Genomic DNA, 54,985 nt, shown 5'->3' with positions numbered 1-54,985 from the left:
TGCTCGAGACACTCACTCCCAACGAGCGTGCGGTGTTCGTGCTTCGCGAGGTGTTCGGCCTCGAGTACGACGAGATCGCCGAAGCCATCGACAAGAGCTCGACCGCCGTCCGTCAGATCGCCCACCGGGCACGGGCGCACGTCGCTGCACGCCGACCTCGTGTGGCCGTATCCGTCGCCGAGACCCGAGACGTGCTCGACGCGTTCAGACGGGCGGTCACAACCGGCCGCCTGCAGAACCTGCTCGACATCCTCGCGCCGGATGTCGTCTTCCTGGGAGATGGCGGTGGAGTCGTGCAGGCCGCACTATCGCCCGTGGTGGGTGCCAGCGAAGTTGCCTCCGTGCTGGGCAGGATCGCTGCCGCGGCATCGCTGCAGCCGACGCACGTCAATGGCTACCCGGCCCTTGTTGTCAGCCTGGATGGCGAGATCAACACCGTTATCGCGGTGCGCGTCGACCACGGCGTCATCTCCGGGCTCTACGCCGTGCGCAATCCTGAAAAGCTGTCGCGTATGAAACGGGAGACTGCACTACACCGCTAGCCCCGGCGCCACCGTCGACCAGACCTGTCGACTCCACGTTCATCGCGGTGCGGTCAGACGGTAGGTGTCGGTTCCGTGCCGTCGATCACGATCGGGTGCGGCGCGGTGCGGTCCTCGGGGAGGCCCCACAACGGTTCTCCCTCTCCCGCGTCCAGGAGGAACTCCACCGCCGTCGTCCACAGCGGCGCGACCTTGATCGGTGGGATGTCTTCCTCACCCGGGAAATGCACCGCGAAGTGCACCTCCGGCTCGCCCTTGACCGGGTCCGCCGCTGCGATCAGCCCGTAGTAGCGCTCATCGTCGAGGACCCGCCAGCGGCCGGTTTCGCCGTGCTCGGGCTCGAGCCTGACACGGTAGCCGCCGTAGGCGAAGTCGGGCCCGGGAGGCAGCGCGGCGCGCTCGTCGTCGTTCTTCATATAAGCGTTCTACGGCGAGTAAGCGCGCAAAACAACTAGTTAAATTGACTAGCAAAACGGAGTAGTGGGCGTGCTCAGGTCTGGCTCGTCTCCGCTTCGAATGGGGCTCGAATCCCGATAAATCACTGGGTGCGGAGCCGGATCAGCCGATAGCCGATCCCGACTGCGACGACGATGATGCCGGCGACGATCGCGGTGATCGGCAGGGTGGCGACCAGGAGGAGGCATCCGGCTGCACCGAGGACTTGGAGCACCTTCGGGTATCGGCGCTGTGGCTTGGTCTGAGTGAAGGCCGAGACGTTGGCGATGAAGTAGTAGAGCAGCACGCCGAACGAGGAGAACCCGATCGCACCGCGCAGATCGACGGTGAGAATGAGGGCGCTGACGATGATGGCGAGGGTGATCTCGGCGTGGTGCGGAACCTTGTGCCTCGGGTGCACGGCGGCCAGCCAGCCCGGGAGGTCTCGGTTGCGGGCCATCGCGAGGGTCGTCCGGCCCACACCAGCGACGAGAGCCAGGAGCGCTCCCAGTGCGGCCAGGGCTGCACCGACCCGAACGATCGGTGATGCCCAGCCGGCGTTCGCCGCGGTCACGACGTCGACGAGCGGTGCCGCGGAAGTGGCGAGCGTTTCCGGCCCGACGACGAGCAGCACAGTGACGGCGATGACCGCGTACACCACGAGGGTGATGAAGAGAGCGGTGGTGATCGCGCGCGGGATGGTGCGTTGGGGGTTCTTGACCTCTTCGCCCATCGTCGCGATCCTCGCGTAACCGGCGAACGCGAAGAACAGGAGGCCCGACGACTGCAGAATGCCGTACGGCCCATCGGCAAAGAGTCCCTGGCTGAGGTCGTGGCCGGCGGGGTCTCCCGATGTGAGGCCGACAGCCACCACGAGGGCGAGCACGGCCAGCACGATCACGACGATGAAGCGTGTCAGCGTAGCGGTTCGGGTGACCCCGAAATAGTTCACTGCGGCGAGAGCCAGCACTGCCACGACCGCAATCGGTTTCCCCCAGCCCGCGGGGGCTGCATAGGCGGCGAACGTCAGCGCCATTGCCGCGCAACTCGCGGTCTTGCCGATCACGAAGCTCCAGCCCGCCATGAATCCGGCCCACTCGCCGAGGCGTTCACGCCCGTAGATGTAGGTGCCGCCCGATGTCGGGTATTGGGCGGCGAGTTGCGCCGACGCGGTCGCATTGCAATAGGCGACGATCGCCGCGATCGCCAACCCGATCAGCAGGCCCGCGCCCGCGGCGGCGGCAGCGGGCGCGAAGGAGGCGAAGATCCCGGCGCCGATCATCGAACCGAGCCCGATCACCACGGCGTCCGTGGTGCCGAGTTTGCGGGCCAGACCAGGGCTGGTCGTCATCGTCGTCCTTTCGACGCACCATGAATCGGCTCCTCGGTGGCGCGATGCGAGACGAGCAGAAACACCGCCCCGGGAAACAGTTGCCGCACGTCCTGAATCGTATTCCGATATCGGTGACGGATACGCATCCCTAGAGTCGGGCAAACACCTCGATGAGTGCCTCCGCCAACCTGTGTGGGGCTTCCTGCGCGACGTAGTGGCCGACGCCGTCGAGCTGAATGCCAGTCGCTCCTTCCACGCTAACGGCGCCGAACGCTGCCTGGGTGAAGCCGCCCCCGCGGGACCCGATGGCTGTGACCGGCATTCGAAGTGGGCGTTGCTCGGCGAGCGCGCGTAGCTCGGCACCCTCGGTGAGCATGCCGCGATAGAGGGCCGCGGCGCCGGAGAATCCGCCATTCCTGCCGTAGGTGCGGGCGAATTCAGAGCTGTCGGCGGGCCCGACGGCGGTGGCTGGAACGCCGTACAAGGGATACAAGTACTCCCCGATGAAGGCCGCGGCTTCTTTCTCGAACAGCAGTCGGTCGATACCCGGAGCCGCAAGCGCGCCGATGTACCAGGCGCCGCCCTCGGTGACGTCGGCAAGTCGTTCGGCGCCGAATCCCGCCAGACCGGACTCGACCGCCGTCAGGCTGATGACGTGTTCCGGGTGGGTGGCAGCAAGGCGGTACACGACACCGCCGCTGAGGTCCTGCCCGACCACGTGCATCGGCCCGACAGCCAGGAGTTCGATCAGGGCACCCAGATCGGTGGCGGCGGCAGCAGAGTGGTTCTCGTCAGCGACGGCGGAGTCGCCGAAGCCTCGAAGGTCGACCGCGTAGACGCGATGCTGGGCGGCGAGACGTGGAATGAGTCCACGGAACGCCCACCACGTCTCGGGGAAGCCATGGACGAGGAGGATCGGCGGTCCGCTCGCGCCTGCGGCGACGTAGTGCAGTTCGGTCCCGTTCACCTGAGCCCGGTGATGGGTGACGGCCGGAATGGTGGCACCTGTCGGGGTGATGACTGTCATTCTTCGCTCTCCTCAAATCGACAACGCGGTTGTCTAACCGACTATAGACAACCGTGTTGTCGATATCAAGCCCCGTCTTATACTTGTGCCATGTCTCGCACCGGCGCCGGTCTCGCCCTCCTGCTGCTCGGCGGATACCGGTCGCTGGTGGATGCCGCGACGGCAGAACTCGCATCGCGCGGACACCCCGACTTCCGGCCGGTCCACGAGTTCGCGCTCCGAGCGATCGCGGCGGGTGCCGACAGCGCGTCTGAGCTCGGGCGGCGTACCTCGGTGTCGAAGCAGGCCGCCGCAAAGACCATCGCGGTGCTGCTCGAACGCGCCTATGTCGTCAGTGCGCCAGATCCCGGCGACGGTCGGCGCAAGCGGCTCGAGTTGACGAGCCGTGGCGTCGACGTGATGGCCCAGGGAGAAGCGATCCTGGACGACGCCCGAAAGAAGTGGGAAGCCCAGATCGGGCCGACAGAACTCGCGAACCTCGAAGCGAACCTCAGGGCGCTGGTCGGCGACGCCGCTGTGAGCGACAACGGGTGATCACACCGCGAGCTTCTTCTTCCACCGGGCGGAGTAGCAGAGCGGCGCGAATCCGACGGCTTCGTTCACGTCGAGCATGTACCGGTTGTCCTCGGCGTTCACCGTCTCCACGGAGCTGCTGTCGGGGAATCGCGCCGCCAGTTCGCGCAGGTTCGTCAGCTTGAGCAGCATGCCGAGTCGGCGGCCCCTGTGCTCCTCGATCACCAGGGTGTCCACCTGCTCGACCGGACGCTGCGGATCCGCCGGCACATCGAGCTCGGTGTACCCGGCGAGCTGTCCCGTTGCCTCGTGGAGAGCGGCTGTCATCAGCAGGACCCGGGGGCTCTCGGCCCAGAGGTCGTCGACGGCGCGAACGCGCTCGGCCGTCCAAACATCCACGGTCTGCTCGATTCCGGCGTTCGGAGCGTCCGTGCTCATCCGGGTTCGCAGGAGCGCCATGCCGTCGACCCACTGCTCGGGTGTGCGGCCCTTCCAGGTCACTGTTCGATAGCCCGCGGCGGCGGTCGTCGCCTCATCGAGGCGCGACGAGAACATCCCGGAATCCACAGGCAACGGGAGGGTGCTCAAGCGGCCCACCTGTTCGAGGGAGAAACCGTAGCGCCGAAGAAAGCGGGTCGAACCGAGATCGTTCGGCACTGACCCGAAGCCGGTGGGCGGGAGGATGCTGTCGCCGCCGACGCCCGCGGGGAAGCTGGTCTGGTTCTGGACGGTCGTGCGACCCGCCGCCCGCGCCATCCCTTCGAGTCGTTCGTAGAGGGCCGAGCCGATTCCGCGCCCTCGATGTTCAGGCAGCACTCCCACCGCTGCCCAGCACTCGCCGGCGTCGAGCGGCAAGGCGAGGCTGCCCCGGGCGACGACTCGCTCACCGACCTTGGCGACGAGTCCCGCCATGGGAACGTTGTTGTCCTTCCAGCTCGGCAACAGCTCCTCGGGCGTGACGAACTCTGTGGCAACGCCTCGTTGCTCGGCCTCGACCGTGCTTCTCACCTCTGCCATGCCGATGAAGTCGCCGGCATCCGGCGATGCGACACTGTCGGGCACGGTCACGTCGGTGATGGTGAACGCGCGCGCGGTGGTGGTGTGATCTGAAGATGACATGGATATCCCTTGTTTGCAGGATCGATCGACTCACCCACGGTCGTGGGGAGGAGGGGAATCGCTGCTAACGGATCACGAGGGAGAGTGTGTCACACGGGGGCGCGTCTGCGCTAGCCGCTACTTGCGGCCGACGGCGGTTCTGAGGATCTGGGCGATGCGCTCCTTGTCGGCGTCGCCCATCCCGGTGATCGCGAAGCCGACCGGCCACACGGCGCCGTCGTCGAGCTGCGCTGCCTGCTGGAACTCGATCGTCGCGTAGCGGATCTTGAACTTGGAGCCCGGCTTGAAGGCGACGACGACCTTGCCGTCGGCATCGGCGTAGGCGGGCATCCCGTACCAGGTCTTCGCCGACAGCGACGTGTTCTCGGCGACGAGCTGGTGGAACGCCTCGGCGAGTTCCTTGTCGGTTCCCGTCATTGCGGCGATCGCGGCGTCGCAGGCCGCGGCGGCATCCGCGCCCTCCTGTGCTGCCTTCTGCTCGGCGACGGCGGCCTTGATGGCAGCCTTCTCTTCTTTGCTGAATGTGGTGGCCATGGGTCCTCTTCCGTATCGGTATTGCGACCAATCTAGAACTCGGCCCGGCGCCGTGCTTCTCCATTCCTGCTTTTTCCAGCACGGACAGGAGTGCCTGCATTCGGCGTCGGTCGCGACATCCGTTTTTCAGTGCCGGCTTAGTCGCGCAACGAGGGCGCGTTCGCCGCAAGGTTGCCGGACGCCCAGCGCCCGAGCTGATCGAGGATGGGCAGAAGCCGGTCGCCGGCGTCGGCCAGGGTGTACGACACGGCGACGGGCGGGCCGGGGGAGACGGCGCGAACGACGAGTCCGACATCCGTGAGCTCGGCGAGACGGTCGGAGAGCACGGCGTCACTGATGCCGGGCACCGCGTTTCGCAGGCCGCCGAAGGTGGTGGCGCCGTTGCCGAGGGCCGACACGATCATGCCATTCCAGCGCTTGCCCAGCACGGAGAACGCCAGAGTCACGGCCGCGTCGCAGGTGCGGTGCTCCTCGTCGATCGATGCCATGACTCCATCGTAACAAGTGCTAGAGTCTTCGAAGTTACTCTGTTTTTGTGAGTAACTCTTTAAACACGATCGGAGATATCATGCAGCTGTTCCGCCTTGATGCCAGCATCCTGCCGTCGACGTCGGCGAGCCGGTCATTGGCCGACCTCGTCGAGGCCGAGTGGCTCTCGACCCACCCGCACTCGGATGTGGTGCGGCGCGACCTCGCCGTCGAGCCGGTGCCGGCCACCGCGTGGGCAGATGTCGTTACCTCGGGCTTCGTCGAGGAGGCCGAACGATCGGATCGTCAGCGCTCTGCCCGGGCCCTCGCCACCGAGATCGCCGACGAGCTGATCGCAGCCGATGCGCTGGTCTTCGCCGTTCCGCTCTACAACTACGGGGTCTCCCAGCACTTCAAGACCTGGTTCGATCTCGCCTACACCGATCCCCGCATCGACCCTCGCGGCACCGCACTCAACGGCAAGCCCGCGACCCTGGTCACCGTTCTCGGCGGAAACTACCTGCCCGGCTCGCCGAAGGAAGGATGGGATCACTCCACCGGGTGGCTGCGTCGCGTGCTCGAAGATGTCTGGGGCCTCGATTTGCGCGTCGTGCAGCGCCCGTTCACCCTTGTCGGTGTGAATCCTGCGCTCGATGCTTTCGTCGACGTGGCCGCCGAGTTCAAGCAGGATGCCGAGACGGATGCGGTTCGATCCGGGCAGGAGATCGCCGGGCTGGCGTCGACGACGCGTCGCTGACCGTTCGAAGCTCGGCTTGTATTCGGGGAGTCCCCGCGCTCCTCGGTGCTAGGCGCTGCGCGGTGCGGCTAGTCGCCGCGCAGCTTCGACGACGAACTCGCGGCGGCGTGCGCGCTCGGCTTCGTCGTCCGGCCCCGCGCCGGTGATCATTTCCGCGAGTTGCGGAACGGTCTGCCACCAGGCCGCCAAGGCGATGAGGGCGAATGCCAGGTGGGCGGGGTCGAGCCCACGATCGAGTGTGTCGTCTTTCTGGGCGGCGGCGATCCACTCCACCTTTTGCCGGTAGTGCTCCGAGCGGCCCGATTCGTCGGCCGGTGCGCCCCCTTGGAGTCCTTCCCATTGCAGAAGGCGCCCCAGTCGCGGATGGCTCGCGTGATAGTCGAAGGTCGCCCCGGCGAAAGCGCCGATGTCGTCGAGCCCGACGCCGGTGAGTCGCACGGCGGAGGCGAGACGCTCCAGCTCGGTGCCCAGCACGAGATCCCAGAGAGCGCGCTTGTCGCCGAAGTAGCTGTAGAGGCGCTCCTTGTTCACGCCGGCGCGCACCGCGATGGATGCGACCGTCGCGCCGTCGAAGCCCCGATCGGAGAACTCGACCAGTGCTGCGTCCAGCAGTTTTCGCCGCGTGCCCTCAACATCCCATGCCACTTTCCCAGAGTAGCGAGGCCGAGTTGAAAGAACGGACGAGGGGGTCTAATATTCCAACCAAAGCGTTGGAGTTGGAGTTGGAGAAATCATGTCGAATCAAGGAGAAGCCTCCGTCGGTCCCTCCTCTGGGGAGCGTCGCCCTGTCGCGTTGGTCACCGGGGGCAACAGCGGCATCGGCTTCGCAGTAGCCCGGCAATTGGTCGACAACGGAGTCGACGTCTGGATCGGCGCCCGTGACCTGGAGAAAGGACGAGCGGCGGTGGAAAAGCTCGGCCCTGCTGCCCAGGCCGTGCAGCTCGACGTGACAGACACCGGCTCGGTGGCGTCTGCGGCCGAGCAGATCGGCGAGCTCGACATCCTGGTCAACAACGCCGGCATCAACCCGGGAAGCGAAGACATCGTCGACACCACGCTCGAGCAACTGCGACAGGCCTATGAGACGAATGTGTTCGGTCTTGTCGCGGTGACCCAGCAGTTCCTTCCAGCGCTTCGCCGGTCAGCGCATCCGCGAATCGTCAACATCTCCAGCGGTACGGGATCGTTGACGTGGAACAGCGGCCCGAACCCGCAGTTCGATTGGGAGCGCGTGCAGGGCGCTGGCCTCGCTTACAGGAGTTCGAAGACCGCGGTGAACGCCGTGACGCTCCTGGTCGCGCAGGCGCTCGGCGAGACGTTCAAAGTGAATGCTCTCGCGCCGGGCTTGCGCCGCACGAACCTGTTTCCCGACATGACCGTGGGAGGCGATCCGGCGGAAGCCGCCCAGGGCGCCGTTCGTCTCGCGCTGCTTCCTGACGACGGCCCGACCGGGCGCCTGTGGTCGTGGGACGGCACTCTCGCTCCGTGGTAGGAGTGCCCGTGGTCGTCGCTCCTCAGCCGTAGACGAGGTACGTGCCCGGCTTGCCCGGTTCGACCAGCTCGAACTTCAGGATCAGATCCGTGCGGCGGATGCGGTCCACCTGCTGCGTGAACTGCTCGTTCGTGACGAAAACGGCACGGTTCACCTTCCACTCGTCGGCGAACCAGGCCCGAAGAGCGGCGAGGAGCCGATCATCCAGTCCCTTCTTCATCTGAGTGCGACGAACCCAGACGTAGACGACGACATCGACGTCGGCCCACTCGTCGTCGCCGACGGCGGTCACGGCGGACTTGGCGAGAAACGATGCGCCCGTCGGAAAGACGTAGACGCAACCGAGGCATTCGTTCTCGTCAGGTGCGAGCACGGTGTAGGTGAACGCGCGACGGTCGGCATGACGTTCAGCGAGGCCGGCGAGGTCGGCGCGGTTCGCCTCCACGGTGAAGTCGTCTTCGGGCCATGTCGACTGCTCCCAGAGCCGAAGCTCCTCGCGCGTCTCCATCAGCGCCGCGTGATCCTTCTCCGCGTCGTCGGCGGTGATCGGGCGGAGGACGAACTCGGTGGTCCTCAGCCCGACGGGAACGAGCCCTGGATAGATCGTCGACACGTGCGCCTCCTGTGCTGAGCCGGTCAGGCTATCGCGTTCACCGACCGGTTCTCAAGAGGGGACGCCTCGGAGGGATCGACGCCGCTACTCGATGCGGGCGTATGCATCCCTTCTGGCCGTCCCCGGTTGCGTCTATGCTGGTCGGGCGCTCGCCGACAGCGCCGTGGCCGGAGGTATCGCCGGCGCGGAGGGCAGCCGTCTTCCGGATCCGTCCGGCACTCACATTCACACACCGCTTCGGGGGCAATCGTGACTCTGCTTCGTTTATCGCTGCGCTTCGTGCGCCCGTACTGGCGATCGGTCACCGCCGTGGTCCTGCTCCAGCTGATCGCGACCATGGCCGCGCTCTATCTGCCGACCCTCAACGCCGACATCATCGACAAAGGCGTCGTGAAAGGTGACCCCGACTTCATCTGGCGCACCGGCGGCATGATGCTGATCGTCTGCTTCATTCAGGTGATCGCGGCCGTCGCGGCCACCTACTTCGGGGCGCGCGCCTCGATGTCGGCCGGCAAAGACATCCGTCGGTCCTTCTACCGCAAGGTCGACGCGCTGCCGTCGCTCGACCTCGCCCGGTGGGGGATGCCGACGCTCATCACGCGCAACTCCAACGACGTGCAGCAGGTGCAGATGCTCCTGCTGATGACGTTCAACTTCATGGTCTCGACGCCGATCATGTGCATCGCCGGCATCATCTTCGCGGTGCGCGTCGACGCGGGACTGTCGTGGCTGATCTGGGTTTCGGTCGCCGTGCTGTTCGTCGTGGTCGGCATCCTGGTCTGGCTGCTTCTGCCGATGTTCCGCATCATGCAGGAGCGCATCGACGGCGTGAACGGCGTCATCCGTGAGCAGATCGTCGGCATCCGCGTGATTCGCGCCTTCGTGCGCGAGAAGTTCGAGAGCAAGCGCTACGACGACGCGAACGCAGCCTTGACGCAGATCTCGGTTCGGGTCGGCAACGTGTTCGTGCTCATGTTCCCGATCATCATGCTCATCCTGAACGTGGCGACCGTCGCGGTGCTCTGGTTCGGCGGGCACCGCGTCGACGCGGGCGACATCCAGATCGGCGCCCTGACGGCTTTCCTGCAGTATCTGCTGCAGATCCTCGTCGCCGTCATGATGGGTGTGTTCATGGCGATGATGATCCCTCGCGCGATGGTCTGCGCCGAGCGCATCGAAGAGGTGCTCAGCGCGCGCTCCTCGGCGAAGGCAGGCGCGGGTGCAGGGCCGGTGCCGGCGAACGGACTCGTCGAGGTGCAGAACGTCACGTTCGGCTACCCGGGAGCGGAGAAGCCGGTGCTCAACGATGTGTCGTTCGTGGCGCAGCCGGGTGAGGTCACCGCGATCGTCGGATCGACCGGCTCGGGCAAGTCGACCTTGGTGTCAGTGATCGCCAACCTCTTCACTCCGCAGAGCGGGCAGGTGCGCATCGGCGGCGTCGCGGTCGACGGTCTCAGCCGGGAGCAGTTGGCGGGAGTGCTCGGCCTCGTGCCGCAGCGGCCCTACCTCTTCTCGGGCACCATCGCGTCGAATCTGCGATTCGGGCGTCCGGATGCGACCGACGACGACCTGTGGGAGGCGCTGCGCGTCGCCCAGGCCGAAGGGTTCGTGCGCGCTAAAGACAAGGGCCTCGATGAGCGCGTCGCCCAGGGCGGCACAAACGTGTCGGGCGGGCAAAGGCAAAGACTCTGCATCGCGCGGGCACTCGTGGCACACCCCAAGGTGTTCCTCTTCGACGACTCGTTCTCAGCACTCGACGTAGCGACGGATGCGCGCCTGAGACGGGCGCTCGCCGACTCCACCGGCGACGCCGCGGTCATCGTGGTGGCGCAGCGCGTCTCGACCATCCGTGAGGCCGACAGCATCATCGTGATGGACGACGGCCGCGTCGTCGGTCGCGGAACGCACGACGAACTCGTCGAGTCGAACGAGACGTACCGCCAGATCGTCGAATCGCAGCTGAGCCTGGAGGTGGCTTGAGATGGCACGCGACACCGAACGCAAGAAGCGCGGCGGCCGCCCCGAGAAGGCCCAGAGCCCCACGGCGACGGATATCGTTCTCGACGAGCTCGAGGAAGAGTACGAGTTCACGCCCACCGAAGCCGACGGCGACATGTTCGGCGGAGCACCCGCGAAGAAGGCCGAGAACTTCTGGCCGTCGTTCAAGCGACTGATGGGTCTGCTCAAGCCGGAATGGCTCGGGATGGCCTGGGTCACCCTGCTGACGATCGTCTCGGTCGTGCTCATCGTGATCGCGCCGAAGATCCTCGGTAACGCCACCGACGTCATCTTCCGGGGCGTCATCGGGTCGCAGCTGCCGAAGGGCGTTCCGGTCGACCAGGTCATCGAGGGGCTCCGCGCATCCGGTCAGAACCAGCTCGCCGATGTGATCGCCGGCTCGGGCGTGACCACGGGCCAGGGCATCGACTTCACCGCCTTGGGGCGTCTGCTTCTGATCGTGCTCGCGATGTACCTGGTCGCATCCCTGTTGCAGTGGTGGCAGGGCTACCTGCTGAACGCGCTCGTCATGCGGGTCGTCTACGGTCTCAGAAAAGACGTCGAGACGAAGCTCAACCGGCTGCCGCTCAGCTACTTCGACACGCGCCAGCGCGGCGACCTCATGTCGCGCGTGACCAACGACGTCGACAACATCCAGACGGCACTGCAGCAAGCGTTCTCGCAGCTGATCCAGTCGGTGCTGACCGTGATCGGCATCGGCATCATGATGTTCATCGTGTCGTGGCAGCTCGCCCTGATCGCGCTCATCTCCATCCCTCTCTCCGGCGTGATCGCGGGCGTCATCGGATCCCGGTCGCAGAAGCTGTTCAAGGCCCAGTGGGCGTCCACCGGCGCCCTCAACGGCCACATCGAGGAGTCGTTCTCGGGCCTCGACCTGGTGCGCGCTTTCGGGCGCGACGAGGTGATGCTCGAGCAGTTCGACGAGCGCAACGCCAGCCTGCACAAGGCGCAGACCGGCGCGCAGTTCGTGTCGGGCAGCATCATGCCGGCGATGAACTTCGTGTCGTACCTGGCCTACGTGCTGATCGCCGTCGTCGGCGGACTGCGGGTGGCCGCGGGGCAGCTGACCATCGGTGACGCCACGGCGTTCATCCAGTACTCCCGGGAGTTCTCGCAGCCGATCGGCCAGATCGCCGGCATGGCGAACATGCTGCAGTCGGGTGTGGCCTCGGCTGAGCGCACCTTCGAGTTCCTGGACTCGGAGGAGCAGACGCCCGACACCGCGACCGAGCACCTGCCGGCACGCGCCGACGGCCGGGTCGAGCTCGATCACGTCGACTTCTCGTACGACCCCGCCGTGGAGCTCATCCGGGATCTCTCGCTCAGTGTGCGGCCCGGAAGCACCGTGGCGATCGTCGGGCCGACTGGCGCGGGCAAGACGACACTGGTCAACCTGATCATGCGGTTCTACGAGTTGAGCGGAGGCGCCATCCGACTCGACGGCATCGACACCACGCAGCTGTCCCGCGCCGAGCTGCGGGGCCAGGTCGGCATGGTGCTGCAGGATGCATGGCTCTTCTCCGGCACGATCCGCGAGAACATCCGGTACGGCAGGCTCGATGCCACCGACGACGAGGTGATCGAGGCGGCCAAGGCGACGATGGTCGACCGCTTCGTGCGTCAGCTGCCCGACGGGTACGACACGGTCATCGACGCCGAAGGCGGCAACGTCTCCGCGGGCGAGCGCCAGCTGCTCACCATCGCTCGCGCGTTCATCGCGAACCCCTCGCTGCTCATCCTCGACGAGGCGACCTCATCGGTCGACACCCGCACGGAGCTGCTCGTGCAGCACGCCATGGCTGCTCTGCGCACCGACCGCACGTCGTTCGTCATCGCGCACCGGCTGTCGACCATCCGGGATGCGAACACCATCCTCGTCATGGAGAGCGGACGCATCGTCGAGCAGGGCGACCACGCGACACTGCTGGAACGCCGCGGCGCGTACTACGACCTGTACATGACGCAGTTCCGGGGCGACGACGCGGAAGCCGACCTGGAGCTGCAGGAGAACGGTGCCGGGCAGCCGGTGCCCGCGGGTGCGGGGGCGGGTGCGGGTTCGGGTGCGGGCGGCGGTGCGGATGCGGTGTCGGACGAGCCGCAGGCCGCTGACGGGGTCGCGACTCCCTGACGAAAGTGCGCGACCTGTGCCGGCGCGGCGAGCGTGGCCGACGCCGATGAGTGTGGCCGCTGCGGTCGAGCGTGGCCGGTACAGCAGCCACACTCGACCGCACTGGCCACACTCGGCCGATCCAAAGGACGCCGGGGATACCATCGATCATGAGGCCGCAAGCGCGACCCGAGGAGGCTTCGATGACGAACACGAACGGACACACGCCCGCCGGGTGGTACGCCGATCCCAGCGGCTCGCAGCAGCTTCGCTGGTGGGACGGCATCCAGTGGACGGAGCACTACACGGCCGCGCAGGCCGCGCCCGCGCAGCCCACTCAGCCTGTGGCGCCCGCCGCGCAGTCGCCCGCCCCGCAGTACGGTCAGACGGCCCCCGCGGCTGCTCCCTACGGTCAGACCTATGCGCCCCAGCGGCCCCAGCTCGCGCCTGGCGCAGCCATCTACAACGTGTTCATCTGGCTCGTGGTCGCGTTGCCCTTCATCCCTGTGCTGCTCCTCCCGTTCTGGAACCCGCTGAACGGCTTCGCGATCGTGCAAGGCCCCGACGGGGAGGTGCGCGGAATCACCGACCCGGGTTCGTTCGTGAGCCCGATCTATTTCGTGATCCTCGCGGTCTCGCTCATCGCCGACGCCCTCGTGATCGTGTTCGCGTATCTCGACTACCGCGACCTGGAGCGCAAGGGCGTCGTCAGGCCGTTCCACTGGGCCTGGTCGTTCTTCGTCTTCCTCAACCCGGGCTTCCTCGTCTACGTCATCGGCCGCTCAGTAATCGTGCGTCGTGTCGCTCCTGGCCGCGGGCTCGCGCCCATCTGGGTCTCGATCGGCCTCTACGTGTTGTCGTTCATCATCGCCATCTTCTGGGTCGCAGCGCTCTTCAACAACCTGGCCCACATGCTGCCCCGCGACTCCGGCTTCGGAGCCTGACATCGCGGGAGCCTGTCGTCGTTGACCTCGGGCGTCCGTTATGATTGCTGTCGTGCGTTCGCTCGCGAGCGCTCAGGAGACGTCGCATAGTTCGGCCTAGTGCACCACCCTGCTAAGGTGGAGTGCCCTTTACAGGGCACCGTGGGTTCAAATCCCACCGTCTCCGCACTGCGAGTTCCGGATCAAGTGCCGCATGCGCGCCACCGTCGAAATAGAGCCAATGCCGATGATATGGGGCTGATGCCCTAGCGTTCCTAGGGCGTCTTGATGAAGTCTTTCGAGCCGGGACGACGCTTGCCTGCGCGAGTGGCGGGGGCTTCATCGTCCAGGGACTGCGTCTCCGCCGGAGTGGGCACGCCACGGTGCGCGACGAAGCGCGACGGCGGCCGGAAAGCGGTCCGACATGAAAGTGCCCTAGTGAACCGGCCGATCGTGTGTCGGGCACGGCGTGGCTTCGGCCGGTGCAGGCCGATGACGACGCCAGTCGCGACGAGCACGGCGCCCGCGAGGTCGGCGGGGCCGACGCGGCCGAGGCCGAGCACGACGGTCGTGACCAGTGCGCCGATCGGCACCAGGCCGGCGAACAAGCCTGCGCGGTCGGCCCCGAGCTTGCGGAGAGCGTCGTACCAGAGGAAGAAGGCGACAGCGGTCACGACGACGCTCAGGTAGCCGAAGGCCATCGCTTCGGCCGGGGTGGGAAGCCGCAGCGACCCCGTTCCGTCCACAACGAGTCCCGCTATCAGCAGCAGGGGAACTGACAGGGCGGCGGGATACGCGGCGACCCTCAGCGGGCCGAGTCTGGGCAGGAGGGGAACGGCGAGCAGCGAGAATGCGACCTCGCCGGCGAGAGCCCCCAGGGACAGCAGGAGGCCCTGGGCGCTTCCTGAGCCGAGGCCGGCGGCGACGGCAGTGCCGACGGCGACCACAGCGGCGGCGACGACGATGCGAGGGGCGGGTCGCCGGCGCTCGATCAGAGGTCCGACGAGTGCCAAGACGACCGGAACCGCGCCGATTACCGTGCCGACCATAGCGGGGCCCGCGTGCTGGGTGGCCGCGACAAGGAAGAGATTGAATCCGGCGAGGCCCGTGGCAGCCAGTGCGAAGAGAAGAAGGACGTCCCGCCCGCTGAGGTGCACGCGTGGCAGCCGTTGGTGACGCACGACGGCGAGCAGGATGAGAGCGGCGATCGCGTACCGCAGAGCCTGTCCGATGAAGACCGGGTAGTCGGCGATGGTGGCGGAGACCGCCGTGGAGGTGCCGACGAGCAGCATCGCGGAGGCTGCCCCGACCGCAGCGCTCGGCGCCCTCACGCGACGCTCTCCCGTGCCGCGGGCTCGGACATCGGCGCCAGTACTTTGCGGGTGACGCGCTCAGCGAGCGCGGCGACGAGAGTGCGTGGGCGGCGCGGCATGAAGTGTGCCGCGAAGGAGTTGGCGAGGCCCGGCGCCACGTATCCGCGGTCGCGGTCCAGGGCGAGCAGCGCGGCGCGCACGACTGGCTCCGGTGTCGTCATCGAGCCGACCACGGCAGCCCGGCGCGTGCCGATCGTGTCGAAGAACCCGGTCTCGACCGGACCGGGGCACAGGGTGAGCACCCGGATCCCGCGACCGCGATACTCCTCGCGCAGCGCGAGCCCGAAACTCAGCACGAATGCTTTGGCCGCGCCGTAGACGGCGAAGTACGGGGAGGGCTGGAATGCGGCGTTGGATGCGACATTGACGACCGCGCCGCCGCCGCGTTCGAGCATGCCCGGCAGCAGGCTGTGCGTGAGGTCGACCAGCGCGACCACATTCACCATCACCTGCTCGTGGTCGCGGTCGCCCGCGATCGTCTCGAAGTGGCCGCAGGTGCCGAACCCTGCATTGTTGACCAGAAGGTCCACGCGCAGGCCTCGGGACGCGAGCTGGCCGGCGACGAGCCGTGCGGCATCCGGATGCGCCAGATCCTGCACGAGAACGTGCGCCTCGACGCCGTGCTCGGCCGCGATGGCTTCGGCGAGGGCAGTGAGCCGGTCGCGCGAGCGCGCCACCAGCACCACGTCGTGGCCCCGGGCGGCCAGTTGCACGGCGAACTCGGCGCCGAGGCCGGAGGACGCCCCGGATATCAAAGCTGTGGAACGCATGAGGACTCCCATCGTGGAAACGGAACTAATTGTGTCACGACAGTATCGTTAAATCAGTTAATTGCAACACCAACGTCGCAATTAGCCGTTGGATCGCGCCACTCGTGTAGCGTATGAAAGGTGAGGCTGAACTGGAGGCGTGATGGTTGAGGCACAGGCGCGCCCCTTGCGAGCGGACGCGGAGCGCAGCGTACGCGTCATTCTCGAAGCGGCCGAACGCGTGCTCGCTGCTGATCCGTCGGCGTCGATCGAGCAGATCGCCGTCGCGGCGGGGGTCGCACGAACGACCATCCATCGGCGGTTCGCCAGTCGGCAGGCACTGATCGAGGCCCTGACCTTGTCTGCGGCTCAGCAGCTCGCGCTCGCGGTCGAGGACGGCCGGCCGGCGACGACGCCGCCGCTCGTCGCGATGTACCGGATCACTGCGAACGTGCTGCAGGTCAAGGGCGCCTGGACGTTCGCATTGGAGCAGTCGACCGAGCCGAACGGCGAAGCCGCCGTGCTACAGCAGAGCGTCGACCGCCGATGCGTGGCCGTGCTCGAGCGGGCCCAGGCGGAGGGTCTGATCGATGCAGGGGCCGACCTCGACTGGGTTCGGCGAGTCTATTACGCACTCATCGGTGAGTCCCTGCGCGACTACACGGGCGACGCCGATCCAGACCTTCTGGCCGGGCGCATCATCGACACTCTGCTTCGCGGCGCCGGCCCCCGCGGATAGCTGGGCGCGCTTGCCGGCCGGGGCTGACTGGAGCCGGCGTTCGGCGATTGTCGCCGGTCTGCCTCAGCCCGCCACCGCCGCGATGAACGCCCTCGTCCGTTCGATGTTGTCGCTCGCTCGCGGGATCGATTCCTCTTCGGCGAGCATTTCTGCCTCCGTCAGGTAGCTCTCGGCGGCGCTGGTCTCGTGGAGCAGCGCCGACGAGCGCGCGAGCACGAGCAGACTGACGAAGCGGCCCCAGGCGAACCCGATGTCGCGTGCGGTGGTCATGCTGGAGTGAGCGAAACGGGCCGCATCGGCGGGCCTGTCGGCGGCCAGGTACTCCTCCGCGAGCATCCGTTCGGCCGAGCTCTTCGTGAAGAGGTCGATCGTCGGCTGGGTGTCGGTCGCCGTCGACTCGATCTGTTCGAGGAGCCTGTGGTGCGCCTCGATCGCGAGTTCGGTGCTGCCGAGGTGATGGTAGGCGTGGGCGAGGAGGGATGCGGACTGCAGGATCCCCTCGCGGTCCGCGGCGAGCTCGAAGAAGTGGAGCGCTCGCTGCGCGTCGTCGATCGCGGCCTCGAGGCGGCCCAGCTTGTCTCGGGCCCAGGCGAGGTAGAAGCGGGCCCAGCCTCGCAAGGAGTCGTCGTCGGCCCGTTCGGCTGCGTCGCGCGCCCGGAGCGCATCCGTTTCGGCCGCCGCGTAGTCCCCGAGCTCGGTGATGTCCGCCCAGGCCACGTAGCCGAAGTGGGTGGATTCCGCGGTGCTGTCGCCGAGCGCGACGGCGGATGCCGCGGATGCGGCGAAGAGGTCGTGCCAGTGTCCCCAGCCACTCCAGAGGTCGGAGAACCAGTGAAGGGAATCCGCGACCGTCAGCACTCGGGCGTGCTCTCCGAGCGTGTGGGACTGGAGGTAGGCGGGAAACCAGCTGTCCGCCTCCGACTGCAGCCAGGTGCGCGCCGAGTCGGCGTCGAGAAAGTCGAGGCCTTCGGCGTCAGTAGGCGCGTCGGCTCCGTCTGCGGGCTCGAACCAGCGGCCTGCTTTGCTCGCCGTCGCGGTGAGCCAGTGGCGCAGGTTCGCCCGGCGATCGCGAACGAGGTCGGCGGGGGTCTCGGCCCGTTGCCGCTGCAGGGCGAACAGCCTCGCAAGGTCGTGCAGGCGATATCGCGTGCTGCCGCGCGCCTCGAGAAGCCCGAGGTCGGTCAGGTCGTCGAGCAGCTCTTCCGTGTCGAGGAGATCGCCCGGGATGATCGCCGCAGCGATGCGGGCGTCGAACGTCGTTCCCTCGATCAGAGGAAGAACCCGGTAGAGCTCTTGCAGCTCAGGCCGCAGATTGACGTATGACGAGGTGAAGGCGGCGCCGACCCCGAGGTCGCCGGCGGTCAGGCTGCGCAGCCGACGCTCCTCCACTTGCATCCGGGCGATGAAGTCGGCGGCGGTCCAGGTCGGCTGGCTGGCGATGCGGTTGCCGGCGATGCGGATCGCGAGCGGAATGTCGGCGCAGAGGCGTGCCAGTTCGGCGAGCTCGGCGTCGGTGCGCTGGGCGGCGGGGATGATGCGCCCGAGCAACTGTGCGCTCTCCTCCTCCGCGAGCGGTTCGAGTGTCACGCGGAAAGCCGCCTCCAGGCCGGCGAGACTCCTCCGCGAGGTCACGACGACTGCGCAACCGGTGCCGGCCGCCAGCACCGGCCTGATCTGCTCTTCGTCGGCGGCGTTGTCGAGCAGCACGAGGAGCCGCCCACCGGAGGTCGCACTCCGCCAGGCCGTTGCGGCCGAATCGAGGGTGCGCGGGATGCCGAGCGAGGCATCCTGCACCTGGCGGAGCAGAGCCTGAAGCACCTGCAACGGCGTCAGTGGAAGGCTGGCCAGGCCGGCGACATCGACGAAGAGCGTGGGCGCGTCGCCGTCGCCGAGCCGTCGGAGCGCCTCGACGGCTGTCGTGGTCTTGCCGATTCCGGGGGAGCCGCAGACGATGACGAGTTTCGACGTCGCCGCATCCTGCTGCTCGCCAAAGAAGTCGACGATCGCCTGAACCTCGCACTCGCGGCCGGTGAAATCGGGCAGCCGCGCGGGTGCGATGGAGACCGCCCGGTCAGGCCCGAGCGTGGGACCCTGCCGGGTCTTCCCCGCACGATAGAGGCTCCTCGCTTCCTCGGGTGTGAGGTCGAGCGCGTCGGCGAGCGCTTGCAGAGTGCGATGCTGCGGGCTGAGGCTCGCCCCGCGCTCGATGTTGCTGATCGTGCGGTCACTGATCGCCGAGCGTGCCGCGAGCATTTCGATGGTGAGGGATGCGTCGATGCGGTGCGCGCGGAGCAGTTCGGCCAGTGAGCGCGCGGCGCTCATCGCGACGCCCCGGCCGGCATCCCGCCCCCGAAATGACGCGAAGGACCCGATCTTGCGTGCGTCTTTCGTGGTGACACGCGGAACCTCCACGATGCACTTGTCGTGGGATGCCGGTTCGGCTCCCCTTCGACTCCGACGAAAGAGGCACTACCGTGACCACTCCGACCATCGTCCTCGTGCACGGCGCGTTCGCCGATGCTGCCAGCTGGGCCCCTGTGACGAAGACCCTGCTCGATCAGGGACACAAGGTTCTCGTGCCCCCGGTGTTCAACCGGAGCCTGTCGGGCGACTCCGCCTACATCAAGTCGTTCGTCGAGCAAATCGATGGTCCCGTTCTTCTCGCTGGTCATTCTTACGGAGGAGCGGTGATCACCGTTGCCGGCGTCGCCGATAACGTTGTCGGCCTAGTTTATGTCTCCGGCTACGCGCTCGACGAAGGCGAAAGCCTCGGACAGCTGCAGGGCGGCTTCCCCGACTCGGAGCTCGCCGCCAACCTGGTGTACTCGACCTACCCGGTCGAGGGCGGGGAGCCGGGAACAGACGTCTCGGTCAAGATCGAGGCGTTCCCCGAGGTGTTCGCCGCGGGTGTGGACCCCGAGGCCGCCGCGGTTCTCGCCGTGTCCCAGCGCCCGCTGTCCGCGGTCGCGTTCGGTGAGCCCGCCTCGGCCGTCGCGTGGAAGACGAAGCCGTCGTGGGGGATCGTCTCCAGCTCCGACCACACCATCAACCCGGATGTGGAGCGGTTCGGATACGAGCGCGCCGGAGTGCGCAAGGTCGTCGAGATCGACGCGCCGCACTTGGTGATGCAGACCCACCCGGCCGACGTCGCCCGCGTCATCACCGACGCGATCGCCGAACTCGACACGCCCTCCGCATGACGACCGAGGTGGTCCCGAAGCCGAAACCGATCGGGTAGCTTCGGACTCGTGACGAGTGAGAGCGAGGACGGATACGGGGCCTGGCCCGGCCTCTTGGTGGCGTCATGGGAGCCGACGCGCGACACCCTGCACATGTGGACGCAGATCGTCGGCAAGATCAAGATGGCACTGACCCCGCCGGTCAATCATTGGTGGCACGTGACCCTGCGCGTGAGCGCGCGAGGCCTCACCACCGGAGCGATGCCTACGGATGCAGGGATGCTCGACATCGAGTTCGACTTCGTCGACCACGCCCTCGTGTTGCGGACGAGCGCCGGTGCGCGCGAAGCGTTCCCGCTGCAAGGGCTCTCCGTCGCGCGGTTCTACGCCGAGACGTTCGACGCACTGCGGCGACTCGGGGTCGAGGTCACCATCCACCCGCGCCCGAACGAGGTCGAGGTGGCGATTCCGTTCGTCGACGACACCGCGCATTGTGTCTACGAACCCGGCCCGGCGCACGCGTTCTGGCAGCAGCTCATCCGGGCCCAGCAGGTGCTCCAGCTCTTCCGATCGGAATTCCGCGGAAAGGTCAGCCCGGTGCACTTCTTCTGGGGTGCGATGGATCTCGCGGTCACGAGGTTCTCCGGACGCCCGGCGCCCGCGCATCCGGGTGGCGTGCCCAACTGCCCCGACAGGGTGATGCTCGAAGGGTATTCGCACGAGATCAGCAGCGCGGGCTTCTGGCCGGGCGGGGGAGCCGAAGGCGCGTTCTACTCGTATGCGTATCCGGCCCCCGATGGATATGAGAAGGCGGAGGTTCCCGACGGCGCCTTCTTCAGCGAGCGCTACGGCGAGTTCCTTCTGCCGTACGAGACTGTGCGCACCTCGGCCGAACCGGTGCGCACCGTGCTGGAATTCCTGCGAGCGACGCACCGGGCCGCGGCCGGCCTCGGGCAGTGGCCGTCGCCGGAGAGCGCGGACGACTCGGCTGACCCGCTCCTCCGCGAGCGTCCCTGATGTCGAGGGCGCCGGCGACGAGCGCTGCCAATCCACCGACCAGCGGGAGCAGAATGGCGGCATGCAGCAGCGCATCGGGCGGGTGACGACGAGCGGCGGCACGAGTGTGGCGGTCGCGTCGGTCGGAGCCGGCCGGCCGGTCGTGTACGTCTCCGGCTGGCTGAGTCACCTGCAGCTCAGTTGGGAGCTGCAGGAGGAGCGGGCGTTCTACGAGAGCCTGGCGCACGGATGCCGGCTGGTTCGCTACGACCGGGCGGGATGCGGTCTGTCGGCGCCGCTGGACCGGCCGCCGTCGCTGTCGTTCGAAACAGAGCAACTGGATGCGGTCGTCGCGACGCTCGGACAGGAGCCGTTCGACCTGGTGGGCACGTCGATGGGGGCGCTCGTCGCGGTCGCTTGGGCGGCGGCGCATCCGGGGGCCGTGCGGAGGCTGGTGCTCTACGGCGGCTGGGTGCGCGGCTCCGACATCTCGACGCCCGCCGCGAGGGAGCACGTGCTCGGGCTCGTGGAGTCGCACTGGGGGCTCGGGTCGGATGTGCTGACCGACATCTTCGCGCCCGACGCCGGCGCCGCGGCGCGAGCCGAATTCAGCCGGTACCAGCGGTCGAGTTCGACGGCCGCCACCGCCCGGGCACTGCTCGCCTTGAGCTACGAGCTCGACATCGGCGCTCTGCTGGGTCAGGTGGATGTTCCGACTCTGGTGGTGCACCGGGCCGACGATCGCGCCGCGCCGTTGGAGCAGGCCGTCGCGCTCGCCGCGGGCATATCTGGTGCGCAGCTCGCGGTGCTGCCCGGTCGGTCGCACCTGCCGTACGCCGGTGATGCGCGTGAGCTCGTGACGACCATCCGCCGTTTTCTCGGATTGCGCATCCAGCGAGCCGGGGCCGGAACGCTGACGGCGCGCCAGCGCGAAGTCGCCGCGCTGGTCGCCGAGGGCCGCACCAACCGCGAGATCGCCGAGCGGTTGAGCATCGACGAACGGTCGGCCGAGGGGCACGTGGAGCGCATCCGGCTGAAGCTCGGCTTCCGGTCCCGTGCTCAGGTCGCCGCGTGGTTCGCCGCCCAGCACGAAGTGGGGTAGTTCTACGCCTGACCGGCCGACCGCTGTCTTGCACGCTGGTGAGATGAACAGCGACACGAGCACGAGCATCCCGTCGGCCGTCACCCATTTCGAACTGCACGGCGGCCGGGGGCCGTTCAACGCGGGGTTCTTCCGGCTGATGGGACCGTATCTGGAGGCGAGCCTGCGCAAGCACAAGCGGCGGGTGTTCGCCGGGCTACCCCGAGAGGTCGTGGAGATCGGGTCGGGCGTGGGCGCGAACCTCCGCTATCTGCCGGCCGGGAGCACCCTCGTCGCCGTCGAACCGAACCGATACATGCACGCCCGGCTCGAAGCGGCGGCGCGCCGTGACGGGGTGCGGCTCGATCTGCGCGAGCGGATGGCCGAGCAGACCGGGCTGCCCGACAACAGCGTCGACGCGGTGATCTCGTCGCTCGTTCTGTGCTCCGTGCAGGACCCGGCGGTGGTGCTCTCCGAGATCCGGCGCATCCTCAGACCGGGCGGCACGTTCCGTTTCGTGGAGCACGTCGTGGCCGAAAGCGGCACTCCGACCCGGGCGGCGCAGCGGATGTTCCGGCGTCCGTGGGCCTGGACGTTCGAGGGATGCTCGTGCGAGCGAGACCTTGAGCGGTACGTGCGCGCCGCCGGCTTCGGAAGCGTCATCATCGACCACTACCGGGTGCACACGCCGTTCCTGCCGTTCAACACCCACATCGCCGGCATCGCCCGGGTCTAGGCGCTCGCCGGCTCTCGTGCGCGGCCGTCAGGGCACGTACGAAGCCAGCGGCTGCAACGCGGGCTGCGATGACGGATCGGCGACGGCTGCCGCGCCGACGGCGCACGCGGTGCGCAGCGCGGCTTCGGGGCTGAGGCCCTCGCGCAGTGCGAGCGTGAGGGCGGCGCAGAACGCATCCCCTGCACCCACCGTGTTGACCGGGGTCGTCTTGACCGCAGGGGCGGAGGCGATGGGCTTGCCGTGGTCGAGCAGCGCGGCGCCCTTCGAGCCGTACGTGACGGCGACGAGCGGCGCGTTCTCGAGCTCGGGCATCAGGGCGTATTCGGTCTCATTGACGATGAACAGGTCGACCCGGTCGAGCACTTCCTGGGGCAGCGTCTGCGCGGGGGCGGCGTTCACGGCCAGGTAGCCGGCCGTGCGCGCTGCCAGCTCCGTCACCAGCGCAAGGGAGATCTCGAGCTGCGCGAGCACCGTCTCGTCGTCGGCGAAGTCGACATGGTCGATGCTCACGAGGGCGTTCGCTCCCTCGCAGACCGCGATCTGGTTCTCGCCGTCGCGGTCGACCACGATGAGTGCCGTGCCGGTGGCTTCGGCCACCGAGGCGAGGTGTGTGGTGTCGACGCCGGCGTCGGCGAGGGCGGAGCGCATCCACCGGCCGTCATCGTCGTCGCCCACCGCGCCCACCATGCGCACCTCGGCGCCGAGACGCGAGGCCGCTGCGGCCTGGTTCGCTCCCTTGCCTCCGGCGTCGCGGCGGAGCCTGCCGCCGCCGATCGTCTCGCCGGGCTGGGGGAGGCGTTCGGTGATGGCGGTGAGGTCGACGTTGACGCTGCCGACGACGGTGAGTTTCTGCACGATTCTGGACTCTCTGGTGTTCGAGGGATGCGGTCAGGCTTGCGAGGCTTGCACGATGGAGAGGTGCCCGACGCGGGAGGAGACGATGCACTTGGCGAGGTAGACGGGCGTTCCGTCGAACTCGGCGGTCTGGGTGAGGATGAGCACGGGGTCGTTCGCTCCGAGGTTCAGAAGCTTGCCGCGGGAGGCGCCCGCGACGTTGACGGCGATCTGGCACACGCCGGAGCCGAAGACCGGGCCGACGCGCTCGATGAGACCGGCGAGCAAAGTGGCGGGAGCCTCAGCTGCGGCCTGCAGATTGTCGGCGATGGCCGGGCTGACGTCACTCAGGTAGCGGCCGGCAGGGAAATGCTCTTGCACGATGGCGATCGGCTCCCCGTCTTGCTCGATCACGGACTCGCGGAACCAGGTGTTCGCGGCGAGATCGAGGGCGAGCTTGTTGGAGATGAAGTCGGTGGTGGGCTGCATCGCGAACTCGATCGACCGCACCGTGACGGGGCGGTCCCCTTCGGAGAGCGCGTGCTCGAACGGTCGCAGTTCTTCAAGGCCGACGCGCGGGATGCTCGTGGCGACGAAGCGGCCGATGCCTCTGCGGGTGACGATCAGCCCGTCTTCTTCGAGGAGCATGAGCGCCTCACGCACCACGGTGCGGCTCACGCCGAGGGACGCGCCGAGCTCGGTCTCGCGGGGGAGGGCGGAGCCGAGAGGGAACACGTTGCCGCGGATGCCCTCCGCGATGCGGGAGTAGACGGCGACGCGCAGCGGCTGGCCGACGGTGGTGGTGAGGTCGCGTTCCAGAAACTGGTCAACGGACACGGTCATCGCAGGCTCCTTCGCTTGTCAGCTCATCCAATTCAATCACGAATCTTGCGCTGGGTATGCATGTCATACTAACGAGGTATAACATCGTACCCGCCGCCTCCGAAGCGGCCATGCATCTGACAATCAGACAAAGGAGTCGCCCCGTGAGTTCCCCCATGCTCGACAGCGCCGAGACGGCAGCTGCGCACCCATCGGCCCCGCCACTGCGCGGAGGAAAGGCCGTGGCGCTCGTCGCAACGCTCATCCTCGGTGTGCTGTCGGTCCAGTTGAACGCCAGCATGATCACCCCCGCGCTACCCGACATCGCCCGCGACCTGCACGAAGACGTCAGCGCGGTCTCGCAGGTGTCGTCGCTGTTCTTCCTCGCCGGCGCGATCGGCGGTGTCGTCCTGTCTCGCTGGAGCGATTTCATCGGCCGCAAGCGGGCCCTCGTCATCGTGCTGGTGGTGCTGGCCGCCGGCACGCTGCTCTGCATGTTCGCGCCGAGCCTGCCCATCCTGCTCATCGGCCGTGCGCTCCAAGGCGCGTCGAGCGCCGCGTTCCAGCTGTCTTACGTGATCTTGAGCGAGCGGATGAGCGCCAAGGTCTTCGGTACGACCCTCGGAATCATCACGGCCGTCAACGGCGGGATCGGCGGCGTCGACGGCTACTTCGGCGGTCTGCTCGCCGACACGTTCGGATTCCGGTCGATCTTCGTCGTGATCTTCCTGGTCGGGCTCGTCGCGCTCGCCTGCGTGCTGCTCGTGGTGCCGAAGGCGTCGACACCCGTGTCGGCTGGGCGGATGGACTGGTGGGGTGCGGCCGTGCTCTCGATCGCGCTGATCTGCGTCACGTTCTTCGTGTCGCAGGGCTCATCGGCCGGCTGGACAGCGCCCATCACCCTGCTCTACCTCGCCGGCACCGTCGTCTCGCTGGTCGGCTTTTGGTTCGTCGAGAAGAGCCGCACCACGCCACTGATCGCCGTCGAGCACCTGCGCTCGCGTCAGGTGTGGCCGGTGATCGCCACGACCATCCTCACCCTCTCCGGCGTCTTCGCCGTGATCAACTTCACCGTGGTGCTGCTCAGCCAGGACTCGAAGGTCGGGTTCGGACTCGACGCGGCGACCTCGGCACTGCTGTTCCTGGCGCCGCCGGCACTGATCGGTGTGTTCGCCGCTCCGCTCTCGGGGTGGCTCGCGGGCAAGCAGGGCTGGATCAGGATGCTGCGGGTCGGCATGGTGCTCTGCATCGCCGCTCTCGTCGTCATCAGCCTGCTGCCGCACAACCAGGGGGTCGTCTTCGCGATGATCGCGCTGCTCGGCTTCACGTACAACGGCCTGGTGCTCACCACGCTCAACGGCCTGGGCGTTCTGCTTTCGCCGAGCGACGCGCCGGCGGCGCTTCCCGGTCTCAACGGCGCCGGATTCGGCATCGGCGCGAGCCTCGGAATCGGTATCGTTGCTCCGTTCGCCGCCCAGGGAACGATCGCCGGCTACGGCATCGCACTCTGGATCTCACTCGGAATCACCGTGCTCGCGCTCGTGGCCAGCATGTTCATCGCCCCACGCCAGGGCCAGACGCTCTAGCCCCGGCCTCCCGCCCCCGCCCGGCCCTCCGGCCTTCGGGCCGCGGCCCGACCATCACCACGCAGAAACACGGAGCACTCAGCATGACCACCACCGACACCTCCCGCCGCCCGGTCTATTTCGACTGCGACACCGGCATCGACGACTCGCTCGCGCTCGCCTACCTGCTCGCCTCGCCGGAGGTCGACATCGTCGGCATCGGGACGGTGAGCGGCAACGTGAGTGCTGCGCAAGCGGCCGAGAACACCTTGCGCATCCTCGCGCTGGCCGGGCGCCGGGACATCCCCGTCGCCGTGGGTGCGCACGACGCCATCGCCCGGGCGTTCGGCGGGGGCGCCCCGCACGTGCACGGAGCGAACGGCATCGGCGACGTCGAGCTGCCGGAGCACGGCCTCGCGGCGATCGGCGAAGACGCGGCCCAGCTGCTCGTGCGGCTCTCCTACGAGTACGAGCGCCGGCTCGAGGTGATCACGGTCGGGCCCACCACCAACATCGCGCTGGCCCTCCGGCTCGACCCGACGCTGCCGGCGCGCGTGGTGTCGGTGACGGCGATGGGAGGGGCCGCTTTCGCCTCGGGCAATGTGACGCCGGTGGCCGAGGCGAACATCTGGAACGACCCGGAGGCGGCCGCGGAACTGTTCGCGGCAGCCTGGCCGGTCGTGCTCGTGCCCCTCGACGTCACGGTCGAGAACACGCTCGAGGAGTCGCATCGGCAGCAGTTGCTCGATTCGGCCGATCCGCTCGCTCGCGCGGTGGGCGAGATGCTCGACTTCTACTTCGACTTCTACGTCGACCTCTACGGGCGCCGCAGCAGCGCGCTGCACGACCCGCTGGCGGCGGCGATCGCGGTGGGCGGTGTGCGCGCCACGAACGCGCCGCGCGTCCACGTCGAAGTGGATACGACCCACGGCCCCGGTCGCGGCCAGACCATCTGCGATCTGCGCGGGCAGCGACTCGGCCCGGTCGACCAGCCCGGCGCCCACGTGCGTGTCGTGCTCGGCACCGACCGCCCGCTCGACGCGCACCTGGTGGAGCGGCTCACCGCCTCGCGGGCTCTCGCCTGACCTCGGCGGCGCCGCCGAGCAGGCCGCCGCCGCGTAAGCGTTCACGCAGAACCATCGAGGGGTCCCGACACGCCGTCTCGCGTATCTCCGAGACGGCGTGTTGGGACCCTTCGATGGAAAGTGGCCGAGAACACCCCTTGTAAGTTTGATAGAACATGACGGTAGAATCGGATGCGAACCGACGATCGCGCGACGAAGGAGCCACACGAATGACGGAGGCAGCGACGTCGCCTTTCGACCTCATCACCATCGGTCGCATCGGTGTGGACTTGTACCCGCTGCAAGACGGCGTCGGCCTCGAAGACGTGCAGACGTTCGGCAAGTACTTGGGCGGGAGCGCCACGAACGTGGCGATCGCCGCGGCACGGCACGGCCTGCGCTCGGCGGTCATCACGGCCACCGGTGATGACCCGTTCGGCCGGTACGCACACCGCGAGCTGCGGCGTCTCGGTGTCGACGACCGGTTCGTCGGCACCGTCGGCAGCCTCAAGACTCCGGTGACGTTCTGCGAGATCTTCCCGCCCGACGACTTTCCGCTCTACTTCTACCGCGACCCGTTGGCCCCCGATCTCGCGCTGACGGGCGGCGAGCTCGACCTCGACGCGATCACCCGGGCGACGATCTACTGGTCGACGGTCACCGGGCTCTCCCGCGAGCCCAGCCGGGCCGCCCACCACGTCGCCTGGGAGGCGCGGGGCCGGGCTCCCCTGACCATCCTGGATCTCGACTACCGCCCGATGTTCTGGGCGTCTCCCGAGACGGCGACGGCCGAGGTCGACCGAGCGCTCGATCGTGTGACGGTGGCGGTCGGCAACCGCGAGGAGTGCGAGATCGCCGTCGGCGAGACCGATCCTCAGCGCGCGGCGGACGCCCTGCTGGAACGCGGCGTCGAGCTCGCGATCGTGAAGCAAGGCCCGCGCGGCGTGCTCGCGAAGACGCGGGAGGAGAGCGTGGAGGTCGCACCGTATCCGGTCGAGGTCGTCAACGGCCTCGGCGCCGGAGACGGGTTCGGCGGAGCGCTCTGCTACGGACTGCTGCAGGACTGGTCGCTGGAGCGCATCATCCGGTTCGCCAACATCGCGGGCGCCATCGTCGCCACTCGTCGCGAATGCTCGACGGCGATGCCCACCACAGCGGAGGTCGACGCCATCATGGAGGAGCTCGAGGATGTCCACAGCTGACGTCGCGCGGTCGCAGCCGCTTCTGGGCGCCGGCGCGTTCGACCGGTTGCGCCGACTGCGGCACAGCGAGCCCGCGGCCATCGGCGCCGCGCTCGCCGCCCGGCGGCGGCGCCCCCTGGTGCGCGACGACGGCCGGCTGTTCATCGTCGCGGCCGACCATCCTGCCCGCGGAGCCCTCGGCGTCCGCGCCGATCAGACCGCGATGGCCGACCGCTACGAGCTGCTGCAGCGGCTCGCGCTCGCCCTCTCGAGGCCGGGCGTCGACGGCGTGCTCGGCACCCCCGACATCATCGAAGACCTCGCGCTGCTCGGCGCCCTCGACGACAAGGTCGTCGTCGGCTCGATGAACCGCGGCGGTCTGCGCGGCTCCGTCTTCGAGATGGACGACCGGTACACGGGCTACGACGTCGACTCCCTGGTGAGCGACGGCATCGACGCCGCCAAGCTGCTGCTCCGCGTCAACCTCGAAGACCCCGCCACAGTGCGAACGCTCGAGAAGACGGCCGAGGCCGTCACCGCAGCCGCGAAGGCCGGGCTTCCGATCATCCTCGAACCGTTCCTCACGCGGTGGAGCGACGGCCGTGCCGTGAACGATCTGACCCGGGATGCGGTGATCACCTCGGTCGCCATCGCCGCCGGCCTGGGCGCCTCCTCCGCATACACCTGGCTGAAACTGCCGGTGGTCGAGGAGATGGAACGGGTGATGGCCGCCACGACGTTGCCGACGCTCCTCCTCGGCGGCGACACCGACGCCGCGCCCGACGCCACCTACGCGTCGTGGGAGGCAGCCCTCGCGTTGCCGGGCGTGCACGGGCTCGTCGTGGGGCGCACACTGCTCTACCCGCAGGACGATGATGTGAGCAAGGCGGTCGACATCGCCTCGGCCCTCGTCCACCACCGCTGATCGATCCACCGAAGGAAGCGTCATGACCACCACCACGTCGAGCACCGATGGCACCACCACCGGATCCGAGCTGCCGGTCGTTCCGCACTGGATCGGCGGCGCCGCGTATCCCTCGACCAGCGGCCGCACGGCGCCGGTCTACGATCCGGCCCTCGGGGTGGAGACGAAACGGGTCGCGCTGGCCGACCGGGCGGAGCTCGACGCCGCCGTCGCCTCGGCCAAAGCGGCCTTCCCGGCCTGGGCGGACTTCTCGCTGGCCAGGCGACAGGCGGTGCTGTTCGCCTTTCGCGAGCTGTTGAACGCGCGCAAGGGGGAGCTGGCCGAGATCATCACGAGCGAGCACGGCAAGGTGCTGTCCGATGCGCTCGGCGAGATCAGCCGCGGTCAGGAGGTCGTCGAGTTCGCGACAGGGCTGGCGCACCATCTGAAGGGCGAATACTCCGAGCAGGTCTCGACGGGCGTCGACGTGTACTCGACCCGTCAGCCCCTCGGCGTCGTCGCGATCATCTCGCCGTTCAACTTTCCGGCGATGGTTCCCGCCTGGTTCTTCCCGATCGCCATCGCTGCCGGAAACTCGGTGATCCTGAAGCCCTCGGAGAAAGACCCGTCGGCGGCGATCTGGCTGGCCGAGCTGTGGAAGGAGGCCGGCCTTCCCGACGGCGTCTTCACCGTGCTGAACGGTGACAAGGAGGCGGTGGACGGCCTGCTGACGCATGCGGATGTCGCGGCGATCAGCTTCGTCGGCTCCACCCCGATCGCGAAATACGTCTACGAGACAGGCACGGCTCACGGCAAGCGCGTGCAGGCGCTGGGAGGCGCCAAGAACCACATGCTGGTGCTCCCGGATGCCGACCTCGACCTCACCGCGGACAGCGCGATCAACGCCGGCTTCGGTTCGGCGGGCGAGCGCTGCATGGCCATCTCGGTGATCGTGGCCGTCGAGCCGGTGGCCGACGACCTGATCGCGAAGCTCGGCGAGCGCATCGCCGACCTTCGCATCGGTGACGGCCGCCGCGGCTGCGACATGGGTCCGCTCGTCACCCAGCAGCACCGCGACAAGGTGGCCTCCTACATCGACATCGCGGTCGAAGACGGCGCGACGCTCGTCGTCGACGGCCGCGACGTGAACCCCGACGGCGATCCGAACGGTTTCTGGCTCGGTCCGACGCTGCTCGACCGGGTGCCGACGTCGAGCCGTGCGTACACCGACGAGATCTTCGGCCCGGTGCTCGCGGTCGTGCGGGTGGCGACCTACGAGGAGGGCGTCGACCTCATCAACTCGGGCGCCTTCGGCAACGGAACGGCGATCTTCACCAACGACGGCGGCGCCGCCCGCCGGTTCCAGCGCGAAATCCAGGTCGGCATGATCGGCATCAACGTTCCCATCCCGGTGCCTGTGGCGACGTTCTCGTTCGGCGGCTGGAAGCAGTCGCTGTTCGGCGACACCAAGGCCCACGGGGCGGACGGCGTGAAGTTCTTCACCCAGCAGAAGGCGATCACGAGCCGCTGGCTCGACCCGTCGCACGGCGGCATCAACCTCGGTTTCCCCGAGAACGACTGACCACGAACCACGAGCACACGAGGACGAGAACGAGCATGGCCGAGCGCAACGAATGGTTCTTCCCGCGCGGGTCGCTGCGGCGCGACGGCTGGGAGTCGGTGGTCGACGCATCCGTCGACGGCTGGCAGCACACGGGCATCCGGGTCGCCGAGCTGACGGGGGAGACGCTGTCTCTCGCGGCCGGCGACGTCGAGCGCGTCGTGGTGCCGCTCTCCAGTGGTTTCGTGGTCGAGCACGAGGGTCGGCAGACCATTCTCGAAGGGCGCAGCAGTGTCTTCGACGGCCCCACCGACACGCTGTTCGTCGGCGCGGGTCAGGGGCTCTCGGTGCGCGGCTACGGCCGGGTCGCGGTGGCAGAAGCGGTCACGGGTGAGGCGAGGCCGAGTCGCTACCTGGCGAAGCGAGAGGTGCCGGTCGAGCTGCGCGGCGCCGGTCGCGACACGCGTCAGGTGCACAACTTCGGCACACCGGATGCGCTCGACGCAGCCGCCATCATCGTGTGCGAGGTGATCACGCCCGGCGGAAACTGGTCGTCGCATCCCGCGCACAAGCACGACGAGTCCGTTGCCGGCCACGAGGCCCAGCTCGAAGAGATCTACTACTTCGAGGCGGCCCCGGTGCGGGGTGCGGATGCGCCGCCCGAGGCCGACGCGTTCGGCACGTTCGCGACGTACTCGTCGCGGGCGGGCGAGATCGACACGAACGCTCTGGTGCGCTCGGGCGACATCGCGCTCGTTCCGTTCGGCTACCACGGGCCGGCGTCCGCCGCTCCCGAGTACGACCTCTACTACCTCAACGTGATGGCCGGCCCCGGCGACGAGCGGGTCTGGCTCGTCAGCGACGACCCGCGCCAGGCGTGGCTGCGCGACCGATGGTCGCAACAGACGGCCGACCCGCGCCTGCCCTACCGCAGCGGATCCGAAGGAGCCACCAGATGACGTCTCGCAGACTGACCGTGAGCCAGGCGCTCGTCGAGTTCCTGGCCAACCAGTGGACCGTCGACGGATCGCACCGCGAACGCACCATCCCCGGCATCCTGGGCATCTTCGGTCACGGCAACGTCGCCGGGCTTGGCCAGGCGCTCCGCCAGTACAACGTGTCGCAGCCCGAGCTGATGCCCTACTACCAGGCCCGCAACGAGCAGGCGATGGTGCATCAGGCGGTCGGCTTCGCGCGGATGCACCGCCGGCGCGCGACCTTCGCGGCCACCGCATCCGTCGGGCCGGGCGCCGCCAACATGCTCACCGGCGCCGCCCTGGCAACGGCCAACCGGCTTCCCGCGCTGTTGCTGCCCTCCGACACGTTCGCGACCCGGGTCGCCGACCCCGTGCTGCAGCAGCTGGAGCACCCGCACGACCCGGGCATGCAGGTGACGGATGCGTTCCGCCCGGTCTCGCGGTTCTTCGACCGCGTGCAGCGCCCCGAGCAGCTCTTCTCCATCGCCCTGGCCGCGATGCGGGTGCTCACCGACCCCGCCGAGACGGGCGCTGTGACGATCGCGCTGCCGGAGGACGTGCAGGCCGAGGCGCTGGATGTTCCCGAGGAGTTCCTGCAGCCGCGCGAGTGGCGCATCCGTCGGCCGCGGCCGGAGCGGTGGGCGCTGGAGGCCGCGATCGCTGCGATCCGCGGCGCCGAGCGGCCTGTGATCATCGCCGGCGGTGGAGTGCTCTACTCGGGCGCCGAAGACAGCCTGCGCGCGTTCGTGGAGCAGACCGGCATCCCGGTGGGCACGAGCCAGGCCGGCGGAGGTGTGCTCGACTGGGACCACCCGCAGAACCTCGGCGGTGTCGGGGCCACCGGAACCACGGCGGCCAACCGCATCGCGGGCGAGGCGGACCTCGTGATCGGCATCGGCACCCGCTACAGCGACTTCACCACCGCCAGCCGCACAGTGTTCCAGAACCCCGGTGCGACGTTCGTGAACGTCAACGTCGCATCGTTCGACGCCTACAAGCACGGCACGCAACTGCCGGTGATCGCGGATGCGCGGGAGACCATCGACGACCTGCGCGCGGCGCTCGCCGACCATCGGGTGACGCGCCCCTTCGCCGACGCCATCGCTGCCGAGAAGGCGGCCTGGGATGCGGTGGTCGACGCCGCCCTCCGTCCGACCGGCGCCGAACTGGCGGGCCAGCCGGAGATCATCGGCGCCGTTCAGGCCGCCAGTGCACCGAGGGATGTCGTCGTGCAGGCCGCCGGTTCGCTTCCGGGCGACCTGCACAAGCTGTGGCGCGTGCGCGACCCGCTGGGCTATCACGTGGAGTACGCGTTCTCCACGATGGGCTACGAGATCGCGGGCGGCCTCGGCGTCAAGCGCGGGCTGGAGGCTCTCGGCGACGATCGCGACGTGATCGTCATGGTCGGAGACGGCTCTTATCTCATGCTGCACTCGGAGCTCGCGACCGCGGTCGCGGAGGGCATCAAGATCATCGTGGTGCTCATCCAGAACCAGGGCTACGCCTCGATCGGTCACCTGTCCGAGACCGTCGGCTCGCAGCGTTTCGGTACCCGCTACCGCTATCGCGACGCCGAGCGGAACGACGTCGAGCGCGGCGGGTTCTTGCCGGTCGACCTGGCGGCGAACGCCCGAAGCTACGGTGTCGAGGTGGTCGAGATCGCTCCCGGCACGGATGCGATGGCCCGACTCGGCGAGGCCGTCGCAGCGGCCAAGGAGAGCGCCACGTCGACGCTCATCCACGTCGAATCCGATCCTTTCCGCTACGGCCCCGACGGCGGCGGGTGGTGGGACGTGCCGGTGGCCCAGGTCTCCGAGCTGGGCACCACCCAGCAGGCATTCTCCGAGTACACCGAACAGCGCAAGCAGCAACGGCCCCTTCTGGGCTGAGGAAGACGACGATGACAGACACCGAGCACACCGGCGGCCTCCGCATCGGCACCGCCCCCGACTCGTGGGGCGTCTGGTTCGCCGACGACCCGCGACAGACGCCGTGGCACCGCTTTCTCGACGAGGCGCAGGCGGCCGGCTACCACTGGATCGAGCTGGGGCCGTACGGCTACCTGCCGACGGATCCGCATCGGCTCGAACACGAGCTCGGCAGCCGAGACCTGGAGCTCAGCGCGGGAACCGTCTTCACCGGCTTCCACAAGGGACCCGACCAGTGGGAGCGAGCGTGGGATCAGGCGGTGAAGGTCGCGGGGCTCGCGCACGCGGTCGGCGCGCGGCACCTCGTCGTCATCCCCGACCTCTGGCGCTCGGATGCGACGGGCGAAGCGCTCGAACCCCGCACGCTCACGACCGAGCAGTGGGATGCGCTCGCCGCCGGCCACGACCGGCTCGGCAAGGCGCTGCTCGAGGAGTACGGGATCGAGCAGCAGTTCCACTCGCACGCGGACTCGCACGTCGGCACGCGCGGCGAAGTGGAGAGGCTGCTCGAGCTGACCGATCCGCAGTACCTCAACCTCTGTCTCGACACCGGGCACTTCGCCTACTACGGCGGCGACAACGTCGCGATGATCGAGCGGCACCCCGACCGCATCGGCTACCTGCACCTCAAGCAGATCGACCCCGAGCTGCGGTTCGAGGTGCTCAAGAACGACGTCGCGTTCGGCGACGCCGCGTCGGCGGTGATGGTCGAGCCGCCCGCCGGCATCCCGGAGTACGCGCCGATCATCGAGGCTGTCGCGGCCATCGATCCTGACATCTTCGCGATCGTGGAACAGGACATGCCCGGCGTCGACATCGACCTTCCCCTCGGCATCGCCACCCGCACCCGCGAGCACATCTTCGGCTGCTCTCCGCTCACCCGCATCCGCTGAGCGGGCAGCGCGCATCCGCCCGGCCTCCCGGCCGCCCGGCCGCCTGCCGCTCCGCCGCCCATCGACCAGAACACAGAAACGAGCCACTTCCAGATGAGCACAGCAACCGACCTCCGCGTCGGCGTCGTCGGCGCCGGCATCATGGGCGCCGACCACATCGACAGGCTGAGCCGAACGATCAGCGGCGCGGCCGTCTCGGCGATCGTCGAACCCGACGCCGCGCGCGCTGCCGCCGCCGCGCAGACCGCTCCGGGCGCCGCCGTGTTCGGCCGGATCGAGGATGCGATCGCCGCGGGCGTGCTCGACGCCGTGCTCGTGGCGACGCCGGGCCGGTTCCACGAGCCGGTGCTGGCGCCGGCCCTGGAGGCCGGGCTGCCCATCCTGTGCGAGAAGCCGCTCACCCCCGACAGTGCGTCGTCGCTCCGCGTCGTCGAGCTGGAGCGGAAGCTCGGCCGTCCGCACATCCAGCTCGGCTTCATGCGGCGGTTCGACGACGAGTACAGGGCGTTGCGTGAGCTGGTGGTTTCGAAGGAGGCGGGCGACCTGCTCATGCTGCGCGGTGTGCACCGCAATCCGAGCGTTCCCGACACGTACACCGAGTCGATGCTGATCACCGACTCGGTGGTGCACGAGCTCGACGTGATGCCCTGGCTCGCAGGCTCGCCCATCCGCAGCATCGAGGTCAAGCATCCGCGCCGCAACGCCCTGTCTCCCGAGCGGCTGCGCGAGCCGATCCTCGTGCTGATCGAGCTGGAGAACGGCGTTCTCGTCGACGTGGAGATGAACGTCGGCGCACAGTTCGGCTATCAGGTCACCGCCGAAGCCGTGTTCCAGACGGGGATCGCCCGCATCGGCCAGCCGGCGGGGCTGCAGCGGTGGGCGGATGGCGCCTTCCGGATAGCCGAGCACGTCACCTACACGACGCGCTTCGCCCGCGCCTACGACACCCAGGTTCAGGCGTGGGTGGATGCGGTGCGCGACGGCTCGCTCGTCGCGGGCCCGACCGCGTGGGACGGCTACCTCGCCGCGCTCGCCTGCGAGGCCGGCGTGCGGGCTCTGACCGAGAGCGGCCCGGTGGCGGTGCCCTCCGCCGCGCGCCCCGACTTCTACGCCTGACGCAGCCCCCGCGCGCGAGGGCCAGCGCCCGGACCGCTTGCGCGCGACCGCCCGCGCGCGGACCGCTTGCGCGACCGCCCGCGCGCGAGTGTGGCCGGTGCGGTCGAATGTGCCAGGTGTTCCGGACACACTCGACCGGAACGGCCACAGTGGGCGATCGCGCAGCTGGGGGACGCGCGGACCAGACCGGTTCCGTTCGCGGTGCGGCCCGGCTTCTAGGCCCGGCCCGGCATGGAGCGAGACCGCCAGCGCGCCAACGCTTGCGCGCGAGTCCCCTGCCCGCGAGTGTGGCCCCTGCACGCGAGTGTGGCCGGTGCGGTCGAGTGTGGCAGGTGCGCCGGACACACTCGACCGGAACGGCCACAGTGGGTGGCCGGGGCGCGGACGCCCGCGGCGCGGCGTGCGCGGGCGTGCGCGACCGCTAGCGGTCGACGAGCGTGATCTCGAAGGCGTAGAGATCGGGCCGGTAGCAGTGCTCGCCGTACTCGACGGCACTTCCGGTCGTGTCGAAGGCGGTGCGCGACATCGTGAGCAGCGCCGCCGCCGGCTCGAGTTCGAGCAGGTCGCTGTCGCGGGCGGTCGCGCTTCTCGCGCCGATGCGCTGGGTCGCGATGCGAATGGTCACTCCACGTTCCCGCAACAGCTGGTAGAGGCCGCGCTCCTCCAGGTCTGCGGCCGTGATGTCGGTGAACGCCGACGGCAGAGTGTTCTCCAGCACGGCCAGCGGAACACCGTCGGCCGAGCGCACCCGCACCAGGTGCAGCACCGGCTCGCCCGCCTCGATCGACAGGTGCGAGGCGTCGTCGGGGCCGGCCGGGCGCACCTCGTGCGAGATCACGCGCGTCTGGGGCGTCTGGCCCGAGCGCGAGAGATCTTCGAAGAGACTCGTCAGCTCGACGTTGCGGGTGACCTTGCCGTGCACGACCTGCGTGCCGATGCCGCGCCGACGCACGAGCAGACCTTTGTCGACCAGCTCTTGGATGGCACGACGGATGGTCGGCCGCGAGAGCCCCAAGCGCTGGCCGAGCGAGATCTCGTTCTCGAGGCGGGCGCCGGGCGGCAGAACGTCGGTCTGGATGGCCTTCTCCAGCCGGGTGGCCACCTGGAAGTAGAGGGGAACCGGGCTGCCCTTGTCGAGGTCGGCGAACAGGTCGCGAGGGAGCGGGTGCTCCGACTGCAATTGCATCGCGTCTCCTCGGCTGACCGACTTTGTAAGAACAAGCTTACACGCGCCGGGTTGCCGACACCGTCTAGCGCCTCGACCGCCGCCGGAATATCGTGGCCGCATGATCGGAAGACTTGAATCCCTCGTCATCGACTGCCCCGACCCGCGTGCCCTCGCGCGCTTCTACTCGAAGCTCCTCGGGCTGGAGATCGTCGGATACGACGACGACTGGGCGGAGATCGTCGCGGCCGACGGCTCGCGGCCCATCATCGCGTTCCAGAAGGTGGAGTCGTACAACCCGCCGCAGTGGCCGAGCCAGACCGTTCCCCAGCAGATGCACCTCGATGTCCGGGTGGACGACTTCGAGGTCGCCGAGGCGGCCGTGCTCGAGATCGGCGCGACGAAGACGGGCTCCGAAACGCCGACGTTCCGCGTCTACCGCGACCCCGCCGGGCATCCCTTCTGCCTGATCATGCCCTCCGACTGACCCCGCGCCCCCATCCCCGCGCCCGCAATACCGCTGAGGGGCGAGTCGTTGCGGGCTGAGAGGGCGCGCAGGGCGCAACAACTCGCCCCTCGCGGCGCGCGGCAAAGCGCGCGGCTACGCGCGCGGCTCGTAGACGGGCTGCTCGCCGGCGTCGGGGCTCTTGCGCCACGGGTCGAGGTCTTGAGCGGCGGTGCGGGTGTGGCCGGCCACGCCGTGCGCGGCGGTGTGCGGTTCTTTGACGGGGCACAGCTTTCCGCAGTGCTGGCAGATGTAGCCGGCGCGCTCCGTGGCCTCGCCGCGCAGCATGTACGAGACGGGTCCGTCGGAGTAGGCGTCGGGGGCATCCGCACGCTCGAAGGTGACGAAGAGGGGATGCTCGAGCGACGGCAGCGGAACGGCGATCCGGTCGAACGGATGCCCGTGCTCGTCGACCGGCACCCAGAGCTCCGAACCGTCGACGCCGAACAGCGACCCGCTGCGGTCGACCTCGGCCCGGCGATAGCGGTCGGGGACCACGTGCACGACCCGTCCGCCGTCGCGCACGGTGTCACGCGGAACCGCGCGGTAGGTCTCCGGCGTTCCGAAGGCGATCGCGCCCGTGCGCAACCGCACGAATCCTTCTTCGGTGTCGTCGCCGAGCACGACGAACGAGGGTGCGTCCGGTGCGGCGATGAGAACGGCTGTGCCGCTCGCGGGCGTGTCGGAGACGAGAAGCAGAACGGCGGTGGCGGTCAGTTCGGGCGTGGTCTCGTTCGTCGTCTCAGGCATGGGCTCCGGCCAGCAGTCCGGCGTACTCGGGGTCGAGACCGAACCGCTCTCGGTAGACGCCGGCGGCCTCATCGAGCAGGCACTCCGCCAGGCGCGTGACCAGTTCGATGTCTGTGACGAGAGGCTCGCCGCTCGGCCCGCGGCCGACGACTCGTCCGCGCAGGATCCACGGGAACACGCCCTCTCTGAGATCACCGAGCCGGTCCACCGGGAGCACCTGGCGAGCGAGCCAGTCGCGCACCGGGCGGTTCCACCACGGTTCGGGGTCGAGCGGGCGCGCACTGAGGCCGGGCAGCTCGAGGCCGCTCTCGGCATCCAGCGCCCCGAATTCGAGGTCGGCGGCCAGTCCGCGCGAGTAACGGACGAAGAGGCCCGGCGCTTCCGCCAAGACGTCTTCGAGTTCAGCGAGTCGATAGAGCATCGGGTACTCCTCGGGTCGGGGTGCCGACGGGTTCGGCCGCGCCGGCGATGCGGTAGGTGCACTCTGTGCGGTTGGCCGACGAGAGCACGAAGTCGTGCCACGAGTTCAGATCGAGCGAGGGGATGGGCACCCGCACGCGCGCGGGCGGGCGGGCGTCGAGAAGCGGCACGAACGCGATCGTGTCCGGTGCGCCGAACAGCGAGGCGCTGCGGGCGAATCGCGCCTGAGCGTACCTGTCGAACGTGACCGTCTCGCCGGGCTCGCAGTCGGCCGCCTCGGCGCGTGTCAACTGGCGATACGGCTCGGTGAGTCCGTGAACGTTGGGTCCACGCCGCAGACGCACGAAGGTCGCCCGCCGATCGAGAACATCGAGCAGCACCGACGACGGGATGACCTGGCGTTCGAGGAGCACGGCGACCGGCGCATCCGCCTGATCCGGCATCAGCAGGAGAACGGTGGATGCCGTCAGGATCGGTGTATCGAGGTCGCCCATACCGTCAACGCTAAAACGCTCCTCTTTCACCGCAAGGGCTTGACTTCCCCGGCAGACGGAGCCCGCCCGGCACATCTGTTCCCCGGTGCGACTCATCGCTAGAATCCGCTCATGGTCCTTCTCCCGCTGTTGAGCCTGCTGCTGTTCCTGGCAGCGCTGATAGACATCATCCTGCGCGATTCGAGCCAGGTGAAGCACCTGCCCAAGTTCGGGTGGATCATCATCGTGATCCTGCTGCCGCTGATCGGCAGCGTGCTCTGGTTCGCGCTCGGCCGGGAGTACGCGTCGACCGGCGCCGGGCCGTTCACCGCGGCGAAGCGGCCTCCGGCCCACGCAGTGGATTCCTTTGCCCGGCCTGCGTCCGACCCGCTCGGCGTTCCCGTGCGGGAGCCGTCGCGGGGGGAGCTCAGCACCGAGGCGCAGCTCGCGGAGCTCGAGCGCGAGATCGAGTTCTACGAGCGAAAGGCCAAGGTCGAGAAACTGCAGGCCGAGATCGAGCAGAAGAAACGCAAAGCGCTGGAGTGACCGACTCGCCGCCGCGGCTCAAAAGGCGAACGGCCGGGCGAACGACGGCTGAACGGTGTCGGTGCCCATTCCCAGGTGCGAGCGGAGCAACGGCAGCGCGCGCGCGACCGAGGTGTCGATGCGCGCCGTGAGGTCGTCCGACACGATCTTGTAGTCGGCGAAGTCGTGTTCGCCGGCGAAGATGCCGAGCGGCAGGGTCAGCGATTGGAAGAAGCCGAACAGGGGCCTCATCTGGTGCTCGACGAGCAGCGCGTGACGGTCGCTGCCGCCGGTCGCCGTGAGCACGATCGGTTTGCCGACGAGGGCGTACTGGCCGATCTGATCGAAGAACAGCTTGAAGAGCCCGGTGTATGTGGCGCGATAGGCGGGGGAGCCGACGACGACCACATCCGCCGCCTCCACCTCCTCCAGCGCCGCCGTGACCTCCGGCCCGAGCTGGCTGCGGAACGCGCCGGCCCCCAGCCCGCTGAGCAGCGGCGCGAGCTCGATCACCGTGCCGGTGCCTCCGAGCGCCTCGGCGAACGCGTCGGTCGCGGCCGACACCAGGGCGGTGGTGCGCGACGGATGCGTTGGACTGCCGCTCACACCGACCACCTTCACGGGGTGCGTGCGCACGTCGGTCGCCTCGTCCCCGGTGTTCGTCTCGGCGTCGGCCATCAGAACGACCCGACGTTCGCCGCGTCGAACCGGAGTGGTTCGACCGGGTTGTCGAGGTTCGCGCCGCCCCGGTAGCGGGCGCCGATGTGCCGGTCGGGCAGCCGGTTGTTCCCCTCGCCGAAGAGCCGCTCGCGCAGCGTCGACGACCGCTCGTCCTCCTGCGGGAGCCGGCCGCGCTTGCGCAGCTCGGGAACGACGAGGTCGGCGAAGTCCCGGGCGGTGTCGAACGAGTGGTACTGCCGCAGGTTGATGCCGTCGAGGCCGTCTTCGTCGAGCCATTTCTCGATCTCGTCGGCGACCGTCTTGGCGGTTCCGACCACGAGAAAGCGGTCGTCGCGCGATCCCGTGACGAAGTCGAGCGCCTGACCGACCGTGCGTTCGAGCGGAAGGAAGGGCACCGCGGAGGGCAGCACCTCGGCACGCCGCAGAGCCTCGCCGACCGTGATGTCGCGGGGGAAGGCGGTGAGATCGACCGGCAGGCTGCTGTGGGCGAGGATGCCGTCGACGCTCGAGTGCTCACGGTACAGACGCCACTTGTCGGCGGCCTCCTCCTCCGTGCGCCCCACGATCACGCCCGCCATCGCGATGAACTTCACGTCGTCGCGCTGCCGGTCGTGCCGCTCGGCCGCGTCCCGCATCCCGTCGGCGTTGCGTCGGAACTCCTCGCTCGTACGCCCTCCGGTGAACACGACCTCGGCGTGGCGGCCGGCGAACTCGATGCCCGCCGGCGATCCGGTGGCCTGGAAGATCACCGGTGTGCGCTGGGGCGAGGGATGCACGATGTGCGGCCCCGCGACGCGGTGGCGCTCGCCGACGTGGTCGATGTAGCGCACCTTCGACGGGTCGGTGAAGATCTTGCGCTCGCGGTCGGCGACGACCGCGTCGTCGTCCCACGATCCCTCCCACAGCTTGTAGAGCACGTCGAGGTACTCGTCGGCGTACTGGTAGCGCAGGTCGTGCGGCACCTCGCCGTCGAGCCCGAAGTTGCGGGCGGCGTTGGGCAGATAGGAGGTGACGACGTTCCAGCCCACCCGGCCTTTGGTGAGGTGGTCGAGGGTCGACATGCGCCGGGCGAACGCGAACGGCGGTTCGTACGTCGTCGAGAACGTCACGCCGAAGCCGAGCCTGTCGGTCACGGCGGCCATCGCGGGGATGACGAGCAGCGGGTCGATGTTGGGGCTCTGCAGGCCTTCGCGCAGGGCGGTCTCTGGGCCGCCGCGGAACACGTCGTACGCACCGATCACGTCGGCGAGGAAGACGCCGTCGAACCCGCCGTGCTCGAGGATCTGGGCGAGTTCCAGCCAGTAGTCGATGTCGGCGAACCGTTCCCGGTTGTTGCCGGGTAGTGGCCACAGGCCGTGCGTGATGTGACTCACGCAAGCCATCTCGAAGAGGTTCAGGAACAACTGTTTCGGTTCGGCCATCAGGTCGCCTTCTGGTTCGGCACTACGGGCTGGATGGGGATGCCGGCGAACGAGGCCGGATCGAACTCGGGAATCGACGCTATCAAGTCGCGTGTGTATGGATGCGCGGGATGACGGAAGATGTCGCCCGGCTCGCCCTCCTCCACGACGACCCCGTCCTTCATCACGAGCACTCGATCGCTGAGGTGGCTGATCACGCCGAGATCGTGCGAGATGAAGAGGTAGCTCACGCCGGTGTCGCGCTGCAGGTCGACGAGCAGGTCGAGGATCTGCGCCTGGATGGTGACGTCGAGCGCGGAGACCGCCTCGTCGAGCACGATCACCGACGGGCGGGGCGCGAGCGCACGGGCGATCGCGACGCGCTGTCGCTGGCCGCCGGAGAGCCGGAGCGGAAAGCGGCCGAGCACGTTCGCCGGCAGCCCGACGAGCCGCAGCAGTTCGAGCACGCGCTCTTTGCGGACTGCCGCGGTGGCGAAGCGCTCGCCGCGGAGGGCGTCGAGCAGGATGCGCTCGACGTTCCAGCGCGGATCGAACGAGCTCAGCGGGTCTTGGTAGACCACCGAGATGCGGCGGCGCAGCGAGCGGCGCTTGCGTTCGGGCAGGGCCGACCACTCGTGACCGAGCAGCCGGACGACGCCGCCGTCGAGGGTTTCGAGACCCAAGGCAAGCCGAGCGGTCGTGCTCTTGCCGGAGCCGGATTCGCCCACGATCCCTAGGGTCTCGCCGTGCGCGAGGCTGAACGAGACGCCGTCGACCGCGCGGGTGACCGTGCCGTCGGAGGTGTGGAACCGCTTGATGAGTCCGGTGGCCTCGAGCACGGGCCCGTCGTCGGCCGGAGCTGTCGCCGCGAACTCGGCGGCGGGTCGATCGCGCGCGGGCTCGGCGGGCGTTTCCGTCCCCGGGCTCAGCGGCCGGCCACGGGTGGCCTCGCTCGGCACCGCCGCGATGAGCGTTTTCGTGTACTCGTGCTGCGGCGACCCGAGCACCGCCACCGCGGTCCCTTGCTCCAGCACGTCGCCGCCGCGCATCACCAGGATCTGGTCGGCGAGCTGCGCGACCACCGAGAGGTCGTGGCTGATCAGGATGACCGACGCGCCCCGCGCCTTCATCTCCTCCAGCTGGGCGAGCACCTGGGCCTGCACCGTCACATCCAGGGCCGTCGTCGGCTCGTCCGCGATCACGATGTCGGGGTCGAGTGCGATCGCCGACGCGATGAGGGCGCGCTGACGCAGGCCGCCGGAGAGCTGGTCGGGGCGTTGCCGGGCCCGCAGCTGGGGGAGCGGAACGCCGACCCGCGTGAGCAGGTCGAGCACCCTGGCCTTCCTCGCCTTGCGGTCGCCCCACTTGTGCAGCCGGAGCGCCTCATCGATCTCGGCGCCGACCGGCCGCAGCGGGTCGAGCGAGACCAGGGCATCCTGCAGCACGAAGCCGATGTCGCGGCCACGGATGCGCCGCCACTGCCGCGGGGTGAACGAGCGGACGTCTTCGTGGTGGATCTCGAGCGTGTCGGCCTCGACGATCGCGTTCGTTCCCGCGAGCCCGACCAGCGAGCGCGCGGTGACGCTCTTGCCGGAGCCGGACTCCCCGACGATGGCGACGCACTCGCCGGGGAGCAGCTCGAACGAGACGCCGTTCACGACCGGCCGCGGTGTGCCGTCGACCATGAACCCGGTGCGCAGGTTCTCGACCCGCAACCGCGTGGCGGGCCAGTCGAGGCCGTCGAGGCGTTCCTCCGCCTTCTGCACGATGCTCATGAGCGTTCGCCCTTCTCCAAGCGGGTCTGGAGGTGCCGTCCGATGGTGGTGGCGAGCGCAACGGCCACGATCACGAGGCCCGGGATGACGACGAGCCACCAGGCCTGCGTGATGTAAGCGCGGCCGGCGTCGAGCAGCGCGCCCCACTCCGACGACGGCGGTGCGACGCCGAGCCCGAGGAACGACAGGCTGGACGCCCACACGATCGACTGCCCGATCGACAGCGCGAACACGGCGACGAGCGGCCGCAGCGCGTTCGGCAGGATGTGCGCCCGCACGATCCGCCACCGCGAGTGCCCCAGCGCGGTCGCCGCCTCCACGTAGCCGGAGTTCTTGGCCGAGAGGATCTGGCCGCGCACCATCCGCGCGTACCCGGGAGCGGTGCCGAGACCGACCGCGAAGATCTCCGTCGTCGCGGAAGGCCCGGCGATCGCGATCAGCAGCAACGCCAGAAGCAGCGCGGGGAAGGCGAACATGACCTCGACGAACCGGTCGACGACCACGGCGGCCGGCTTCACCGCGAGGGCGGCGAGCGAACCGAGCACGAGAGCGGCTCCCACACCGACCCCGGCTGCGCCGAGACCGATCAGCAGCGATTCGCGGGCACCGAAGACCACGCGGGTGTAGAGGTCGCGACCCGACTCGTCCGTTCCGAACCAGTGGGCGAGCGACGGCCCCTGCAGCGCGGAGCCGTAGTCGAGATCCGTCGGCGCGTGCACGGTGAGCACCTGCGGGGCGATCGCGGCGACGGCGAGCAGAACGCCGAAGGCGATGGCGGTGTACAGCCCCCACGGGCGACGGCCGAGGGATGCGGCGACGCCTGTGACCCGCGGCGGTGAGGCGAGCGTTGTCATGAGAGCTCCAGACGTGGATCCACGAGGGTGTACACGATGTCGACGAGCAGGTTGGCGACCACGTAGACCACGGCGACGAGGGTCACGATGCCCACGACCACCGGCAGGTCTTGCGAGTTCACGGCCGAGACCAGCACCGACCCGATGCCTGGCCGGTTGAAGATCGACTCCACGATCACCGCGCCAGACAGGGTGGCGCCGAGCGCCCATCCCGAGAGCGTCACGGCCGGAATGACCGCGTGGCGCAGCACGTGACGCAGGCGGATGCCCCAGTCGCCCATGCCGCGCATCCGCGCCGACAGCACGAACGGTTGATCGAGCGCCCGCTCGAACTCGGTGCGGGTGCTCTGCGCCATGAAGCCCGCGAGGGGTATCGCGAGGGTCAGAGCGGGAAGGATCAGCCCATCCACGCCCGAACCGCTGAGCACCGGGAACCAGCGCAGACCGAGGGCGAACACGAGCAGCAGGATGATGCCGAGCCAGTAGGCGGGAAGCCCCGCCGCGAACACGTCCACGGTCGAGCCCACAGCTCCGAGCTTGGGGCCGCGCCCGGCGGTGAGCGTCACCCACACGACCATCAGCACCCAGGCGAACAGGATCGCCGTGAGCGACAGGATGACGGTGGCGCCGAGCTGCTCGCCGATGATCGCCGTCACCGGCCGGAACTGCTGGTACGACGTTCCGAAGTCGCCGCGCACCAGACCACCGAGGTAGTCGAAGTACTGCACGATCAGCGGCCGGTGGAGGCCGTACTGCTCGTTGATCTGGGCGAGCTCCGCCGGCGTGCGCACCTGTGCCTGCCCGGCCCGGATGTTGAGGATCACAGTCGCCCGGTCGCCGGGCAGCGCTGTCTGCGCGAAGAAGGCGACGGTGGCAGCGCCCCAGAGCACGACCAGGGCTGCGACGACCTTGCGCCCGATCTGCACCGAGACGCGACGGCCGAGGGATGCGCGGCGCGCGGGCTGCTCGGGCGGGGCGGCCAGTGCCACCCCGCCGACCGCTCCGGCTCCGCGGTCGGAGCTACTTGACGAAGTACGCGTCATAGAACGTCGGTCCTCCCTGTGCGTGCTCCTGCCAGACGTCTTTGAGCTTCGGCGACACCGCGAGCGTGCTCAGGCGGTCGTAGACGCCGATCGAGAGCGCGTGCTGGGCGATGTAGTCCTGCGCCTTCTCGTAGGCCGCGTTCTGCGCATCCACATCGGCGGCCGAGTTTCCTTCGAGGATGTACCCCTCCAGCGTCGGATCGTTGTAGAACGCCGAGTTGGAGTAGTTGGGGTTGTCAGCCGTCGAGGGGCGCCAGTTGATGTAGAGGATGCCCGCGGTCACCGCCGTCCAGTATCCGACGGACAGATCGTAGGAGTCGGGCGTCGAGTACTTGCCGGAGAAGAACTCGGCCTGCGGAACGGGTACGAGCTTCACGTCGAAGCCGACCTTCGACGCCTGCTCCTTCACGCCCTGCAGAATCGCCGCACCGTCGGAGTTGATGATCGAGCCGGCGCCGTACGGCAGCGTGACCGTCAGGGCCTTGCCGTCTTTCTCGCGGATGCCTTGCGCGTTCTTCTGCGACCAGCCCGCCGCATCCAGCAGCTCGTTCGCCTTCGACGTGTCCTGGTCGTACCAGCCGGCCGCCTTCTTGCTGTAGCCGGGGGTGGCCTGGCTGACTCCGCCGTTGCCTTCGACGGGGATGACGCCCCGGCCGATCGTGTCGACGATCTCCTTGCGGTTCAGGCTGTACGCGAACGCCTGACGCACCTGCTCGTCGGTGAACGGACCCTGCGCCGTGTTGAACGAGATCTGCTGCGGGCGGCCGGGAGTCACGTACTTGTCGAGCGTGTATCCGCCGCTCTTCAGAGTGCTCCACTGCACGGAGGGAACGTCGTAGATCGCGTTCACCTGACCGCTCTGCAGCGCGGCGACGCGGGTGGTCGGGTCGGCGACGAACTTCCAGTCCACCTCGTCGACGATCGCCGGTCCGGTGTGCAGCGCGTTCGCCGGCCACGAGGTGTACTTGTCGTTGCGCTTCAGCACGATGTCCTGACCGCGGTTCCACTTGTCGATCACGAACGCGCCGGAGCCGATCGGCGCCTCGCAGTTCTGATCTTTGGTGCGGGTCTCGAGCGCGTGCTGCGACTGGATGCCGAAGTAGGCCTGGGTGAGGTTGTCGGCCAGCCGCGGGTACGGCTTCGACAGGTTGATCTTCAGGGTCTGGTCGTCGACGGCGACCGCCGACTGGTAGTAGCCGCCGAGCCAGACCTTCGCCGTGCTGTTGCCGCCCTTGACCCAGTAGTCGAAGTTGTATGCGACGGCCGCGGCGGTGACGGGGGTGCCATCCGTGAACGTCACGCCCTTCTTCAGCGTGAACGTCCAGCTCAGCCCGTCGTCGGCCTGCTTCCACTCGGTCGCGAGCCAGGGGACGACCTTGTGGTTCTCATCCAGCGAGACCAGGTTGTCGAGCACCTGGTAGGAGAGGTACGCCTGCTCGATCCAGCCGCCGAACACGCAGGCGGGCTCCTGCTGGTGGGCGTAGACGATGGTTCCGCCGGTCACCTTCTCGCCGGTGGATGTGCTGGAGCCCCCGGCCGCGCACGAGGTCAGCAGGATGGCGGTGGTCAGGGCGATGGCCGAGGCGGCGGCCGCACTTCGGGAGCGTCGCAGACGCATGGGTGACTCCAAAGATCTCGGGGGTTGTGAGTGCCCAGAAACCTATGCGGAGTCGTGCCGCCGGCACCATGTTCCTGTGTCGGACGGCGAAACAGAACGCCACCTGATGAAACATGCTTGCGCCTGCGCCGCTCACCGGAGTAAAAGGGTGTGCGCCCGGCCGCGCGTCACTCCCAGACCATGAACGGCCGCAGTTCGAGCTGACCGTTGCGCGCCATCGGATGCTTCGCCGCGATCTCGATCGCTTCGTCGAGGTTCTCGCATTCGAGGATGTCGAAGCCGCAGATCCACTCCTTCGTCTCGGCGAAGGGGCCGTCGGTCACGTGCCGACGACCATCGCGCACCCGCACGATCGTGGACTTCGCCGGCGGCTCCAGCACTTCGCCGATGACGCGCTTGCCGTTGGCGTCGAGCTCGTCGACCCACAGGTTCACGTCGGAGTCGTCGGGTGTCGCGTCGGGCTCGTGGTCGGTCACGACGAACATCATGTACTTCATCGGTCATCCTTTCGTTGTCGAACGGTGTCATCAAGACGTCGAACGGGATGCGGCATTGTCGACATTCTTGTGCAGAAAGTTTTCGACGCGTACGGTTCGCGCATGTCGAACGTCCGCGGTGGGCATGGGATGATCGGGGCATGACCGAGCGACTGATGCTCCTCGATACCGCTTCGCTGTACTTCCGCGCGTTCTACGGTGTGCCCGACACGGTCACCGCCCCGAACGGCACGCCGGTGAACGCCGTGCGCGGCCTGCTCGACATCATCGCGAGGCTGGTGAGCGAGTTCGAGCCGACGCAGCTGGTCGCCTGCTGGGACGACTCGTGGCGCCCGCAGTGGCGCGTCGACCTCATCCCGAGCTACAAGGAGCACCGGGTCGCGCGGGTCGCCGACGACGGCACGTCGATCGAGGAGACGCCCGAGAAGCTGGTGGTGCAGATCCCCGTGATCCGGCAGGTTCTCGACGCGTTCGGCATCACGGTGCTCGGCGCCCCCGACCACGAGGCCGACGACGTCATCGGCAGCCTCGCGAGCCAGGCGACGGTGCCGGTGGATGTGGTCACCGGCGACCGTGATCTCTTCCAGCTCGCCGACGACTCGGCCGGCGTGCGCGTGATCTATACCGCGCGAGGCATGAGCAAACTGGAGATCGTGACCGACGAGGTGCTCCGCGGCAAATACGGGATCGGGCCGGAGCAGTACGCGGACTTCGCCGTGATGCGCGGCGACGCATCCGACGGCCTCCCCGGGGTCTCCGGCGTGGGCGAGAAGACCGCGGCGAACCTGCTGGCCGAGTACGGCGACCTAGACACGATCGTCGCCGTCGCCGCCGACCCCGACGAACCGCTCTCGGCCACCCTTCGCGCGCGCCTGCTCGCCGCATCCGACTACCTCCTCGTCGCTCCGAAGGTCGTCGAGGTCGTGCGCGATCTCGACTTCGGGACGGTGGACGCCCGCCTCCGCCCGCTCAGCTCCGACCAGCGCGCAGCGGTCGACGCCCTCGCCGAGGAGTGGGGGCTCGGCGGCTCCGCCGACCGGGCACTCCGCGCGCTCGGGAACAGCTGACCCGTCCGACCTCCAGAACCCCAGAGCTCCAGAGCTCCAGAACTCCAGAACTCCAGACCGATCCGCAGACGAAGGGAAGCAGACATGGCTCAACGACCGTTGCGGTGGGGGTTCGTGGTCACGCTCGGGGCGCTCGGCGCGCTGGCGACAGGCCTCGCGATCTTCAACCTGCGGAGCATCGTGTTCTCCGTCTTCCTGGCCGCGTTCGCGACCGTCGGTCTCGATCCGCTCGTGCGATGGTTCCAGCGGCACGGCATGAAGCGCACTTGGGCGATCGTCACCGTCATCCTGCTGATCGTCGGGGTGCTGGTGGCGATCATCTGGGTCGTGGTGCCGCTCGTCGTCAACCAGATCGCCACCCTGGTGCAGGCGATCCCGCGCGAGGTCGAGAACCTGAAGTCTCAGGGATGGTTCGACGGCAGCAACGAGGCCAGCAACGGCGTTCTCGGTTCGGTGCTCAACTGGATCGCCTCCGAGGTCACGAACCCCCAGGTGATCGCGACCATCGGTTCCGGAGCGGTGGGGCTCGGGTTCACGATCGCGAACGCCATCGCGTCCGGCTTCTTCATCGCCATCCTGACGATCTACTTCGTGGGCAGCTACGACGCCACGAAAGCGGCCGCGTACCGGCTGGTCGCCGCGTCGCACAGAGATGCGTTCATCGGGTACACCGAGCGCATCCTGCAGAACGTCGGCAAATACCTGAGCGGCATGGTGGTGCTGGCGTTCATCAACGCCGTCTACAGCATCATCCTGTTGTTGATCGCCGGGGTGCCGGGAGCGTTCCTGATCGGTATCCTCGCGTTCTTCATCACGCTCATCCCGCTGATCGGCACGATTCTCACGACAGTCGTCATGACGGTGCTCGCGCTCATCCACTCGCCTGTGTCCGGGCTCGTGGTGCTGATCTTCATGCTGATCTACATGCAGGTCGAGGCCTACATCCTGACCCCCAAGGTGATGAGCAAGGCCGTGAAGATCCCGGGTTCGGTCGTGCTCATCTCCGCGCTCGCCGGAGGCACGCTGTTCGGGCTCGCGGGAGCGCTCATCGCCATCCCGATCTCGGCCGGCATCATCCTCATCGTCACGGAGGTCGTGATGCCGGCCAAGGAGCGCACCTAGGCGCCGTCGGACCTGGTGGTCAGACAGCCAGGTCGGGGTCGGAGCCGCGCACGTCGGAGTCGGAGCCGCGCGCCTCGGAGGCGCTGCCTTCGATGCGCTTCTTGAAGTTCTCGAGGTCGGACTTCACGGCGTGGTTGTCGATTCCGAGAGCGGCGCCCGCGGTCTCCACGAGCCCTTCGGGCTTCCAGCCCAGCTGCACGGTGACGCGGGATGCGTCGTCGGCCAGCCGGTGGAACGTCACGACGCCCGACTGGTCTTCGTCGCCACCGACGCTCTTCCACGCGATGCGCTCGTTTTCGATCTGCTCCACGAGCTCGGTGTCGAATTCGCGTTCGGCGCCGGCGATCTTCACGCGCCAGTGGTGGTGCTTGCCGTCCGCGCCGGGGGTGACCTCCTCCACGAACGAGAGATAGTTCGGGAAGAGCTCGAAATTGGACCAGGCCGCATACGCGGTCTCGACGGGGACGGTCAGGTCGATGTGTTCGGTGAGTTCGGTCATGGCCCCAGCTACAACCCCGAACGTCGACTTGGCTACCCCCTCGACCCATCCAGACTCGTTTGGTACTCTCGACCGGGTATGCAGACCGCTAACCCCACCACTTCTCACGGCCGCCGCTCGGCGAGCCGCCACGTGGGGGCGCCGCTGCAGGTCGTGCGGCTCTCGCTGCAGAACCGCATCGCCGTGGGTGTGACCGCTCTGGCTCTGGTCGCCGGACTGTCGATCGCGCCGACCGAGCCCGCCCAGGCCGTCACCGTCATGGCGCCGAGTCAGACGGGCACTGACACGTCGACGACGTCGCCCGTCGTGCAGCAACCGGCGGCGCAGACGTTCGAGGTCGACGCGAACGTCGTGGCTCCGCCGATCACCCGCGACACCACCGAGGCCACCGACGGCGTTCAGACCCTGGCGAACAACGGCACCAACGCCGACTGGGCGAAGCTCGTGCTCATGGACGGCGGCTGGCCGCAGACCGAGCAGAACGTCACAGTGCTGCTGCGCTGGATGCGTCAGGAGAACGGTCCGCCCGACTGGTGGAACCGCAACAACCCTCTGAACAACGGCTACGGCTCGGGCGGTGGCGCAGGCCTCGGAAGCTACGACACTTTGCGGGATGCGGCCCAGTACGCCGCGCTGAACCTCCAGCGCGGCTACCCCGGCATCGTGGCCGGCCTCACCGCTGGAACGTCTGCGGATGCGACAGCGCAGGCGATCTGGGCATCCCCGTGGGCCACCAGCCACTACGCCAACGGTGCGCATTGGAGCACGGCGCCCGTTCCCATCGTGAAGGCGCCTGCCTCCGCGTGGGGTGGATAGGGCTGCGGTCGGTCGGACGACCTGAGTGGTCGACATCGCGCGCGAACCAAAGTGTTTGGGAGGCGCCGACGGGCAGTCGTAACCCCCGTGACGACCGCAAGCCTGCATCGGCGCCTCGCAGAACGATGATACATGTAACCGAACGACTGGTTTGTTCGTTACAGCGAATTCTCGGGTTGCCGCTCGGGAGCGCTGGCTCGCGTAGCCGGCTCGCCCATCCCTGACGCTCGGGCCCGCCCACCCTCCGCCACCCTCTGGGTGCGCGAGCGTGGCCGTTCCGGTCGAGTGTGCCCGCTGCGCCGGCCACTCTCGACCGGAACAGCCACACTCGCCGCAAACGGAAACGCTCGCCCCGGCGTTCGCGGCCTTCCGCATCCCGCCTCCCGGCACCCTCCCCGCCATCGCTCGCCCCCCACCCATCCCGCCCCTGAATGTGGCCGTTCCGGTCGCAACAGCCACACTCGCCGCAAACGGAAACGCTCGCCCGGCGCTCGCCGCCTTCCGCATCCCGCGCCATCCCCGCCATTGCTGGCCCTCCCCGCAATCCCAGCCCTGCCCGCCACCCCAACTCCACGCGCCATCCCTACGCCATCCCCACCCACCATCCCAACGCACACCGCTCAACCCGAACCAGTTGCGCCAAATGCGCCTTTTCGAGCGCTGTAAAGGCGCATATGGCGCAACTCGGTAGCAACGACGGGAACGACGACGGGAACGACGACGGGAACGGCGACGGGAACGGCGACGCGAACGACGGGCGACGGCGAGCGTTCACGGAGCGCCAGGTTAACTCGGTGTGAACACTTGTTTCATGGGGCAGATTGTTATGAACGCGGCGTTCATGAACGCATAAGCTGCACTCGTGAACCAAGCACGTGCCTCGAAGAAGCCCATCCTCGTCCTCGACTTCGACGGCACCGTCGCGGTCGGCGACGCGCCCGTGTGGGCTTACGCGGAGGCGGTGATCGCCGACATCCTCGACGGTGCAGAAGCGACCGCCAGCACCCTGGATGCGAGTTTGCGGGCGCGCCTCGGCGCCTTCCTCGACGGCGAGCCGGGTTCGCCCGCCTACATCGACGGCTACGCCGCGGTCGCCGCGCTCGCCGCAGGGCACGCGGACGACGAGCTCCTCCAGCGTGCGTACAAGACCAGCCGGCGGGCTCTCGCCGGGGGAACGATCGCGGTCTCCGCGCCCGAGGGGCTGGCCGAGATGCTCGACTCGCTGGGGGAGCGGGTCGAGCGGGTGCTCGTCACCAACGCTCCGCTCGACGGCGTGCGGGAGACGCTCGCGGCTATCGGCCTCGCGAGCGTCATCGACCGTGTCGTGACGGATGCGGGCAAGCCCGCCGGCTGGGCCGAGCTGCTTCCTGCGCTGCTCGACGGGCGGGAGCCGGCTGAGCTGCTGTCGGTCGGCGACATCTGGGGGAACGACCTCGAGCAGCCTTTGGCAGCGGGATGCGTCGTCGCCCTCATCGACAGGTTCGGCCACCGCGCGGGCCCGGCGCATCTGGTCGCGTCCGACTTCGCCGGGCTCTACCCGGGCATCCGCGAGTGGGCCCAGTCGCCGGCGGCGTTCGCCGAACGACACAGCGCCGAACGACACAGCGCCGTGCTCTCCTCCACAGTCACGATCTGACCCGAGTTCTCCACCGAAACCGCACCACCCTCTCTCACGCAAACAAACCCGCACAGAATGGGAACGTCATGAAACTCAGAAAGTTCGCCGCCGCCAGCGCCTCGGGCCTCGCCATCCTCGCAGCGCTCGCGCTGAGCGGCTGCGGCGTGCAGCAGCAGACCGCAGCGGGCGCCACCGGAACGGCCGGTGCGAGCGATGTCTGCACCGGCTCGTCCGACGAGTCGGCGAAAGCCCCGACGCAGCTCACCCTGGCGCTCGTCCCCTCCGGCGACGCGAGCAAGCTCGTCGAGACGGTCAAGCCGCTCGAAGACGCGCTCACCAAGCGGCTCGGCATCCCGGTCAAGGGCGTCATCACGCAGGACTACCAGGCGGCCGTCGAGGCGATCGGCAGCAACCAGGCTCAGATCGGCATGCTCCCCAGCCTGCAGATGAGCCAGGCGTGCGACAAGTACGGTGCGGTTCCCGCCCTGCAGACGCAGCGCAACGGCAAGAGCAGCTACGCGGCGCAGTTCTTCACGAACGATCCCGACAAGTACTGCACCGACACCCCGGTCAAGGGTGCGAACGGCATGCTCTACTGCAACGGCACCGAGAAGGGCACGGGTCCCGCCGGGCTCGACAGCATCAAGAAGATCAAGGGCGCGACGGTCTCGCTGCTGCAGGCGGCGTCTCCCGCCGGCTACATCTTCCCGGTCGCTGCGATGAAGAAGGCCGGCATCTCCGTCGACTCCGACATCAAGACCGTGCAGGTCACCGCGAACGACGCGAGTGTGCTCGCGGTCTACAACGGCGACGCCGAGGTGGGCACGAGCTACTGGGATGCGCGCAGCGTCGTGCAGGCCGACACCCCCGACGTCGGCGAGAAGGTCGTGGTCTTCGCGCTGACCGACGAGATCCCGAACGACGGCGCATCCATCAGCAGCAAACTGAGCAAGGCATGGCAGACCAAGATCGCCGACGCGATGAAGGACTACGCGGGCACCCCGGAAGGCGTCAAGGCGCTCACCGCGATCTACCAGATCACCGGGCTGGTCGACGCCGACCCGGCGAGCCTCAAGAAGACGCAAGAGGCTGCGGCCTCCATCGGGCTGGGCTAGGCGCGAAGCGGTCGGCAGAGGCGCAGAAAGAAGAGACAGATGAGCGACAGCACGACGACGGCGCGGCGCACGGGCGCCGGCATCCGGTTCGACGGGGTGGGCGTGACCTACCCCAACGGATACACCGGCCTCCGCGATGTGAACCTCAACATCGAACCGGGGGAGATGGTCGCCGTCGTCGGGCTGTCGGGGGCGGGCAAGTCCACGCTCATCCGCACGATCAACGGTCTGGTGCCCATCACGTCCGGCGAGATCACGGTCGGCGACTACGAGCTCTCCGAGCTGAAGGGCCGAAGGATGCGCACGCTGCGCAGCGAGGTCGGCATGGTGTTCCAGAGTTTCAATCTGGCCAAGCGCACCACCGTGATCAACAACGTGCTGATGGGGCGCCTGCACCACACGTCGGCCTGGCGCACGCTGCTGGCGGCCTGGTCGAAAGACGACGTCGAGCTCGCGATGCAGGCTCTCGAACGGGTCGAGATCGTGTCGAAGGCGTATTCGTCGGCATCCGAGCTCTCGGGCGGTCAACAGCAGCGCGTCGCCATCGCACGGACGCTCGCACAGCAGCCCCGGCTGATCCTCGCCGACGAGCCGGTCGCCTCCCTCGACCCGCCCACCTCACACGTCGTGATGCGCGATCTGCAGCGCATCAACGCCGAGCTCGGCATCACCGTCGTCGTGAACCTGCACTTCCTCGACCTCGCACGGCGTTACGGCACTCGATTGATCGGGCTGCGCAACGGCGAGGTCGTGTTCGACGGCCCGGGAGCCGACGCCGACGAGTCGGTGTTCGAAGCCATCTACGGTCGCTCGCTCACCGCCGAAGACGTGCTCGACGCCCCGGCGGTCCTGCCGTGACGACGGTGACGGGAGGGGGCGCACCCGTTTCGGGAGGCGGCCGCGGCGGCGCTGTCATCATCGGGGCAGCGCGGCCGAGCAAGCCGCGCACGGGCTGGAAGATCGGCGTCGTGCTGGTGGTCGTGGCCGGCATCACGGTCTGGTCGGCGATCGCCGTGCAGGTGGACGTCGGCGCTCTGTTCGCCAACGCGCAGAATGCGTCCAACACGCTCGTCCAGCTGTTCCAGCCCGACTACAGCTTCTTTCCGCAGACCCTTCCCGCGCTGCTTCAGACGGTGCAGATGGCCGTGATCGCCACGGCGGTCAGCGTCATCGTCTCTCTTCCGATCTCCTTCCTCGCCTCCCGGGCCACGAACCCGAACAGCACGGTGCTCCTCGTCGTGCGTTTCGTGATGAACATCGTGCGAAGCGTGCCCGACCTGCTCTACGCGTCGCTGTTCGTCACGGTGGTCGGCACCGGAGCCCTGTCGGGCATCATCGCGCTCGTGCTCTTCAACGTCGGCATCATCGTGAAGCTCGTGTCGGAGGCGCTCGACGGGCTCGACCGCGGCGGCCAGGAGGCGGCGCTCGCCTCAGGCGCGACGTGGTTCAAGGCCAACAGGGC

55 protein-coding genes and 1 tRNA gene (2 of these 56 cut by a window edge) are annotated in these 54,985 nt (G+C 68.4%); 31 read left to right on the top strand and 25 right to left on the bottom strand.

The window, feature by feature from the left end; genetic code table 11:
• Positions 1-542, top strand: partial view of an RNA polymerase sigma-70 factor gene (locus ACFVWR_RS01090; RefSeq protein WP_387207204.1) — the 3' portion only. Its footprint begins 382 nt before the window's first position; the window shows 542 of its 924 coding nt (coding positions 383-924); its start codon lies off the left edge, out of view; its stop codon occupies positions 540-542.
• A 53-nt stretch (positions 543-595) separates the two neighbouring features.
• Here the strand turns inward: ACFVWR_RS01090 and ACFVWR_RS01085 are convergent, their stop codons facing one another.
• From ACFVWR_RS01085 to ACFVWR_RS01075, 3 genes are all read right to left on the bottom strand, one after another.
• Positions 596-958: a hypothetical protein gene (locus ACFVWR_RS01085; protein ID WP_387207203.1), complete on the bottom strand. Its 363-nt coding sequence runs from the start codon at positions 956-958 to the stop codon at positions 596-598.
• 122 nt (positions 959-1,080) lie between these two features.
• Entirely contained in the window at positions 1,081-2,328 is a 1,248-nt protein-coding gene (locus ACFVWR_RS01080; RefSeq protein WP_387207202.1) for an APC family permease, read from the bottom strand.
• Between the two features lie 130 nt (positions 2,329-2,458).
• Positions 2,459-3,337 (bottom strand): alpha/beta fold hydrolase, encoded by an 879-nt coding sequence (locus ACFVWR_RS01075; protein WP_387207200.1) that lies wholly within the window; start codon positions 3,335-3,337, stop codon positions 2,459-2,461.
• 90 nt (positions 3,338-3,427) lie between these two features.
• Here ACFVWR_RS01075 and ACFVWR_RS01070 point away from each other — a divergent pair, with 90 nt between their 5' ends.
• Complete coding sequence (locus ACFVWR_RS01070) at positions 3,428-3,871, top strand: MarR family winged helix-turn-helix transcriptional regulator (RefSeq protein WP_387207199.1); 444 nt, start codon at positions 3,428-3,430, stop codon at positions 3,869-3,871.
• Here the strand turns inward: ACFVWR_RS01070 and ACFVWR_RS01065 are convergent, their stop codons facing one another.
• From ACFVWR_RS01065 to ACFVWR_RS01055, 3 genes are all read right to left on the bottom strand, one after another.
• Positions 3,872-4,969, bottom strand: a complete 1,098-nt coding sequence (locus ACFVWR_RS01065; protein WP_387207198.1) for a GNAT family N-acetyltransferase — start codon at positions 4,967-4,969, stop codon at positions 3,872-3,874.
• Between the two features lie 117 nt (positions 4,970-5,086).
• Complete coding sequence (locus ACFVWR_RS01060) at positions 5,087-5,503, bottom strand: hypothetical protein (protein ID WP_387207196.1); 417 nt, start codon at positions 5,501-5,503, stop codon at positions 5,087-5,089.
• A gap of 137 nt (positions 5,504-5,640) precedes the next feature.
• Positions 5,641-5,991: a winged helix-turn-helix transcriptional regulator gene (locus ACFVWR_RS01055; RefSeq protein ID WP_387207195.1), complete on the bottom strand. Its 351-nt coding sequence runs from the start codon at positions 5,989-5,991 to the stop codon at positions 5,641-5,643.
• Positions 5,992-6,071: 80 nt separating this feature from the next.
• Between ACFVWR_RS01055 and ACFVWR_RS01050 the strand changes: the two genes are divergently transcribed.
• On the top strand, positions 6,072-6,728 hold the full coding sequence (locus ACFVWR_RS01050; RefSeq protein WP_387207440.1) for an FMN-dependent NADH-azoreductase: 657 nt from the start codon (positions 6,072-6,074) through the stop codon (positions 6,726-6,728).
• Between the two features lie 48 nt (positions 6,729-6,776).
• On the opposite strand, the gene ACFVWR_RS01045 is transcribed toward ACFVWR_RS01050, so the two are convergent.
• The gene (locus ACFVWR_RS01045) at positions 6,777-7,373 is read right to left on the bottom strand and encodes a TetR family transcriptional regulator (RefSeq protein WP_387207194.1); all 597 of its coding nucleotides are present in this window, start codon (positions 7,371-7,373) and stop codon (positions 6,777-6,779) included.
• A gap of 88 nt (positions 7,374-7,461) precedes the next feature.
• Here ACFVWR_RS01045 and ACFVWR_RS01040 point away from each other — a divergent pair, with 88 nt between their 5' ends.
• On the top strand, positions 7,462-8,220 hold the full coding sequence (locus ACFVWR_RS01040) for an SDR family NAD(P)-dependent oxidoreductase (protein ID WP_387207193.1): 759 nt from the start codon (positions 7,462-7,464) through the stop codon (positions 8,218-8,220).
• 22 nt (positions 8,221-8,242) lie between these two features.
• Here ACFVWR_RS01040 and ACFVWR_RS01035 read toward each other — a convergent pair whose 3' ends face one another.
• Positions 8,243-8,833 carry a GNAT family N-acetyltransferase gene (locus tag ACFVWR_RS01035; RefSeq protein WP_387207192.1) on the bottom strand — a complete coding sequence of 197 codons (591 nt, stop codon included), beginning with the start codon at positions 8,831-8,833 and terminating at the stop codon, positions 8,243-8,245.
• A gap of 249 nt (positions 8,834-9,082) precedes the next feature.
• On the opposite strand from ACFVWR_RS01035, the gene ACFVWR_RS01030 reads away from it, so the two are divergent.
• The 4 genes from ACFVWR_RS01030 to ACFVWR_RS01015 all read left to right on the top strand — a co-directional run bounded on the left by ACFVWR_RS01030 (position 9,083) and on the right by ACFVWR_RS01015 (position 14,069).
• Positions 9,083-10,813, top strand: coding sequence for an ABC transporter ATP-binding protein (locus tag ACFVWR_RS01030; protein ID WP_387207191.1), 1,731 nt, complete (start codon positions 9,083-9,085; stop codon positions 10,811-10,813).
• 1 nt (position 10,814) lies between these two features.
• A complete protein-coding gene (locus tag ACFVWR_RS01025) occupies positions 10,815-12,980 on the top strand; it encodes an ABC transporter ATP-binding protein (RefSeq protein ID WP_387207190.1) in 2,166 nt (721 codons plus the stop codon).
• 182 nt (positions 12,981-13,162) lie between these two features.
• Entirely contained in the window at positions 13,163-13,903 is a 741-nt protein-coding gene (locus ACFVWR_RS01020) for a DUF2510 domain-containing protein (protein WP_387207189.1), read from the top strand.
• A gap of 75 nt (positions 13,904-13,978) precedes the next feature.
• Positions 13,979-14,069 (top strand) — tRNA-Ser (locus ACFVWR_RS01015).
• 88 nt (positions 14,070-14,157) lie between these two features.
• On the opposite strand, the gene ACFVWR_RS01010 is transcribed toward ACFVWR_RS01015, so the two are convergent.
• Together ACFVWR_RS01010 and ACFVWR_RS01005 are read right to left on the bottom strand one after the other, a co-directional pair.
• Positions 14,158-15,213, bottom strand: coding sequence for a DMT family transporter (locus ACFVWR_RS01010; RefSeq protein WP_387207188.1), 1,056 nt, complete (start codon positions 15,211-15,213; stop codon positions 14,158-14,160).
• Complete coding sequence (locus ACFVWR_RS01005; RefSeq protein ID WP_387207187.1) at positions 15,210-16,025, bottom strand: SDR family NAD(P)-dependent oxidoreductase; 816 nt, start codon at positions 16,023-16,025, stop codon at positions 15,210-15,212. Before ACFVWR_RS01005 ends, ACFVWR_RS01010 begins: the two co-directional genes overlap by 4 nt.
• Before the next feature lie 142 nt (positions 16,026-16,167).
• Here ACFVWR_RS01005 and ACFVWR_RS01000 point away from each other — a divergent pair, with 142 nt between their 5' ends.
• Complete coding sequence (locus ACFVWR_RS01000; RefSeq protein WP_387207438.1) at positions 16,168-16,743, top strand: TetR/AcrR family transcriptional regulator; 576 nt, start codon at positions 16,168-16,170, stop codon at positions 16,741-16,743.
• A 63-nt stretch (positions 16,744-16,806) separates the two neighbouring features.
• Here ACFVWR_RS01000 and ACFVWR_RS00995 read toward each other — a convergent pair whose 3' ends face one another.
• Positions 16,807-19,155 (bottom strand): helix-turn-helix domain-containing protein, encoded by a 2,349-nt coding sequence (locus ACFVWR_RS00995; RefSeq protein ID WP_387207186.1) that lies wholly within the window; start codon positions 19,153-19,155, stop codon positions 16,807-16,809.
• Between the two features lie 62 nt (positions 19,156-19,217).
• Here ACFVWR_RS00995 and ACFVWR_RS00990 point away from each other — a divergent pair, with 62 nt between their 5' ends.
• The 4 genes from ACFVWR_RS00990 (at position 19,218) to ACFVWR_RS00975 (ending at position 22,735) form a co-directional block, all read left to right on the top strand.
• The gene (locus ACFVWR_RS00990; protein ID WP_387207184.1) at positions 19,218-19,943 is read left to right on the top strand and encodes an alpha/beta fold hydrolase; all 726 of its coding nucleotides are present in this window, start codon (positions 19,218-19,220) and stop codon (positions 19,941-19,943) included.
• A gap of 48 nt (positions 19,944-19,991) precedes the next feature.
• On the top strand, positions 19,992-20,939 hold the full coding sequence (locus ACFVWR_RS00985; RefSeq protein ID WP_387207183.1) for a DUF5996 family protein: 948 nt from the start codon (positions 19,992-19,994) through the stop codon (positions 20,937-20,939).
• A gap of 61 nt (positions 20,940-21,000) precedes the next feature.
• Entirely contained in the window at positions 21,001-22,020 is a 1,020-nt protein-coding gene (locus ACFVWR_RS00980) for an alpha/beta fold hydrolase (protein WP_387207182.1), read from the top strand.
• Between the two features lie 43 nt (positions 22,021-22,063).
• Positions 22,064-22,735: a class I SAM-dependent methyltransferase gene (locus tag ACFVWR_RS00975; RefSeq protein ID WP_387207181.1), complete on the top strand. Its 672-nt coding sequence runs from the start codon at positions 22,064-22,066 to the stop codon at positions 22,733-22,735.
• Between the two features lie 27 nt (positions 22,736-22,762).
• On the opposite strand, the gene ACFVWR_RS00970 is transcribed toward ACFVWR_RS00975, so the two are convergent.
• Together ACFVWR_RS00970 and ACFVWR_RS00965 are read right to left on the bottom strand one after the other, a co-directional pair.
• Positions 22,763-23,590, bottom strand: coding sequence for a ribokinase (locus ACFVWR_RS00970; protein ID WP_387207180.1), 828 nt, complete (start codon positions 23,588-23,590; stop codon positions 22,763-22,765).
• Between the two features lie 33 nt (positions 23,591-23,623).
• Positions 23,624-24,412 (bottom strand): GntR family transcriptional regulator, encoded by a 789-nt coding sequence (locus ACFVWR_RS00965; protein WP_387207179.1) that lies wholly within the window; start codon positions 24,410-24,412, stop codon positions 23,624-23,626.
• Positions 24,413-24,555: 143 nt separating this feature from the next.
• Here ACFVWR_RS00965 and ACFVWR_RS00960 point away from each other — a divergent pair, with 143 nt between their 5' ends.
• The 9 genes from ACFVWR_RS00960 to ACFVWR_RS00920 all read left to right on the top strand — a co-directional run bounded on the left by ACFVWR_RS00960 (position 24,556) and on the right by ACFVWR_RS00920 (position 35,580).
• Complete coding sequence (locus tag ACFVWR_RS00960) at positions 24,556-25,977, top strand: MFS transporter (RefSeq protein ID WP_387207178.1); 1,422 nt, start codon at positions 24,556-24,558, stop codon at positions 25,975-25,977.
• A gap of 83 nt (positions 25,978-26,060) precedes the next feature.
• Positions 26,061-27,041 carry a nucleoside hydrolase gene (locus ACFVWR_RS00955; protein ID WP_387207177.1) on the top strand — a complete coding sequence of 327 codons (981 nt, stop codon included), beginning with the start codon at positions 26,061-26,063 and terminating at the stop codon, positions 27,039-27,041.
• 209 nt (positions 27,042-27,250) lie between these two features.
• Positions 27,251-28,222: a 5-dehydro-2-deoxygluconokinase gene (gene iolC, locus ACFVWR_RS00950; RefSeq protein ID WP_387207176.1), complete on the top strand. Its 972-nt coding sequence runs from the start codon at positions 27,251-27,253 to the stop codon at positions 28,220-28,222.
• Positions 28,209-29,126 carry a class I fructose-bisphosphate aldolase gene (locus tag ACFVWR_RS00945; RefSeq protein ID WP_387207175.1) on the top strand — a complete coding sequence of 306 codons (918 nt, stop codon included), beginning with the start codon at positions 28,209-28,211 and terminating at the stop codon, positions 29,124-29,126. Before iolC ends, ACFVWR_RS00945 begins: the two co-directional genes overlap by 14 nt.
• A 22-nt stretch (positions 29,127-29,148) precedes the next feature.
• Positions 29,149-30,687 (top strand): CoA-acylating methylmalonate-semialdehyde dehydrogenase, encoded by a 1,539-nt coding sequence (locus tag ACFVWR_RS00940; RefSeq protein WP_387207174.1) that lies wholly within the window; start codon positions 29,149-29,151, stop codon positions 30,685-30,687.
• A 35-nt stretch (positions 30,688-30,722) separates the two neighbouring features.
• Positions 30,723-31,625, top strand: a complete 903-nt coding sequence (gene iolB, locus ACFVWR_RS00935) for a 5-deoxy-glucuronate isomerase (RefSeq protein ID WP_387207173.1) — start codon at positions 30,723-30,725, stop codon at positions 31,623-31,625.
• A complete protein-coding gene (gene iolD, locus ACFVWR_RS00930) occupies positions 31,622-33,532 on the top strand; it encodes a 3D-(3,5/4)-trihydroxycyclohexane-1,2-dione acylhydrolase (decyclizing) (protein ID WP_387207172.1) in 1,911 nt (636 codons plus the stop codon). Before iolB ends, iolD begins: the two co-directional genes overlap by 4 nt.
• Before the next feature lie 11 nt (positions 33,533-33,543).
• Positions 33,544-34,464 (top strand): sugar phosphate isomerase/epimerase family protein, encoded by a 921-nt coding sequence (locus ACFVWR_RS00925; protein WP_387207171.1) that lies wholly within the window; start codon positions 33,544-33,546, stop codon positions 34,462-34,464.
• A gap of 93 nt (positions 34,465-34,557) precedes the next feature.
• A complete protein-coding gene (locus ACFVWR_RS00920) occupies positions 34,558-35,580 on the top strand; it encodes a Gfo/Idh/MocA family protein (protein WP_387207170.1) in 1,023 nt (340 codons plus the stop codon).
• Between the two features lie 421 nt (positions 35,581-36,001).
• On the opposite strand, the gene ACFVWR_RS00915 is transcribed toward ACFVWR_RS00920, so the two are convergent.
• A complete protein-coding gene (locus tag ACFVWR_RS00915; protein WP_387207169.1) occupies positions 36,002-36,766 on the bottom strand; it encodes a GntR family transcriptional regulator in 765 nt (254 codons plus the stop codon).
• Positions 36,767-36,866: 100 nt separating this feature from the next.
• Between ACFVWR_RS00915 and ACFVWR_RS00910 the strand changes: the two genes are divergently transcribed.
• A complete protein-coding gene (locus ACFVWR_RS00910) occupies positions 36,867-37,232 on the top strand; it encodes a VOC family protein (RefSeq protein ID WP_387207168.1) in 366 nt (121 codons plus the stop codon).
• A 114-nt stretch (positions 37,233-37,346) separates the two neighbouring features.
• Here ACFVWR_RS00910 and ACFVWR_RS00905 read toward each other — a convergent pair whose 3' ends face one another.
• Genes ACFVWR_RS00905 through ACFVWR_RS00895 form a run of 3 tightly spaced genes read right to left on the bottom strand, consistent with a single transcriptional unit; the run spans position 37,347 to position 38,914 of the window.
• Complete coding sequence (locus ACFVWR_RS00905; RefSeq protein ID WP_387207167.1) at positions 37,347-38,000, bottom strand: hypothetical protein; 654 nt, start codon at positions 37,998-38,000, stop codon at positions 37,347-37,349.
• Positions 37,993-38,421 carry a DUF6098 family protein gene (locus ACFVWR_RS00900; RefSeq protein WP_387207166.1) on the bottom strand — a complete coding sequence of 143 codons (429 nt, stop codon included), beginning with the start codon at positions 38,419-38,421 and terminating at the stop codon, positions 37,993-37,995. Before ACFVWR_RS00900 ends, ACFVWR_RS00905 begins: the two co-directional genes overlap by 8 nt.
• Positions 38,402-38,914 carry a hypothetical protein gene (locus tag ACFVWR_RS00895; protein ID WP_387207165.1) on the bottom strand — a complete coding sequence of 171 codons (513 nt, stop codon included), beginning with the start codon at positions 38,912-38,914 and terminating at the stop codon, positions 38,402-38,404. Before ACFVWR_RS00895 ends, ACFVWR_RS00900 begins: the two co-directional genes overlap by 20 nt.
• Positions 38,915-39,025: 111 nt before the next feature.
• Here ACFVWR_RS00895 and ACFVWR_RS00890 point away from each other — a divergent pair, with 111 nt between their 5' ends.
• Positions 39,026-39,439 carry a PLDc N-terminal domain-containing protein gene (locus ACFVWR_RS00890; RefSeq protein WP_387207164.1) on the top strand — a complete coding sequence of 138 codons (414 nt, stop codon included), beginning with the start codon at positions 39,026-39,028 and terminating at the stop codon, positions 39,437-39,439.
• 18 nt (positions 39,440-39,457) lie between these two features.
• On the opposite strand, the gene msuE is transcribed toward ACFVWR_RS00890, so the two are convergent.
• From msuE to ACFVWR_RS00855, 7 genes are all read right to left on the bottom strand, one after another.
• A complete protein-coding gene (msuE, locus tag ACFVWR_RS00885) occupies positions 39,458-40,096 on the bottom strand; it encodes an FMN reductase (protein ID WP_387207163.1) in 639 nt (212 codons plus the stop codon).
• Entirely contained in the window at positions 40,096-41,520 is a 1,425-nt protein-coding gene (locus ACFVWR_RS00880) for an NtaA/DmoA family FMN-dependent monooxygenase (protein ID WP_387207162.1), read from the bottom strand. The genes msuE and ACFVWR_RS00880 overlap by 1 nt, the downstream gene beginning before the upstream one ends.
• Positions 41,520-43,274, bottom strand: coding sequence for a dipeptide ABC transporter ATP-binding protein (locus ACFVWR_RS00875; protein ID WP_387207161.1), 1,755 nt, complete (start codon positions 43,272-43,274; stop codon positions 41,520-41,522). The genes ACFVWR_RS00880 and ACFVWR_RS00875 overlap by 1 nt, the downstream gene beginning before the upstream one ends.
• Positions 43,271-44,128, bottom strand: coding sequence for an ABC transporter permease (locus ACFVWR_RS00870; protein ID WP_387207160.1), 858 nt, complete (start codon positions 44,126-44,128; stop codon positions 43,271-43,273). Before ACFVWR_RS00870 ends, ACFVWR_RS00875 begins: the two co-directional genes overlap by 4 nt.
• Entirely contained in the window at positions 44,125-45,171 is a 1,047-nt protein-coding gene (locus ACFVWR_RS00865; RefSeq protein WP_387207159.1) for an ABC transporter permease, read from the bottom strand. The genes ACFVWR_RS00870 and ACFVWR_RS00865 overlap by 4 nt, the downstream gene beginning before the upstream one ends.
• Positions 45,149-46,789 (bottom strand): ABC transporter substrate-binding protein, encoded by a 1,641-nt coding sequence (locus ACFVWR_RS00860; protein ID WP_387207158.1) that lies wholly within the window; start codon positions 46,787-46,789, stop codon positions 45,149-45,151. The genes ACFVWR_RS00865 and ACFVWR_RS00860 overlap by 23 nt, the downstream gene beginning before the upstream one ends.
• A gap of 167 nt (positions 46,790-46,956) precedes the next feature.
• The gene (locus tag ACFVWR_RS00855) at positions 46,957-47,286 is read right to left on the bottom strand and encodes a YciI family protein (protein WP_387207157.1); all 330 of its coding nucleotides are present in this window, start codon (positions 47,284-47,286) and stop codon (positions 46,957-46,959) included.
• 140 nt (positions 47,287-47,426) lie between these two features.
• Between ACFVWR_RS00855 and ACFVWR_RS00850 the strand changes: the two genes are divergently transcribed.
• Together ACFVWR_RS00850 and ACFVWR_RS00845 are read left to right on the top strand one after the other, a co-directional pair.
• Positions 47,427-48,353: a 5'-3' exonuclease H3TH domain-containing protein gene (locus ACFVWR_RS00850; RefSeq protein WP_387207156.1), complete on the top strand. Its 927-nt coding sequence runs from the start codon at positions 47,427-47,429 to the stop codon at positions 48,351-48,353.
• 84 nt (positions 48,354-48,437) lie between these two features.
• Positions 48,438-49,475 (top strand): AI-2E family transporter, encoded by a 1,038-nt coding sequence (locus tag ACFVWR_RS00845; RefSeq protein ID WP_387207155.1) that lies wholly within the window; start codon positions 48,438-48,440, stop codon positions 49,473-49,475.
• 19 nt (positions 49,476-49,494) lie between these two features.
• On the opposite strand, the gene ACFVWR_RS00840 is transcribed toward ACFVWR_RS00845, so the two are convergent.
• On the bottom strand, positions 49,495-49,974 hold the full coding sequence (locus ACFVWR_RS00840) for an SRPBCC family protein (protein WP_387207153.1): 480 nt from the start codon (positions 49,972-49,974) through the stop codon (positions 49,495-49,497).
• Between the two features lie 78 nt (positions 49,975-50,052).
• On the opposite strand from ACFVWR_RS00840, the gene ACFVWR_RS00835 reads away from it, so the two are divergent.
• From ACFVWR_RS00835 to phnE, 5 genes are all read left to right on the top strand, one after another.
• Complete coding sequence (locus ACFVWR_RS00835) at positions 50,053-50,790, top strand: hypothetical protein (RefSeq protein ID WP_387207152.1); 738 nt, start codon at positions 50,053-50,055, stop codon at positions 50,788-50,790.
• Positions 50,791-51,652: 862 nt separating this feature from the next.
• A complete protein-coding gene (locus ACFVWR_RS00830; RefSeq protein ID WP_387207151.1) occupies positions 51,653-52,426 on the top strand; it encodes an HAD family hydrolase in 774 nt (257 codons plus the stop codon).
• A 68-nt stretch (positions 52,427-52,494) separates the two neighbouring features.
• Complete coding sequence (phnD, locus tag ACFVWR_RS00825; protein WP_387207149.1) at positions 52,495-53,523, top strand: phosphate/phosphite/phosphonate ABC transporter substrate-binding protein; 1,029 nt, start codon at positions 52,495-52,497, stop codon at positions 53,521-53,523.
• Positions 53,524-53,562: 39 nt separating this feature from the next.
• Positions 53,563-54,381 (top strand): phosphonate ABC transporter ATP-binding protein, encoded by an 819-nt coding sequence (gene phnC / locus ACFVWR_RS00820; RefSeq protein WP_387207148.1) that lies wholly within the window; start codon positions 53,563-53,565, stop codon positions 54,379-54,381.
• A protein-coding gene (gene phnE / locus ACFVWR_RS00815) for a phosphonate ABC transporter, permease protein PhnE (protein WP_387207147.1) crosses the window boundary here: on the top strand, positions 54,378-54,985 show its 5' portion. Its footprint extends 241 nt past the window's final position; only the first 608 of its 849 coding nucleotides appear in the window; the start codon lies at positions 54,378-54,380; the stop codon falls past the right edge of the window. The genes phnC and phnE overlap by 4 nt, the downstream gene beginning before the upstream one ends.

Origin of the sequence: Leifsonia sp. NPDC058292, from assembly GCF_042880955.1 — a bacterium.
In the GTDB taxonomy this organism is placed as follows: Bacteria; Actinomycetota; Actinomycetes; order Actinomycetales; family Microbacteriaceae; genus Leifsonia.
Note: the sequence above shows the minus strand (reverse complement) of the source record. Positions and strands in the feature narration are given on the sequence as shown.

What these genes read in the sequence shown, in the direction of transcription:
- ACFVWR_RS00865 (WP_387207159.1), bottom strand. Translation starts at nt 45,171, where the DNA reads ATGACGCGTACTTCGTCAAGTAGCTCCGACCGCGGAGCCGGAGCGGTC.
- ACFVWR_RS00840 (WP_387207153.1), bottom strand. Translation starts at nt 49,974, where the DNA reads ATGACCGAACTCACCGAACACATCGACCTGACCGTCCCCGTCGAGACC.
- ACFVWR_RS01050 (WP_387207440.1), top strand. Translation starts at nt 6,072, where the DNA reads ATGCAGCTGTTCCGCCTTGATGCCAGCATCCTGCCGTCGACGTCGGCG.
- ACFVWR_RS00965 (WP_387207179.1), bottom strand. Translation starts at nt 24,412, where the DNA reads ATGACCGTGTCCGTTGACCAGTTTCTGGAACGCGACCTCACCACCACC.
- ACFVWR_RS00860 (WP_387207158.1), bottom strand. Translation starts at nt 46,789, where the DNA reads ATGCGTCTGCGACGCTCCCGAAGTGCGGCCGCCGCCTCGGCCATCGCC.
- ACFVWR_RS00900 (WP_387207166.1), bottom strand. Translation starts at nt 38,421, where the DNA reads ATGCTCTATCGACTCGCTGAACTCGAAGACGTCTTGGCGGAAGCGCCG.
- ACFVWR_RS01020 (WP_387207189.1), top strand. Translation starts at nt 13,163, where the DNA reads ATGACGAACACGAACGGACACACGCCCGCCGGGTGGTACGCCGATCCC.
- ACFVWR_RS01040 (WP_387207193.1), top strand. Translation starts at nt 7,462, where the DNA reads ATGTCGAATCAAGGAGAAGCCTCCGTCGGTCCCTCCTCTGGGGAGCGT.
- ACFVWR_RS01080 (WP_387207202.1), bottom strand. Translation starts at nt 2,328, where the DNA reads ATGACGACCAGCCCTGGTCTGGCCCGCAAACTCGGCACCACGGACGCC.
- msuE (WP_387207163.1), bottom strand. Translation starts at nt 40,096, where the DNA reads ATGGCCGACGCCGAGACGAACACCGGGGACGAGGCGACCGACGTGCGC.
- ACFVWR_RS01025 (WP_387207190.1), top strand. Translation starts at nt 10,815, where the DNA reads ATGGCACGCGACACCGAACGCAAGAAGCGCGGCGGCCGCCCCGAGAAG.
- ACFVWR_RS00835 (WP_387207152.1), top strand. Translation starts at nt 50,053, where the DNA reads ATGCAGACCGCTAACCCCACCACTTCTCACGGCCGCCGCTCGGCGAGC.
- ACFVWR_RS01085 (WP_387207203.1), bottom strand. Translation starts at nt 958, where the DNA reads ATGAAGAACGACGACGAGCGCGCCGCGCTGCCTCCCGGGCCCGACTTC.
- ACFVWR_RS00940 (WP_387207174.1), top strand. Translation starts at nt 29,149, where the DNA reads ATGACCACCACCACGTCGAGCACCGATGGCACCACCACCGGATCCGAG.
- ACFVWR_RS01075 (WP_387207200.1), bottom strand. Translation starts at nt 3,337, where the DNA reads ATGACAGTCATCACCCCGACAGGTGCCACCATTCCGGCCGTCACCCAT.
- iolD (WP_387207172.1), top strand. Translation starts at nt 31,622, where the DNA reads ATGACGTCTCGCAGACTGACCGTGAGCCAGGCGCTCGTCGAGTTCCTG.
- ACFVWR_RS00955 (WP_387207177.1), top strand. Translation starts at nt 26,061, where the DNA reads ATGACCACCACCGACACCTCCCGCCGCCCGGTCTATTTCGACTGCGAC.
- ACFVWR_RS01055 (WP_387207195.1), bottom strand. Translation starts at nt 5,991, where the DNA reads ATGGCATCGATCGACGAGGAGCACCGCACCTGCGACGCGGCCGTGACT.
- ACFVWR_RS01005 (WP_387207187.1), bottom strand. Translation starts at nt 16,025, where the DNA reads ATGCGTTCCACAGCTTTGATATCCGGGGCGTCCTCCGGCCTCGGCGCC.
- ACFVWR_RS00880 (WP_387207162.1), bottom strand. Translation starts at nt 41,520, where the DNA reads ATGGCCGAACCGAAACAGTTGTTCCTGAACCTCTTCGAGATGGCTTGC.
- ACFVWR_RS00915 (WP_387207169.1), bottom strand. Translation starts at nt 36,766, where the DNA reads ATGCAATTGCAGTCGGAGCACCCGCTCCCTCGCGACCTGTTCGCCGAC.
- ACFVWR_RS01070 (WP_387207199.1), top strand. Translation starts at nt 3,428, where the DNA reads ATGTCTCGCACCGGCGCCGGTCTCGCCCTCCTGCTGCTCGGCGGATAC.
- ACFVWR_RS01000 (WP_387207438.1), top strand. Translation starts at nt 16,168, where the DNA reads ATGGTTGAGGCACAGGCGCGCCCCTTGCGAGCGGACGCGGAGCGCAGC.
- ACFVWR_RS00905 (WP_387207167.1), bottom strand. Translation starts at nt 38,000, where the DNA reads ATGCCTGAGACGACGAACGAGACCACGCCCGAACTGACCGCCACCGCC.
- phnC (WP_387207148.1), top strand. Translation starts at nt 53,563, where the DNA reads ATGAGCGACAGCACGACGACGGCGCGGCGCACGGGCGCCGGCATCCGG.
- ACFVWR_RS00925 (WP_387207171.1), top strand. Translation starts at nt 33,544, where the DNA reads ATGACAGACACCGAGCACACCGGCGGCCTCCGCATCGGCACCGCCCCC.
- ACFVWR_RS00980 (WP_387207182.1), top strand. Translation starts at nt 21,001, where the DNA reads ATGCAGCAGCGCATCGGGCGGGTGACGACGAGCGGCGGCACGAGTGTG.
- ACFVWR_RS00910 (WP_387207168.1), top strand. Translation starts at nt 36,867, where the DNA reads ATGATCGGAAGACTTGAATCCCTCGTCATCGACTGCCCCGACCCGCGT.
- iolB (WP_387207173.1), top strand. Translation starts at nt 30,723, where the DNA reads ATGGCCGAGCGCAACGAATGGTTCTTCCCGCGCGGGTCGCTGCGGCGC.
- iolC (WP_387207176.1), top strand. Translation starts at nt 27,251, where the DNA reads ATGACGGAGGCAGCGACGTCGCCTTTCGACCTCATCACCATCGGTCGC.
- ACFVWR_RS00855 (WP_387207157.1), bottom strand. Translation starts at nt 47,286, where the DNA reads ATGAAGTACATGATGTTCGTCGTGACCGACCACGAGCCCGACGCGACA.
- ACFVWR_RS00845 (WP_387207155.1), top strand. Translation starts at nt 48,438, where the DNA reads ATGGCTCAACGACCGTTGCGGTGGGGGTTCGTGGTCACGCTCGGGGCG.
- ACFVWR_RS00875 (WP_387207161.1), bottom strand. Translation starts at nt 43,274, where the DNA reads ATGAGCATCGTGCAGAAGGCGGAGGAACGCCTCGACGGCCTCGACTGG.
- ACFVWR_RS01065 (WP_387207198.1), bottom strand. Translation starts at nt 4,969, where the DNA reads ATGTCATCTTCAGATCACACCACCACCGCGCGCGCGTTCACCATCACC.
- ACFVWR_RS00890 (WP_387207164.1), top strand. Translation starts at nt 39,026, where the DNA reads ATGGTCCTTCTCCCGCTGTTGAGCCTGCTGCTGTTCCTGGCAGCGCTG.
- ACFVWR_RS00870 (WP_387207160.1), bottom strand. Translation starts at nt 44,128, where the DNA reads ATGACAACGCTCGCCTCACCGCCGCGGGTCACAGGCGTCGCCGCATCC.
- ACFVWR_RS00945 (WP_387207175.1), top strand. Translation starts at nt 28,209, where the DNA reads ATGTCCACAGCTGACGTCGCGCGGTCGCAGCCGCTTCTGGGCGCCGGC.
- ACFVWR_RS00975 (WP_387207181.1), top strand. Translation starts at nt 22,064, where the DNA reads ATGAACAGCGACACGAGCACGAGCATCCCGTCGGCCGTCACCCATTTC.
- ACFVWR_RS00895 (WP_387207165.1), bottom strand. Translation starts at nt 38,914, where the DNA reads ATGGGCGACCTCGATACACCGATCCTGACGGCATCCACCGTTCTCCTG.
- ACFVWR_RS00850 (WP_387207156.1), top strand. Translation starts at nt 47,427, where the DNA reads ATGACCGAGCGACTGATGCTCCTCGATACCGCTTCGCTGTACTTCCGC.
- phnD (WP_387207149.1), top strand. Translation starts at nt 52,495, where the DNA reads ATGAAACTCAGAAAGTTCGCCGCCGCCAGCGCCTCGGGCCTCGCCATC.
- ACFVWR_RS00920 (WP_387207170.1), top strand. Translation starts at nt 34,558, where the DNA reads ATGAGCACAGCAACCGACCTCCGCGTCGGCGTCGTCGGCGCCGGCATC.
- ACFVWR_RS01060 (WP_387207196.1), bottom strand. Translation starts at nt 5,503, where the DNA reads ATGGCCACCACATTCAGCAAAGAAGAGAAGGCTGCCATCAAGGCCGCC.